The sequence below is a fragment of the Rhizobium sp. CF142 genome, from assembly GCF_000281145.1.
In the GTDB taxonomy this organism is placed as follows: Bacteria; Pseudomonadota; Alphaproteobacteria; order Rhizobiales; family Rhizobiaceae; genus Rhizobium.
The window spans coordinates 1-55,977 of the sequence record NZ_AJWE01000016.1; the positions used below are offsets into that span (position 1 = coordinate 1).

Here is a 55,977-nt window from a genome sequence, read left to right on the forward strand (position 1 = left end):
GCGAGCGGCTGCTGCCGCAAATCCTGAAGAGCTTTGCGCAGACCTATCCGGGCATCATGGTCGATGTGACGATCGATATGAGCATCGGCCTGAAGAAGCGGATGGAGGAACAGCGCCTCGATCTCGCGCTGATCAACTGTGCCACGCGGCCTTTCCCCACCAACGGCGAAGTCGTCTATCGCGAACGGCTCGTCTGGGCCGGCGCCAAATGCGGCTCGGCGCATCGGCGCGATCCGCTGCCGATCTCGATCTGGGAAGATGGCTGCATCTGGCGGCAGGAGGCGATCACCCAACTCGAACGCAACAAGCGACCCTATCGCGTCGCCTATCTCAGCGCCCATACGATGGCGCAGCGCGCCGCCGTGGTCTCCGACCTCGCCATTGCGCCGCTGCCGCTCTCCTATGTCAGCGAGGATATGGCGATCCTCGGCATCCAGGAAGGGCTGCCGGAACTGGGCTCTTTTGACATCCAGCTTTTGACCGCATCGCAGATGACGGGGCCGATCGAGACGGTCGCCGACAGCATCCGCGCATCCTTCGCCGAAAGGTCGAAAGCGGCGGCTGCTTGATTTCTTTTAGCCGGTGAACTTTTCGCTCACGAATGCGTTATCCCGCCCGGACGGCAGCAGCCGTTCGGGGTTGAATTCATAAAGGGATTTCGCACATGACGACCACGGGTAAAATCGCATCCGCCTTGATGATCCTTCTTGCACTTTCTTCCTGCGCCAACACGATCCGTGGCGTGGGCAGGGATACGGCAAATGCCGTCAATGCCACGCAGGATGCCGGCCGCAGTGTCGATCGCGCAGCGAAGAGATAATTACTTTCAGATTTTTGAAGTCGGATAGGCTTTTTCGAGTCCGCCGGATCGGGTCAGCCCGGTCCGGAATGCGGCATAGGCCGGGTGCTGGCTGGAGCGTGCCGCTTCCATGAGCCTGATCTGCAGCCGGTCGGGTGCAGCTTCGCCAATCCATTTGCCGAGGGTTTCAAGCTTCAGCGAGTTGAGAAGGCGCGCGGCGGAGGCGAGATCGAGATGCCGATAGAGGCCCGCGAGCAGGTTATCGTCCTGCGCCGGATTTTCCATGAGCAGCGACAGGTAGGATTTGTCGGTTTCCGAGAGCGCCGTGAGTTTTTCCGCGACGGTATCGCGATCGGGGAAGGGCACCGTGCCAGTCATATCGAATCGTCCAGTCCTTGTTGTCAGCAAGGTTTATAGACTGGCCTTGACCTTCTCGGCTACATCGGCCGGAACCCAGCGGCTCCAGAGCTCCTCATAATTCTGCAGGAAATAGAGGGCTGCATTCTCGTTGTCCTCGCCATTGTCATCCTGCCAGGCCAGCAGCTGGCTGATGGTCTCGTTATCCCAGCTGCGGGCGTTCAGATAGTTCATGACCGGACCGGCGCGATCAGCGAATGCCCTGGTCATCAGCGTGAAGGCCTGCGACATCGGATAGGCGTTCACCTTGGGAGTGGCGCAGTGGGGCACTGAGGTGCAGGCGTTCCATTCGGCCTCGTCGTGCGGAACACCGAAGCCCAGCTGTTTCATGTCGTATTTACCGATGACTGATGTCGGCGACCAATAATAACCGAGCCAGCCGACCTTGTTTTCGAAGGCACGGGCAATCGAACCGTCGAAATCCTTGGGGGTCCGGCTGTCGACCAGTGCAAAGCCGAGCTTGTCGGCATCGAGCGCCTTGAAGAGATTGCTGGTCGAGATCTCGCAGGCCCAGGCCTCCGGGCAATTATAGACGGCCGCACGCGAGGGATCGTAGGTATCGGGAAAGAGTTCCGGGTGCTTCAGTGCGTCCTGCACGGAGCGAATATCCGGGTTTGCGTCGGCGATGAATTTCGGGATGTACCAGCCTTCGACCGCACCATCTGCAAGAATTTCGGCGCCCTTGACCAGGCGGCCGGCGCTGATGGCGGCATCGAGCTGCGGCTTGACCGCCTTTACCCAGAATTCCGAGGCGATATCGGGCGTGCCGCTGCCATTCATGGAGGCGAAAGTCGGCAGCGTGTCGCCATCGACGATGGTGACGGAGCAGCCGTAGCCCTTTTCCAGGATGAATTTATCGAAGCTCGCGGCAATGGCGGCAGAGCCCCATCTCATCTCGGCGATCGAGACCTTGCCGCATCCGGCAGCTTGCGCCTCCGCGATTCCGGCATAAAAACAGACCGCAAAGATGAATGACTTGAAAAATGTCTTCATTATACGTTCCCCGAAATTTTTATATGATCGAACGCGCATGCACCGAGGCAATTAGCCGACAAATCTCTCCGCCGCTTCAGGTGCCAATCGCTCGGCCGGAATACGGCTCCACGGGCTTTTCCTGTGTACGGCGCCGTTCGTCTGGTTTTCCGGCGGCTCGTCGCTGGCCATTTCTATCGATGGCTTAATATGAGCAAACCTACGGATTTGCTGCAAGAAATCAACTCTCTTTTCCGTGTTGTATCTGTAACTAAATTATTGAATTCGAAGAATTTATGCCGGCAGATTCATGAACCTGCGGCCGGGGGTGCGATTGGTAGAAATGCACGCTCGCGGCGAGGGTGAAAGCGGTTCCAAGTGAGAGAAAATCGGAAAAGTTCAAAAAAAGTCGAATTTTGCCCCTGGTAGGGTCTTCAATAACCATCCGGTAAGAATGTGCCGTTATCTGTTGTGACGCGGCGGGGGACAACCGCTGCTTTTCCGGATCAGGTATTGCGTCCCGGAAAAAGCGAGCTTCATCGCGTAATGGTGAAGACGCCTGCGTTTTTACGGCAAACCGCGTAGGGCTTATGGCCTGATCGCGGTTTTCGCATTTCTGGCCCTCTGTTGACCGCATGTCTGCCCGCATTGTAGGCCTGCCGGAAATACTCCACGGATAGGCGCCAATGACCAGAGCCATCATGCTGCAGGGAACCGGCTCGGATGTCGGCAAGACGGTGTTGGTGGCGGGGCTTTGCCGGCTGGCGGCCAATCGCGGTCTGACGGTGCGGCCCTTCAAGCCGCAGAACATGTCGAACAATGCAGCAGTTTCCGACGATGGCGGCGAGATCGGCCGGGCGCAGTGGCTTCAGTCGCTCGCGGCCCGTACGCCATCATCGGTGCATATGAACCCAGTGCTCTTGAAACCGCAGTCGGAAAACGGCAGCCAGATCATCGTGCAGGGCAGGGTGTTCGGGCAGGCGAAGGGGCGCGACTATCAGCGACTGAAGCCGCAACTGCTCTCTTCCGTGCTGGAAAGCTTCGCCAATGTATCCGATGGCGCCGACCTCGTCATCGTCGAGGGGGCAGGGTCACCTGCCGAAATCAATCTCAGGGCCGGCGATATCGCCAATATGGGCTTTGCGACGCGGGCGAACGTCCCTGTCGTTCTCGTCGGCGATATCGATCGTGGCGGGGTGATCGCCTCGCTCGTCGGCACGCATGCGATCCTTTCCGAAGACGACCGCAAGATGATCTCGGGTTACATCATCAACAAGTTCCGCGGTGATGTAAGCCTGTTCGACGACGGCATTACATCCATCGGGCAGTTCACCGGCTGGCCCTGCTTCGGCGTCGTGCCCTGGCTGAAGGCGGCCGGGCGGCTGCCGGCAGAGGATTCCGTTGTGCTGGAGCGGCTGGCCAAGGGCGAGCGGGGAGCGCTGAAGATCGCCGTGCCGGTGCTGCCGCGTATTGCCAATTTCGACGATCTCGATCCGCTGCGGGCCGAGCCTGATGTCGAGCTCGTCTTCGTGCGCGCCGGCGAACGGCTGCCAGCCGATGCCGCGCTCATCATCCTGCCGGGCTCGAAATCGACCATATCGGATCTCGCCGATCTCAGGGCGCAGGGATGGGACCGCGATCTTGCCGCCCATGTGCGCCGTGGCGGCCGGGTGATCGGCATTTGCGGCGGCTACCAGATGCTCGGCCATAGGGTGTATGACCCGCTCGGCATCGAGGGTACGACGACAGAGATCGAAGGGCTTGGCCTGCTCGATGTCGAGACGGAGATGGCGCCGGAGAAGACGGTGCGCAACAGCTCTGCCCATTCGGCGGAATATGACGTGCCGCTGTCAGGTTATCAGATCCACCTCGGCGTTACGCAAGGGGCCGATTGCGAACGGCCGGCGGCGATCGTGGACGGCTTGGCCGATGGTGCTGTTTCTGCCGACGGCCGGATCATGGGCACCTATCTGCACGGCCTCTTCGGCAGCGACGCCTACCGCGCCCGGCTGCTTCATAGCTTTGGCCTCTCAGCCGAAGGCGGTAACTACCGCGAGAACGTCGACCGGGCACTCGACGAGGTCGCTACCGGCCTGGAGCAACATCTCGACCCGCGCTGGCTTGCAGGGCTGCTCGGCTAGGCCGGACGTGGCCTGCGTTCATGGCGTCGTTCTGCTATTGTCAAATTAGTTGACTGAGTCCATTAATTGTTACTGCAACGCACCCAGTCGAGAGCGATGAAACCATGAGCATACTGGATAGATTTTCACTGGCGGGCCAGGTGGCGCTCGTGACCGGCGGCGGCCGCGGCCTGGGCTTCGAGATGGCACACGCGCTTGCCGAGGCCGGCGCGCATGTCATCGTCACCGGGCGCACGGCGGCGACGCTGGAAGATGCCGTAAGGACCATCCGCGCCGCTGGTGGCGCGGCGCAGGCCGCCGCGTTCGACATCGCCGACCGAGAGGCCCAGCGCGGGCTGATGGCCGATATCGAAAAGATCCATGGCCGTCTCGATATCCTGATCAACAATGTCGGCGCCCGCGACAGGCGGCCGCTGGCCGAATTCGACGACGATGCCATCATCGAACTGCTGCGCACCGATCTGGCCGCGGCGATAACGCTTTCGCGGGACGCTACCGTGCTGATGAAGCGGCGCAATTACGGCCGCCTAATCGCGGTGACCTCGATCAGCGGCCATGTCGTCATGCCCGGCGACTGCGTCTATCCGGCGGCCAAGCAGGGCCTGACCGGCCTGATGCGCGCCATGGCGGTCGAATTCGGCCCGCATGGCATCACCAGCAACGCGATTGCGCCCGGCTGGTTCGCCACGGAGACGAATGCTGCGATGGCTGCAAACGAGGAATTGATGCCTTTCGTGCGCCAGCGCATCCCAGTCCAGCGCTGGGGTCGCCCGGATGAGGTCGCCGGCGCGGCGCTGTTTCTCGCAAGCGGTGCGGCCTCCTTCGTCAACGGCCACGTGCTGACCGTCGACGGGGGCATGACAGTCAGGATGTGAGCGCAGACAGGTGCTTTGATCCCGCGGCGTTTTCCACCGCTCCTCGTCTCAACGGTCGGAGGTCCGTTCGGGGTGAGGCTCCTTCGGCGCTGAGGATGAGGAGCGGGCAAGGATATTGCCGACATCGGTCAGAAACGATAGCAGCAGATTGAAGTCGGCCTCGCTGTAGGTCTCCAGCATTGCGGCCATCGCTTCGCCATGCTCCTCGTAGAGCCGGCTGGCGCGTGCCGATGCCTCGGGGCAAGCAACCAGGACAAGGCGGCGCTTGTCTGTCTCATCACGTCGCCTGACGACGAAGCCGGTCGTCTCCAGCTTATCGATCAATCCGCTGACCGTCCCGACCTTCAACCCGACCTCGCGCGACAGGGCCGTCATCGACAGCGGGCCGAGCTGCTCCAGCAGCCGGAAGCACTTGAATTCGGTGCCGGTCAGACCAACCTTCTCGGCCATCTTCTGATGGAACAGCACGAGCCTGGCTGAAAACAGCTGGACTGTTGGAATGTAGCGCGCGAGGCGGTCAGTTGACTTTTTCGGCAAAACGTTTAGATCTCCGAACTAATTGTTTCGATATTCTAAGAAATCGTCAGCATCATGTCGATACTCTCGCATGGCTGTTCGGCCCTTGTTACAGGCAGCGATCCATGAGCGCCTATTTCATTCTCGAAATCCATCCCGATATCAAAGATCAGGCGATCGATGATTATCTTGCGTGTATATCGCCGGATATGACGTTCCATGGAGGCCGTGTCCGATCTCCGGGAGGCAAGGTCCAGCCGGTCCAGGGAAACAGGGAGATGAACAGGCTTGTGATCATCGAATTCCGCACCGTCTCCATTGCCCGGGAATGGTACGAGGAGGCGAAGCAGGCGAATGAAGGGGTTGCCAGGTATCGTTCTCTCTTCGCCTGCCCGGCGGTTATCGTTGCCGGGATGGATGGTTAGAAACATCGGCCTTGCAGCCATTGCCGGAGGTCGCGGCCCACTTCGGCGTTGCCGCCCATTCGCCCTATTTCCCATCATAGAATTGTACCGGCCCATGTGGAGGTTCCGAAATTAACAATCATATTCAGTGGCTTATAGACGAGGGAATCAAGAGCGAGCATATCAGCGAACTCATTGCCGGTTTGTGCGACCGGCTGATCGCGGATGGCTTTCCCATCTGGCGCGGTAGTATCGCGATGCCATCCATTCACCCCATGTACGCCGGCATCTCGGCCAATTTCGTGCGCGGCGGCGCGACCACCATCGAGACGGCCGAATATGGCAGCGCGGCGCAGCTGAGCTTCGAGAAGACACCGATCTATTATCTGTTGGGCCGCGGTGAAACGTCGGGGCGCTGGATCATTGCCAATGGGGAGGGTGTCGACGACTATCCGCAGCTTGCAGAATTCGCGCTCGGCGGTGGCACGGATCATCTGGTCAGCCTGCTGGAATTCCCGAAGGAAGCTGCGTTGCGCGGGGTCAGCCTGTCCCTGACAAGCGACAGGCCGGGCGGATTTTCCGATGATCAACTGGCGATCATCGCAACGCTTTTCCCGGCGCTGGGGCTGGCCTGCTACCGCATCGCGGCTTCGAAAACCGCTGCGGATATCCTTGCCGTCTATACAGGCGCCAAGACGAGTGCGCGCATCCTTGCGGGTGAGGTCCAGAGAGGAACGGGAGGCGCCATCAATGCCGCGATCCTGCTTGCGGACCTCAGAAACTTCACGGCGTTGACCGAGGTCTATCAATCCGGTGAGATCGCCGGGTTTCTGAACGAGCATTTCGAGCTGATCGGCCGGCATGTCGAGGAAAATTCCGGCGAGATCCTCAAGTTCATGGGCGACAGCGTATTGGCGATCTTTCCGACAGGCGGTGAAGACGGCGAGGATCCCGAGACGGCTTGCATGGCTGCGCTCGTCTCGGCCCGAAATGTCCTGGAGGCAAACGAGGCGCTCAATCGTCAGCGAGCGCGCGAGGGCGGGCCTGATATCGGCGTCGACGTCGTCCTGCATCTCGGCGAGGTGTTCTACGGAAATGTCGGCGCCCGCGGCAGGCTTGATTTCACTGTGATCGGCAGGGCCGTCAACGAGGCCTCGCGGCTCGAGAAACTCTGTGGCGAACTCGGCCAGGACCTCCTGATGTCGGAAAGCTTCGCGGCTGCCTGCGGTGTCGCCTGCGAGCATCTGGGATCGTTCGAATTGCGCGGCGTTTCGAGGAGGGCGGACGTGTTCAAGCTCGCGGTGCCGACTACAGCATCGGCCCTAAAATCGGAATCGATTTTCGGAAAGCCTAGCGCCTCAGATCTCGCCTGAGACCTCACGGCGGCGGCGGTCGAGTTCTTCGGTGTAACGGCGCAGCGTATGGCTTTCGCTGAGCTGGCCGACCACCTTGCGCTCGATGAGATTGTTGACGACGGCGAGCGCTTCGCTTTCGGTCTTGTCGAAGATCGCGGCCGCCTGCTTGGCGTTCATCTGCGGCTGCAGGAAATCGTTTTTATAGCGGATGAAATCGGCGAGATTCTGGGCTTCGTCCTGCGCGCTGGTGGGGTTGGCGTAGATTTCCGGCACGAGCACGAGGCCGGCATATTTGTCGCCGTCGTCGACGAGGATGACGCGCTGCGTCGAGCCGATGGGGAAGGCCTCTTTGAACTCGTCCAGGGTTATGCCGAGCTTTGCCTTCTTCACGTCTGATCGCATCAGCTTGTCGACGGTCAGGTTGCGGATCCAGCCGACATCATGGGCGCTGCGGATGCTCTCTCCGCGCAGGTGAAAGCGCCATGTGGCGAAGGAGTAGCCGAAGGTGGTGCGCACCACGAGCGAGGAGGTGATGACGGCGGCGAGCACCAGGGCGGTGATCGGAAAGTCGCCGGTAATCTCCAGCGCCAGGAAGGTCATGGTCAGCGGCCCGCCGATGACGGCGACGGCGAGCGAACTCATGCCGACGACGGCGTAGATCACGGGCGTCAGCGTCGCATCGGCGAAATAGGGGGCGGAATAGGCAAAGAGCTTGCCGAGCAGCGCTCCCATGAAGAGTGAGGCGAAGAACAGGCCGCCCCTGAAGCCCGAGCCGATGGAGACGGCCGACGCCACCGATTTCAGGAGGAAAAGTCCAATCAGCGCCGGGATCGTGATCTCATGGGAGAGGTTCAGATGCAGCGCGCCGTGACCGGCGGCCAGCACCTGTGGCGAGACCAGCGCCAACAGGCCGACGACGATGCCGCCGAGTGCCGGGCGGAAGGGCAGCGCAATCGAGCTCTTGCGCGCCAGTTCCTCGACGAAAGAGACGCCCTGCATGATCAGGATGCCGATGCCGGCGCAGAAGGCGCCGAGGGCGATCGCCGGGACGTAGTCGGCGGGTTGGACAGCGCCGAAGCTGCCGACATCGATGATGAAATCGCTGCCGGAGAGCAGCCGGGCAACCAGTGTAGCGACAAGGGCGGCGACGACGACAGGCGTCAGCGAGATGATGGTGTAGGTGCCGATGATCAGCTCGAAGGCATAGAAGGCACCGGTCAGCGGCGCATTGAAGGCCGCAGCGATGGCGCCGGCCGCGCCGCAGCCGACGAGGACGCGCAGATCCGCGCGGCGCAGCTGCAGCTTCAGGCCGAATTTCGAGGCGATGCCGGCTGCAAGCTGCGTATAGCCGGCCTCCAGACCGACGGAGGCGCCGAAGCCGTTGGAAACGAGATTCTGGATGGCGACGAGGATGCTGTCGGTCAGCGACAGACGGCCGCCATGGAGCGCATTGGCTTCGATCGGGTCGACCATCGGTTTCTTGCGCCATCTTGCGAGAATGAAGATCAACAGGCCGAGCAGCATGCCGCCCGCAACCGGGGCCGTCATCAGCAGGAACTTGCTGTCGATCTCAGAGGCGCTGAGCCTCGTCGTGCCGTCTATACCGAAGATCAGCCTGTGCATCTCTTCCGAGACATAGCTCATGGCGGTGACTGCAAGCCCTGAGGCAATACCGACGAGCGCGCCGGCAAAGACCATGCCCATTTCGCTGTGTCGGATAAGCGCGCGCAGGCGTCCCGGATCGAGGACGGTGCCAAGAGGGCCGAGGCGGCGAATATCCATTCGGGAGAGCATCATGGGGAAACTAGGCGGCAGGAGTGGGGGTCAAGGGCGGAGCCGGCATCCGCATGAGCGGCAATTGCGGCAAAATACCGACTGGGCTGTAAAGTTTTTGTGACGCAAGCCTTTGATTAAAGACGATAATATCGGTAGTGTAAGTCGAGATGAGCGCTATGCGCGCCCGGTGCACCGATTGACATGCCTGGGGCGGAAGCCTAACCATGAATTGACATAATGGATGGTTCCGGATCGGCCTTAAGCCTTCCGGATGAAAAGGGAATGTGACGGGGCGGACCCAAGCCGGGCGCTTTCATCACAGCCGACCCCGCGACTGTAGAGCAGTCAGGGTCTTCCATCCGGCATTTCGATTGCGGCGCCGACGGTTTTGCATTCTGCAAGCGGGCAAGGCGGGACAAGTGCCGGAAAAGCCACTGGGAATGCATCGTGATCAGCCGGGGCAGGACGCCTCTAATTCTACGAATCGTCCGCCTTTTCACGAGATGCAGCCGGGAAGGCGAGGCAGATCCGCTGGCACGATCAGGGGCGACCGGAAACGGTCTGCCCCTGTCGCGGCCGAAAACTGCGAGCCAGGAGACCTGCCATCCGTGCCGGGCATAATGCCCATACTGGGCCGTTTGCCCGCTGCCAGCACGGAGGTTGTCTTGGCTGAAGGATTTGATTCAGCGCCGCCTCTGGTGGTGCGATGTGGAGGCGCCGGTACGGTGCGTTCGGCCTCTTCCGTCGAGTATGCGGCACCCCCCTCTGTCCTGCCGGACATCTCCCCCACAAGGGGGGAGATTGAATCGTGGCAACGCTCTTCCCAAACAACAGATGTAGGGCGAAGGTCTGGCCTCTTGCCGATCTCTCCCCTTGTGGGGGAGATGTCCGGCAGGACAGAGGGGGGTGTTACACTCTCCAAGGTCAAGGAACGCAAACCCGGAATGAGCCTTCGCTATGCCCTCTCTCCGAGGAGCGTTTCGGCATGACCGCCACCTTCGTCCTCGGCGGCGCCCGCTCCGGCAAATCCCGCTTCGCCGAAAACCTCGTCACCACAAGCGGCCTTGAGCGCCACTACGTCGCCACCGGCCGCGCCTGGGACGATGAGATGCAGGCGCGCATCGACCAGCACAAGGCCGATCGCGGCTCCTCCTGGACCACGCATGAGGAACCGCTCGATCTCATCGAACGCCTTGCGGCCATCGATGGCGAGGGCAGGGCTGTTCTCGTCGATTGCCTGACGCTGTGGCTTACCAATTTGATGATGGAGGGGCGCGATATCGCCGCCCAATCCGCCGCCCTTGCCGCCTTTCTACCGCAGGCAAAGGCGCGGCTCGTCATCGTTTCCAATGAAGTCGGCCTCGGTATCGTGCCTGAGAACCGCATGGCGCGGGAGTTTCGCGATCATGCGGGCCGGCTGCACCAGATGATCGCGGCTTCGGCCGACGAAGTGTATTTTATCGCGGCAGGTCTGCCGCTGAAAATGAAGGGTTAAATCCATGCAGCAGAAAATTCCCGCAACCGTCATCACCGGCTTCCTCGGTGCGGGCAAGACGACCATGATCCGCAACCTGCTCACCAATGCCGGCGGCAAGAAGATTGCGCTGATCATCAACGAGTTCGGCGATCTCGGCGTCGATGGCGACGTGCTGAAGGGCTGCGGGGCGGAGAATTGCACCGAGGACGATATTATAGAGCTCACCAATGGCTGCATCTGCTGCACGGTCGCCGACGATTTCATTCCGACCATGACGAAGCTTCTGGAGCGCGACCAGCGCCCCGACCATATCGTCATCGAAACCTCGGGCCTCGCCTTGCCGCAGCCGCTGGTCGCCGCTTTCAACTGGCCGGATATCCGCAGCGAAGTCACCGTTGACGGCGTGATCACCGTGGTCGACAGCGCCGCTGTTGCGGCAGGGCGTTTTGCCGATGACCATGATGCTGTCAATGCACGCCGTGTCGAGGATGAATCGCTCGATCATGAAAGCCCGATCGAGGAGCTTTTCGAGGATCAACTGACCTGCGCCGATCTGATCGTGCTCAACAAGACCGATCTGATCGACGCTGACGGCCTTGGCCGTGTGAAGAGCGAGGTCGCCTCGCGCATCGCCCGCAAGCCTGTGATGATCGAGGCCAGGAACGGCGAGGTGCCGGCAAGCGTACTGCTCGGCCTCGGCATCGGCACGGAAGACGATATCGGCAACCGCAAGTCCCATCACGAGCTGGAGCATGAGGATGGCGAGCCGCACGATCACGACGAATTCGACAGTTTCGTCGTCGAACTCGGTGCTATCGCCGATACATCAGGTTTCGTCGAGAAGCTGAAGGGCATCATCGCCGAGCATGACGTGTTGCGTCTCAAGGGCTTCATCGATGTCTCCGGCAAGCCGATGCGCCTGCAGCTGCAGGCCGTGGGTGCCCGCATCGACCAGTATTTCGACCGCGCCTGGGCACAGGGCGAAGCCCGCAGCACGCGCCTTGTCGTCATCGGCCTGCACGAGATGGATCAGGACGCGGTGCGCAAGGCGATCGAAACGCTCGTCTGAGGATAGAGAATGCATCTGCTTCTGGCCCAACAGGGAACAATCAGCGACGGGGACGAGGCCATCGACCTCGGCCAGTCGCCGGGCGATATCCTGTTCCTCTCGGCCGCCGACACCGAGCTTGCGGCAATCGCTGCGGCTCATTCCGGCGGGGCGAGCGGGCATACGCTCAGGCTTGCGAGCCTGATGAGCCTGAAGCATCCGATGTCGGTCGATACCTACGTCCAGCGCACGGCACGACATGCGAAGCTGATCATCGTGCGGGCGCTGGGTGGGGCGAGCTATTTTCACTATGCGCTCGAGGCGCTGCACGCGGTTGCCGCTCGCAATGGGGCGCTGATTGCGGTGCTGCCGGGCGATGCGCGGCCGGATGCGGGGCTGACGCCGTTTTCCAATGTGTCGCTTGAGGATCTGAATGCGCTGTGGGCGTATCTGATCGAGGGTGGCGACGCCAATGCGCGGGGCTTTCTTGCCTATGCCTCGGCGATGCTTTCGGGGGCGGAGAAGCCGGCGCCAGCCGCGCCGTTGATGAAGGCGGGGATCTGGTGGCCGGGGCGGGGGCTTGTCGGGGTTGAGGAGTGGAAGGGGCTTGTTTCGGGTGTGTCTTCTGCGGCCGTTGCGGATGAGACACCCCCCTCTGTCCTGCCGGACATCTCCCCCACAAGGGGGGAGATCGACAAGGAGCGAGACCAACACCCTACATTAGTTGTTTGGGGAGAAGCTCTCCGCGATTCAATCTCCCCCCTTGTGGGGGAGATGTCCGGTAGGACAGAGGGGGGTGCCGCACACTCGCCGGCAGACGAAAGCATTGCGCATTCGACGGAAGAGGTGGAAATCGAACCCACGTTTCATCCCACCGGCCGCGCTACCGTCGCCATCGCCTTCTACCGCGCCCTCGTGCAAAGCGGCGAAACCCGCCCCGTTGAAGCCCTGATCGAAGCCCTGCAAGCGAAAGGCCTGCGCCCGTTGCCGGTCTTCGCCTACAGCCTCAAGGATCCCGTCTCCAAGGGCATCCTCGAATCCATCTTCGCCGAATTGAAGCCCGATGTCGTCATCAACACGACGGGCTTTGCCGTTTCCGCACCCGGCGCCGATCGCGAGCCGACGGTGCTGGAGGCCAATGACGCCATCGTGCTGCAGGCAATCTTTTCCGCTTCGTCGCGGGAGGCCTGGGCAGGCTCGTCGCAGGGACTGTCGGCACGTGATCTCGGCATGAATGTCGCGCTGCCGGAGGTGGATGGCAGGGTGCTGTCGCGTGCCGTCTCCTTCAAGGCTGCCGCCCGCTATGACGTTGCTGTCGAGGCCAACATCGTTTCCAGCGAGCCGGATGAGGCGCGCATGAACTATGTGGCATCGCTTGCCGCCAACTGGGCGCGGTTGCGGCAGATGCCGGCGGCGAGCAGGCGGGTTGCGCTCGTCATGGCGAACTATCCAAACCGTGACGGACGGCTCGGCAATGGCGTCGGCCTCGATACGCCAGCCGCCACCATTGAGGTGATGCGGGCGATGGAGAAGGCCGGCTATCCGGTCGCCGATATTCCTGCCGATGGCGATGCGCTGATACGGCACCTGATGGCGGGACCGACCAATTCCGGCTTCGATGGCAAGGTCGTGCGCGAGCAGCTTTCCCTGAGTCGATACAAGGATTTCCTGGAATCTCTTCCTGCTCAGATTCAGGATGAAGTCAGCACGCGCTGGGGTGTGCCGGAGGCCGATCCCTATGTCCGCGATGGCGCTTTTGCGCTGCCTTTCGCCCGGTTCGGCGACTTGCTGATCGGTATCCAGCCGGCGCGCGGTTATAATATCGATCCGAAGGAAAGTTATCACTCGCCCGATCTCGTGCCGCCGCACGGCTATCTCGCCTTCTATGCTTTCCTGCGCGAGGAATTCTGCGCACAGGCAGTGATCCACATGGGCAAGCACGGCAATCTGGAATGGCTGCCGGGCAAGGCACTGGCGCTATCGGAGACCTGCTATCCGGAGGCGATCCTCGGGCCACTGCCGCATCTCTATCCCTTCATCGTCAACGATCCCGGCGAGGGCACGCAGGCGAAACGCCGCACTGCCGCTGTCATCATCGACCATCTGACGCCCCCGCTGACACGCGCCGAAAGCTACGGGCCGCTGAAGGATCTGGAGGCGCTTGTCGACGAGTATTACGAGGCATCGGGCGGCGATCCCAGGCGTATCCGCCTGCTTAGCCGGCAGATCCTCGATCTCGTTGCCGATATCGGGCTGGATCGGGATGCGGGCATTGCCAAGGGCGAGGCCGAAGGTGAGGCGCTGAAGAAGCTTGATGCCTATCTCTGCGACCTCAAGGAAATGCAGATCCGTGACGGGCTGCATGTGTTTGGCGTGTCGCCCGAAGGGCGATTGCTGACGGATCTCACCGTGGCGCTGGCGCGGGTGCCGCGCGGGCTGGGTGAGGGTGGGGATGCAAGTCTGCAGCGGGCGATTGCTAGGGATGCTGGGTTGGGCGTTGTGCTTGCGACACCCCCCTCTGTCCTGCCGGACATCTCCCCCACAAGGGGGGAGATCGAATCGCGGCAACCATCTCCCCAAACAACTGATGTAGGGCGACGGTCTGGCGTCTTGTCGATCTCCCCCCTTGTGGGGGAGATGTCCGGCAGGACAGAGGGGGGTAGCTCCGCCTTCGACCCTCTCGATTGCGACATGGCCGCCACCTGGACTGGTCCACGGCCGGCGATCTTTGCCGATATCACCGACGCTCCCTGGCGCAGCAACGGCGATACGGTCGAGCGCATCGAACTGCTCGCCGCCAAGCTTGTCTCCGGTGAAATCACCTGCCCACCTCTCTGGTCCCAAACCAGAGCCGTCCTCGACGAAATAGAATCCCGCCTCAAACCCTCGATCCTCGCCTGCGGCCCGGCAGAGATCGCCAGTCTGCTGCGCGGCCTCGACGGCCGTTTCGTGCCGCCCGGGCCATCTGGCGCGCCGACGCGCGGGCGGCCGGATGTGTTGCCGACGGGGCGGAATTTTTACTCGGTGGACAGTCGTGCTGTGCCGACCCCCGCAGCCTACGAACTCGGCAAGAAATCCGCCGAACTGCTGATCCGCCGCTATGTGCAGGATCACGGCGAATGGCCTGTATCCTTCGGGCTGACGGCCTGGGGCACGTCCAACATGCGCACCGGCGGCGACGATATTGCCCAGGCCTTGGCGCTGATCGGGGTCAAGCCCGTGTGGGACATGGCGTCCCGCCGCGTCACCGGCTACGAGATCATTCCGCAGGCCATGCTACGCCGGCCGCGGGTCGACGTGACGCTGCGTATTTCCGGTTTTTTCCGCGATGCCTTTCCCGATCAGATCGCGCTCTTCGACAAGGCGATCCGCGCAGTCGGCGCTCTGGAGGAGGATGCAACCGACAACCCGATTGCCGGGCGCATGCGCGGCGAGGCGGCGCGGCTGATCGCTGCCGGGCTTGATGAGAAGGCCGCGGCAAAGCGGGCGGGCTACCGCATCTTCGGGTCCAAGCCCGGTGCCTATGGTGCGGGTTTGCAGGCGTTGATCGACGAGAAGGGCTGGGAGCGGCGGGCTGACCTCGCCGAAGCCTATCTTGTCTGGGGCAGTTATGCCTATGGCGCGGGCGAAGAGGGGCAGGCCGAACGCGGGCTCTTCGAGGAGCGGCTGCGGTCCATTCAGGCGGTCGTCCAGAACCAGGACAACCGCGAGCACGACCTGCTCGACAGCGATGATTACTACCAGTTCGAGGGCGGCATGGCGGCGGCGGCCGAGGTGCTTGGCGGTGCGCGGCCGGCGATCTATCACAACGACCATTCGCGGCCGGAAAAGCCGGTCATTCGTTCGCTTGAAGAAGAGATCGGGCGCGTGGTGCGCGGGCGCGTCGTCAATCCGAAATGGATCGAGGGCGTCATGCGGCATGGCTACAAGGGCGCGTTCGAGATTGCCGCGACGGTCGATTATCTCTTTGCCTTTGCGGCGACGACGGGCGCTGTCGGCAATCACCATTTCGAGTCGGTCTATCAGGCCTTCGTTGCCGATCCCAGGGTGCGCGATTTCATGGCTGAGAAGAACCCGGCTGCCCTTTCCGAAATGAAGGAGCGGCTCATGGAGGCGATCGAGCGAAAGCTCTGGACGCCGCGCAGCAACTCGGCGCAATTCAACCTCACTGAATCCAACGAAACCAAGAAAAGAGCAGGCAGCCAGCCATGACCGAAGAGCCAGTCGTACCAGCCGAAAAGGACGATGCCCGTCACGCCGAGAAGATGGCGAAGAAGAAGGCCGCCCGTGACAAGATCATGGCCAGCAAGACGGATGAGAAGGGCCTGATCATCGTCCATACCGGCAAGGGCAAGGGCAAATCCTCGGCCGCATTCGGCATGATCTTCCGCCATATCGCCCATGGTAAGCCGTCTGCCGTCGTGCAGTTCATCAAGGGCGCCATGTGGACGGGCGAGCGGGATCTGATCGAAAAGCATTTTTCCGATCTCTGCCAGTTCCATACGATGGGCGAGGGCTTTACCTGGGAGACGCAGGATCGGGCGCGCGACGTTGCGGCTGCCGGTGCGGCCTGGGAGAAGGCCAAGGAGCTGATCCGCGACGAGCGCAATTCCATGGTGCTGCTCGACGAGATCAACATCGCGCTGCGCTACGACTATCTCGATATCAATGAGGTGGTGGAGTTCCTGAAAAACGAGAAGCCGTACATGACGCATGTCGTGCTGACCGGGCGCAACGCCAAGGACGAACTGATCGAGATCGCCGATCTCGTCACCGAGATGGAACTCGTCAAACATCCCTTCCGCTCGGGCATCAAGGGGCAGCCGGGCGTCGAGTTCTAAAGCAATTCCAGCAAAAGTGCGCAGCGGTTTTGCGTCCGGAATTGCGCGGAAATAAAAGCTTCAATTGGCGAGATGGCCGCGCAATATCGCGGCCGTTTCTTCATCGGCGGGGAAGAGAGTTTCGATCGCCAATTCCGACAGGGTGATATCGACGGGCGTGCCGAAGACTGTTGTCGTCGAGATGAAGGAGAGACGGCCGGTTTTGGTCGAAAGCTGCAGGGGCACGGCGATGCCGGCGAGGTCGGTGTGGGGCTCGCCAGCATCTTTGGGAGCCGGATAGGACAGCAGTTCCTTCAGCAGCTTTTCCAGCACCGGATCGCCCGAGACCGAAATCTGCTGACGCAGCCGATCAAGCAGATGGGCGCGCCATTCCGAGAGATTGATGATGTGCGGTGCCAGCCCCTGTGGATGCAGGCTGAGGCGCAGCACGTTGACCGGCGGTTCCAGCAAAAATGGATCGGCAACGGCTTCGAGCAGTGGTGCGATGGCGGCGTTGGCAGCGACGAGCGTCCAGTGGCGGTCGATCGCAATGGCGGGGTAGGGCTCGTGGCCTTTCAGAACCCTGTCGATCGCACGGCGCGCGGGCTCAAGGGCGGGATCATCCAGCCTGCGTTCGGCAAAGACCGGCGCGAAACCCGCAGCCAGCAGCAGCGGGTTCCGGTCGCGCAGAGGCACGCCGAGGCGTTCGGCGAGATGCAGCAGCATTTCGCGGCTCGGGGTCGAGCGCCCACTCTCGATGAAGCTCAGATGCCGTTGCGAGATTTCGGCCTCCAGCGCGAGGTCGAGCTGGCTCATGCGGCGGCGCTGGCGCCATTCGCGCAGGTGATCTCCGAGAGAGCGGGCGGTGGGGGGCATCAGGCGGCTTCCGGCAGGAGATCGATGAAGCCGCGGACGGATTTCAGCCTGCCGTCTTCGAGCTCGGCAAAATCCGTGCCCTTGATCAGCGCTTCGCCATTTTCGGGGCCGAGGCCCCAGGAGAAGCGCAGGTTGTTTCCGTAGCCATCGGCCGTGCCGATCAGCTCGAAACGAAAGCCGGGGAAGCGGCTCTGGACGGCTTCGACCAGCGAATTGATCTGCTCATGGCCTTCGCCGCGCATCAGCGGGTCGATATAGGTCGCGGCCTCCGCCCAACTCTCGGCGATCAGAGTGCGGCGGCGTGCGGCATCCGTCTCGTTCCAGATGGCGAGGTAGCGCTCAGCGTTGGTGTTTGCGTCGTTTGTCGGGGCGTTGGGCATCGGGTCATCTCCTTTTGATCGCCTTTCATAATCAGGCAGGTGGCATGTTCAGGCAGGGCGATCATCGGCGAAAGCGGTGCAGCCTATCAATTACGCGGGAGGTAATGGAAGGCTGATCAACAATCGGGTTTCACACAATTGCGGACGTAAAACCGCGGCACATTTTTGCGGGAACTGTTCATCTCGCGGCTTGGTGATTTGACAGGCGTGTAGGCAGCCCGGAGATTTGCGGCGACCCCTTTTGCCCCGGAGGAGACATCGGTGAAAACCCGTTCATACAAAGCCTTAGCTCTATTCGCCATCGCGCTTCTCGGCGCATCCGCGACGCAGGCGACTGTTATCGATGACTGGAATACGATCAAGGTGCCGGCAGCACCGGCGCTGAAGCCGGTCAGCGTGAACAGGTCGGATACGGCGCTGCTGCTGCTCGATTTCAACGGCGCGCAGGACCCGTCCAAGGGGCCTTGCAACACGAAGAGCAAGCCGCGCTGCATCGCCTCGCTTCCCAGGGTGGAAAAGCTGCTGAATGAGGCGCGCAAGAGCGGCGTTCCCGTCATCTACAGCATCACGGGTGGTGCTACGAAGGGCGATATTGCCAGCGTGCTGGCGCCGAAAGAGGGCGATGCGATCGTACAAGCCGGGGCCAACAAGTTCATCAACACCGATCTCGAAAAGATCCTGACCGGGAAGCACATCAAGACCATCATCGTGACAGGCACGGCATCCGAAGGCGCGGTGCTGAATACGGCAGCCTATGCGGCGCTGAAGGGCATGAACGTCATCCTGCCCGTCGATGGCATGTCATCGACCGATCCATATGCCGAGCAATATGTCGCCTGGCACTTCGCCAATGCGCCGGGTGTTTCGGCCAAGACGACGCTGACGACAATCGACGAGATCAAGTTCTAGACCCCGAGCCAGACACGCAGTGGGTTCGCGGGATCGGCCAGAAGTTTGATCGCGAAGGCGATGCAGACGATGACGAGCAGCGGCTTGATGAGCTTTGCGCCGATGCGCATGGCGAGCCGCGAGCCGAGCTGTGCGCCGAGGAACTGGCAGACACCCATCAGAAGGCCAATCTTCCAGAGTGTCGCGCCGAAACTTGCGAAGACGACGAGCGCACCGAAATTCGAGCCGAGATTGAGAAGCTTGGTATGGGCCGTCGCCTTCAGCATGCCGAAGCCGGCGAGCGTGACGAAAGCCAGCATGAAGAAGGAGCCGGTGCCGGGGCCGAAGACGCCGTCGTAGAAGCCGATGAGCGGCACCAGCGTCAGGCCGAAGAGGAAGGGCGTCATGCGGCGGTGGGTATCGACGTCGTTGAGGTTGGGCTTGACGGCGAAGAAAATGGCGATTGCGACCAGGAGCACCGGCATGACGGCCTGCAGCACCTGGCCGGGAACGAGTGTGGCGAGGGCTGCACCGAGCGACCCGCCCATGACGGCCATCAGCGCCATCGGCAATTGTTCCGAAAGCTTCACATGGCCCTTGCGCGCATAGGCGATGGTCGCCGAGGCTGCGCCGAAGAGGGACTGCACCTTGTTGGTGCCGAGCGTCTGCAGCGGCGGGATGCCTGCGATCAGCATGGCGGGAACGGTGATCAATCCGCCACCACCGGCAATGGAATCGACGAAACCAGCAAAGAAGGCGGCCGCGCAAAGCAGCAGAAGCAGGTGGATGGCAATGTCAGGCAAGATGCTATTCCGGGAAGAGGTATGCGGGGGCGGGGCTTTCGGGCGGCCTTGTTGCATTTCCCGCCTTGAGCTGCAATGGCTCCGGGGACACAGCAGGGCGCAATCGGCTGACGGGAATGAGCGAAATCACCATTGATGAGACAAGGCGGCATGTGCTCGGGCTCGGCTGCGAGCGCGGGACGCCTGATGGCGAGGTGAGGGCGCTTGCCGTCGAGGCGTTGAGGGCGGCCGGTATCAGCGGGGCGGAGCTTACGGCCGTTGCATCGATCGATAGCCGCAGGCAAGAGCCGGCGATCCTTGCCGTTGCTGCGCATTTTTCCGCTCCGGCCGTGTTCTTCGATGCGGCGCGATTGGAGGAGGAGACGCCGCGGCTCAGGAATCCCTCCGAGATCGTCTTTGCCCGTGTCGGCTGCCATGGGGTGGCGGAAGCGGCGGCCCTTGCGGCTCTTGGCATGGACGCGGAGCTGGTGCTCGGCAAGATCAAATCTCAGCATGCGACAGCAGCCGTCGCCCGCATCGGGTTGCAGAAAGCCTGACGGGCGTTATGGTGGCGGCACTTCGCGGCGCCGTCCGGCTGCCAGCGATTCGAATCCGGAGCATCTTCGTTTTTTGAATCACGAATGTGCTCTATCCCTTTGTTTTCACGCAATTCCGGGCGCAAAACCGCTGCAGATTTTTGCTGGAATTGCTCTGGAGGATACATATGCACAAAGTCATTTATGACACGGATCCGGGCGTCGATGACGCAATGGCGCTGCTTTTCCTGCACCGCCATCCCGAGATCGATCTGATCGGCATCACCACGATTTTCGGCAATGCCTCGATCGAGACGACGACGCGTAACGCGCTGTTCCTGAAGCGGGAATGGAATATCGCCGCACCCGTTGCCAAGGGCGCGAGCGTCACCATCGATCCCAAGCGTCACGAGCGTCCCTGGCCGGCCATGGTGCATGGCGAAAATGGCCTCGGCGACATGCCGGTGCCTGACGTGATTGATCTGCCGCTCGATCCTCGTCCGGCGCATCACTTCATCATCGAGACCGTGCGCGCCAATCCGGGCGAGGTGACGCTGGTTGCCGTCGGCCGCATGACCAACCTGGCGCTGGCGTTGAAGGAAGACCCCGAGATTGCCGGCCTCGTGAAGGATGTCGTCATCATGGGCGGCAATTTCTATGTGCCGGGCAATGTCTCGCCGGTTGCCGAAGCCAATATTCATGGCGATCCGGAAGCAGCCGATATTGTCATGACCGCGCCATGGAAGGTCGTCGTCATCGGCCTCGATGTGACCGCAATCACCACGATGAGCCGCAGCTATCTCGGGGAGATGGCGGCCAGGGGCGACAAGGCGGTCAAGCAGCTCGACGAGCTTTCGCAGTCCTATATCGACTTCTACAAGCATGCGGTCGAAGACGGCATGATGGTGCATGACAGCTGCGCCAGCGTCTATGTCGTGGCGCCGGAATTGTTCAAGACGATCACGGGCGCAGTGCGCGTCGTCTGCGGCGGCATTGCCGATGGCCAGACTGTTATCAAGCAGGATGGCCGCCGCTTCCCGCCGGGCGACTGGGATGGCCTGCCGAGCCAGATCGTTGCCACCGGCATCGAGTCGGAAAAGGTGATCGGCCTGATCCGCGAGACGCTGCTGCGCGTCTGATTGTATCAGACGGGCCGGCCGCGCATTCTGCGGTCGGCCCGTTTTCCATTTCGGAATCCAATCAATCCCTTAAGGGTATTTCTTTTGAAGTTGATTCCGGTTCTTGCGGAGTTGATTCAGGTCCATTCTGTCAACTTCCGGTGCGCTGCCACTGATGGCGTTGACCTCGTCTGCTGCCGGGCCTAGATCAGCGGGATGATAGATCGCGCATTCTCACATCTGCCGGCACTGGAGCCGGGCAGCGTCTGGCTTGTCGGGGCCGGTCCGGGCGATCCGGGCCTGCTCACGTTGCTTGCCGCCAAGGGGCTCGCGGAGGCGGATGTGATCGTCCATGACGCGCTGGTCAACGAGGAATGTCTGAAGCTCGCGCGTCCTAGCGCGGAGCTCGAATATGCGGGAAAACGCGGCGGCAAACCCTCGGCCAGGCAGCGGGATATTTCGCTGCGGCTGGTGGAGCTGGCGCGGGCGGGCAAGCGCGTGCTGCGGCTGAAGGGTGGCGATCCCTTCGTCTTCGGGCGGGGTGGGGAAGAGGCGCTGACGCTGGTCGAGCACAATATCCCGTTTCGTATCGTGCCGGGCATTACCGCCGGCATCGGCGGGCTTGCCTATGCCGGCATTCCGGTGACGCATCGCGACATCAACCATGCCGTGACCTTCCTCACTGGCCATGATTCCTCCGGCATCGTGCCCGACGCGATCAATTGGGAAGCGATCGGCAAGGGCTCGCCCGTCATCGTCATGTATATGGCGATGAAGTATATTGCCCAGATCAGCGCCAATCTGATCGCTTCGGGCCGTTCGGCTTTCGAGCCCGTGGCCTTCGTCTGCAATGCGGCGACCGGCGACCAGCAGGTGTTGGAGACGACGCTTGGCGAAGCGCCTGAAGCTGTTGCCGCCTCCGGTCTGGAACCGCCGGCGATCGTCGTCGTCGGCGAGGTGGTGCGGCTGCGCGCCTCGCTCGACTGGCTTGGCGCGCTTGGCGGTCGGCGGCTGCAGCCCGATCCCTTCAGGCATGCCGGCGGGCAGGGGAAGGAGACAGCATGAGCGGGTTGCTGATCGCTGCACCATCCTCTGGTTCCGGCAAGACCACAGTGACACTTGGGCTGCTGCGGGCGCTGCGCAATCGCGGCGTGGCCGTCGCGCCCGGCAAGGCCGGCCCCGATTATATCGATCCGGCCTTCCATGCTGCCGCAAGCGGTTCGCTCTGTCTGAATTTCGATCCCTGGGGCATGCGGCCGGAGCTGATTTCCGCCAATGCGACGCTGCATCGTTCCGGTGACCGGGTGTTGCTCATCGAAGGCATGATGGGCCTGTTCGATGGTGCTGCGGACGGGCGCGGCACTGCGGCCGATCTTGCGGCCCAGCTCGGGCTTTCCGTGGTGCTCGTCGTCGATGCCTCGCGGCTGTCGCAGTCGGTGGCACCGCTCGTCAGTGGTTTTGCCGGGTTTCGCGCCGATGTGCGCATTGCAGGCGTCATCCTCAACAAGGTCGGCAGCGACCGGCATGAGGCGATGCTGCGCCAGGCGCTTGACAAGATCCGCATGCCTGTCGTCGCCGTCATTCGCAAGGACGCGATGCTCGCCCTGCCGGAGCGGCATCTGGGGCTGGTGCAGGCGGGCGAGCATGAGGCGCTCGAAGGGTTCATCGATTATGCGGCCAATGCCGTTTCCGAAGAGTGCAATTTCGAATTCCTGATGCGCATCGCGCGGCAGGGCATGAACAGGCCGTCGGCTGCCAATATCGCCCGACTGATGCCTTTCGGCCGGCACATTGCCGTCGCCCGCGATATCGCCTTTGCCTTCTGCTACGAGCATATGCTGCTCGGCTGGCGGCGGCGCGGGGCGGAGATTTCGTTCTTTTCGCCATTGGCGGATGAGACGCCTGCAGCAGTTGCCGATGCGATCTATCTGCCGGGCGGCTATCCCGAGCTGCATGCGGGAAAGCTCGCAGCCGCACAGAATTTTGCTGCGGCGATGAAGGCCGCGGCAGCGCGCGGCGTGCGCATCTATGGCGAATGCGGCGGCTACATGGTGCTCGGCGACGGGCTGATCGACGGGCAAGGCGAGCGCCATGAAATGCTCGGCCTGCTGCCTGTCGTCACCAGTTATGAGACGCGCAAGCGGCATCTCGGCTATCGCCGTGTTACACCGCTCGACGGCGCGTTTTTCGACAGGCCGATGACGGCGCATGAATTCCACTATTCGACGATCGTCTCCGAAGGGGAGGCCGATCGGATGTTTGCCGCGCAGGATGCGCTCGGCAATGATCTCGGACTGGCCGGTCTCAGGCGCGGGCAGGTGGCCGGCTCCTATATGCATCTGATCGATCTTGCGGGAGCTGCCGCATGAATGCGCCGATCGTGCATGGTGGCGGCATCACCGCTGCGGCCGCGAGTTTCGGCGGCCGGCTGGAGGACTGGCTGGATCTTTCGACCGGCATCAATCCCAATCCGGTGGCGCTGCCGGATATCCCCACAAGGGTCTGGCATCGTCTGCCGGACCGGCATCTGGTCGAGACGGCACGCTTTGCTGCGCGCGATCATTATTGCAGCGGAGCGATCCTGCCGCTGCCGGTTCCGGGTACGCAATCGGTCATCCAGCTTCTGCCGCGGCTTGTTCCGCCCGGCAAGCTGCCCGCCGCTGAGGGCAAGCGTGTGGCAATCCTTTCGCCGACCTATGGGGAATATGCGCGGGCCTTTGGTGCTTCGGGTTTTGTCGTCGATGCGGTCAGCGATATCGATGATATCGGTCCGGAGCATGGGCTGGCCGTCGTCGTCAATCCGAACAATCCCGATGGCCGGATCCATGTGGCCGACAGGCTGGAAGCGCTGCATGACCGGCTGAAGTCGAGGGGCGGCTTTCTGGTTGTCGACGAAGCCTTTGGCGATATGAGCCCGGAAACGAGCCTTGCGCCGCGTGCGGCAGGGCTTTCGAACCTGATCATCTTCCGCTCCTTCGGAAAATTCTTCGGGCTGGCAGGGCTGCGGCTCGGCTTTGCCATTGCGCGGGGCGATATTCTCGAGCGTTTCGAGGACTGGCTCGGCCCCTGGGCCGTATCGGGGCCGGCGCTTGCGATTGCCGGTTCGCTGTTGAATTCTGATGTCTCCGGGATCGCCGGCTCGATTGCCGAGCGACAGGCAGGCCTCCATGCGGTGCTTACCGGGGCCGGCCTCGTCATTGCAGGTGGTACGCCGCTTTTTACGCTTGTTGCCGACGCCAGAGCCGGTGACATTTACACGACTCTCTGCCGCCATCATATTCTCGTCCGCCGGTTCGATTACGCGCTGGACTGGCTGCGCTTCGGCCTCGCACCGGATGCTGCTGATGATGCAAGACTTGCTGCGGCCCTTCGGAGCTTTGACCGATGAATATCGATGAACATTTTCTCGTGCTGGTTCTGGCGCTGCTGCTCGACCGCATCATCGGCGATCCGCAATGGCTGTGGCAGCGCGTGCCGCATCCGGTCGCCATTTTCGGCCGGGCGATCGGCTATTTCGACCAGCATTTCAACCGCGAGAGCTTGAGCAAGGCGCAGCGTCGGCAGAATGGTGTGGTGGCGATCCTGGCGCTGTCGGGGCTCGCCGTCGTCACCGGACTGGTGCTACATTGGTTCCTCATGCTCTTCGGCCCCGTCGGCATCCTGCTCGAAGTCTTCTGCGTGGCGATTTTCCTGGCGCAGAAGAGCCTGTCGGATCATGTCGCGGCGGTCGCAGCGGCGCTGAAGAGCGAAGGCCTCGTCGGCGGGCGCAAGGCGGTGTCGCGCATCGTCGGGCGCGATCCGGAAACGCTGGATGAGCCGGGTGTCTGCCGTGCTGCAATCGAGAGCCTGGCCGAGAATTTCTCCGATGGCGTGGTGGCGCCGGCTCTCTGGTTTGCGATCTTCGGCCTGCCGGGCCTGTTCTTCTACAAGATGCTGAATACGGCGGATTCGATGATCGGTCATCGCTCGGAAAAATACGTCGATTTCGGCTGGGCCTCGGCGCGGCTGGACGATATCGCCAACTGGCCGGCCGCACGTCTGTCCATCCTGCTGATCGCCGTAGGCGCCGGCATCCGGCGCGGCACGACCGCCTTCCGTGATGCGTTCAAGGTCGGTATCCGCGACGGCAAGCTGCACCGCTCGCCGAATTCCGGCCGCCCGGAAGCGGCGATGGCCGGCGCGCTCGATCTCCAGCTTGCAGGCCCGCGCGTCTATTCCGGCGTGGTCGTGCGCGAGCCGATGATCAACGGAGCGGGCCGGGATGTGGCGACGGCAGGCGATGTGGAGGACGGGATTTCGGTCTTCCAGGCCAGCTGCATGGCGCTGACGCTGCTTACCTTCGTGGCCTTCGTCTGCCTGCTTTAGCCTCGCCATTTCTCCGCTATCAAAAGTAACGCCAAGACACAACTCAACAGGCCAAGCGATAGTGGCAGGCCCTGGTGGCCGATCAGTTGCATCGCCACGCCCGTCGCGGGCGAGCCTGCGATGCCGCCGAGGCCCCAGACGAGGGCGAAGGCGGCGTTGCCGGCGATCAGGGACTGGTCGGTGAATCGTTCGCCGAGCTGGATCAGCGACAGGGTGTAGATGCCGAAGGAGACGCCGCCCCAAGCGAAAAACAGCGGCCAAATGAGCCACGTATCGAAGAGCAACGGCAGGAGCAGGCAGCCGGCGAGCGAGGCGAGCACGCAGAAGAGCAGGGTAGGGCGGGAGCCAAATTGTTCGGCGAGGCGGCCGAGGACGATCTGCAGCACGGCATTGCCTGCGATGAAGCAGGTGATCAGTGAGGTGATGCGCGGTTCAGGGCTGCCGAGGGCTGCGCCATAGACGGCGAAGAGGGCAAGCAGGATCTGCTCGAAACCGGCGGCGACGAAGACGGCAAAGAGCAGGAGCGGCGCCAGCATGACGAAGGTGCCGACCGACATGGCTTCGCCCTCTTGCGGCATCTCGGACAGTCGTCTTGCGACGGCAAGCACGATCAGACCACAGACGAGGAAGGCGGAAATACCGATCAGGAAGGGTGGCCAGCCCTCCGTACCGGCAAGGCCGAGGGATAGCGGGCCGATGGCGAAGCCGCCTGATACGACGGACGAATAGAGGCCCATGATGCGGCCGCGGCGCGCGGCTGGCGTAATGGCGAGCAGCCAAGTCTCGCTGATCACGTAGAGCGGATTGGCGAAGACGCCAAGCAGGAAGCGCAGCGGCATCCAGGCCCAAATCTCCTGCGTCCAGGCAATGGCAATCAGGCTGAGTGCTGCGAGGATCGAGCAGAGGATGGCAAGCCGTCCGGCACCCACGCGGCATGACAGGGCAGGAATGAAGGATGCGGAGACGATGAAGCCTGTTGGTGTCATGGCGGCCGATAGGCCGATCAGGCCTGATGGGGTGCCCTGCCGCTCCAGAATGAAGCTCAGGAGCGGATAGGTCAGGCCCTGCGCCATGGCGAACACCGTGACGGTGGCGATGATGCCTGCCATCGCGGCCCATGGAATGCGATCTTCGCGTGGCGATATCGGGCTGCGCCGGTCGATCGTTGCTGCTGGAGGAAACTGGCCATCGTGTGTCATCGGACATTCGCCTCAAACGTGCCAGAAAAAGCCGGTGGCCTCGGAGCCTGCCTGTTGTTCCGTCAGGCCGATATCGTCGATCAGAACGGGGCTGATTTTCGACCGTTGCTTCCGTTCGCGGCGGATGCGGATGCGCCAGAACCAGCGCGTGATCGCGCTTCGCAGGATGATCAGACTATTGTGCCGGCGCGACAACTTTTGACGTGGGGCTGATGCAAGGGTGCAGCAATCGCTCATGATGAACTCCATGGAGCTTGAAGGTCCGGGAACTTGGATTTCGCCCAAGACCTTCGATTTCAAAAGATGCTGGAGTCTGGAGGATGCGGCGCGGGGCGTAATTAAGCGCTTCCAAAAAGTTCGCAAAAACTTCCAAAGGGACTAAACAGGTCAAAACAGGATTTCACCTGGTCAGGACAACAAGGACATGACCGAATCATCTTCCTTTCTCGGCCTTCCCGATCGCCTGGCCGATGGGCGTTTGCCCCGTGCGGTGATCTTCGCAGCCGCGCATGGCAGCACCTATCCCGGCAAGGACAGCAGCGGTTATGCGCTCGCCGCCGGCGCCATCCGCGCTGCGAGCCAGGAGGATGCCGGGCTCATCGAGCATTGGGATTTCGATCTCGGCGGCCCGTTGTTTGCCGGCAAGCCGATCTCCTGCGTCGACGCCGGCGACATCGAGACCATCATGCATGACAACGTCGACAACCGCGCCCGGATCGAGGCGAAGACGCGCGAGGTCCTGGCGCTATCGGCCGTACCGATCCTGCTCGGAGGCGATTGTTCCGTGACCTTTCCCTTCCTCGCCGGCTTTGCGGATCAAGGGCCGGTCTGGGTCCTGCAGATCGATGCCCATATCGACTGGCGCGACGAGGTGCATGGCGAGCGCTACGGCTATTCAAGTCCGATGCGTCGGGCGAGCGAGATGCCGCATGTCGCCGGTATGGTGCAAGTCGGCCTGCGCAGTGTAGGCAGCGCGCGTGTCGCCGAGGTGGAAGCGGCGCAGCTTTATGGCAGCCGCTTTGTCACTGCCCGCGAGATCCACGCCGCGGGCGTCGAAGCCGCTCTCCGGCATATTCCTGAGGGAGTGCAGGTCGTCGTCACCCTCGATTGCGACAGCATCGATCCCGGCATCATGCCGGGCGTGGCGGCGCGTACACCTGGCGGCCTTACCTACACGCAGGTGATCGACCTGATCGCCGGCCTCGGCGGGCGGGCGAGAATCGCCGGGTTTGACCTGGTCGAGTTTTACCCTCCGGCTGATATCGACGGCCTGTCGGCGCTGACCGCATCACGCGTGCTCGTCAACGCGGTCGGTGCCATCGTCAGGCAGGATTGAAACGCTTCTTGCTCTCGCAGCAATTGGTATCGGGGCATTTCGATTCTAGGCGACTCTGCCCAGACGTGGCTCCGTCCCGGCCAGCAGCCGCCTGATATTGGCGCGATGGCGCACAATCACGTAGATGCCACCTGATATCACCAGCAGCCGATAGGGCAACGGTTGCTCCAGACCGCAGACGAGAGCGATGGCCGTCAACGCTGCCAGCATCGAACTCAGGGAAACAATGCGGAAGGCGGCCAGCGCAAGGCAGAAAACCGCTGCAGCACCCAAACCGACGGGCCAGGACATTGCCAGCAACACGCCGAGCCCCGTCGCAGCCGACTTACCTCCCGTAAAGTTCAACCAGATCGAACGGCCATGCCCCAACAGCACGCCAAGGCCGGCCAGGCAAACAATCCAGGGCTCAGAACTTTGCAGGTCAGGTGCTGTCGGCGGCGTGCCCGATGGGACTGTCGAGAACCAGAGATAAAACCAGCGGGCAAAGACGACTGCTGCGACACCTTTCAACACGTCGATCAGGAGAACCGCCAAGGCAGGCCATTTACCGAGCGTTCTGAGTACGTTCGTTGCTCCGGTGGATCTGGAGCCATGCTCGCGGATATCCACGCCCTTGAGCAGTTTGCCCGCCAGATAGCCCGTGGGCAGCGAGCCGAAGAGATAGGCGACCGCCAGTCCAACCAGACTTGCTATCCAGAAAACCATGGGTGCACCTCGACGCTCTATCTCAGCCGGTAATTATCTGATCGAACACGATTAAACCAGTCGCGCCTCGGATGTCACGCGCATGATCGGACGAAATTGTCCGCGGGAATGCCGAGATCGAATGGCATCAGGCAGGACGGTTCCAACCCCGCATGAAAGCCTCTAGGATGCGCGCCATGCAGGGAGCGCGTTTTGTCTTTGGTCCGTTCGTACTTGATCCGGAGGCGGGGACGCTTCTTCGGAACGACGATCCCGTTGCCGTCGGGCACCGCGGGGTAAAGCTGCTTGCCGCGCTCGTCGGGCGGCCCGGCGAAATTCTCGCCAAGACCGAGCTGATGGATGCGGCCTGGCCGGGCACGGCCGTCGAGGAGGGCAACCTCACCGTCCAGATCGCGCAGCTGCGCAAGCTGCTGGGGCCTGCCGCTGACGGCGGTGAATGGATCTCGACGGTTCCGCGTATCGGCTATCGCTTCACAGGCGCCACAAAACAGCTCGGCAGCGGGAAGCGAAAAGCTTTGGCGCTGCCCGACAAGCCATCGATTGCCGTGCTGCCCTTCGTTACTGTCAGCGGCGATCCGGAGCAGGAGGGATTTGCGGATGGCCTGACCGAAGACCTGATCACCGATCTTTCCCGGACCTCGGGCCTCTTCGTCATCGCCCGCAATTCGAGCTTTGCCTATAAGGGAAAGGCGATGGATGTGCGTGATATCGCCGAGGAGCTTGGGGTGCGCTATCTGCTCGACGGCAGCGCCAGACGCGCGGCTGGGCGCGTGCGCATCAATGCCCGGCTCGTCGATGCCGAGAGCGGCGATCATCTCTGGGCGGAGCGTTTCGATCGTGGCCTGGACGATATTTTTGCCGTTCAGGATGAGGTCGCCGGCAAGATCGTCGAGGCGCTGCTCGGCCGGCTGCGTCCGCCGGTGCCACGCAATCGGCCAAAGAGCCTCGAAGCCTATGACCTTTGCGTGCGGGCGCGCACGCTGATGGATGATGCGCCGCAAAGTGCGCGGGAAACGCAACTGATGCTGACACGGGCGATCGCGCTCGATCCTGACTATGCCGAGGCCCATCGCTGGCTTGCGCTGAACCATTGGATGGGTTGGGTGCACAGCGGCGGTCCGACGGAGGCCGATCGCGGCAAGGCGCTGGAGTTGGCGCGCAAAGCCGTTGCGCTCGATCCCAATGATGCGGGCTGCCGCTGGGTGCTTGCCTATCTGCTTGCCTATGAGCGGAGTTTCGCTGAAGCCGATGCGGAATTTGCGAAAGCTATCGAACTCGACCCCAACGAGGCGGATACCTGGGCCGCACTCTCCGATATCTCCATTCTCGCCGGACGGATCGACGAGGGTCTCAAACATATCGGCAAGGCCTTCCGGCTGAACCCGTTTCCAGCCAGCTGGTACTATCTGACGCTCGGCCAGGCGCAATATGCTGCCCGTGACTATCAAGCTGTTGTCGAGACGCTGCGGCGGGACGAAACCTATCGCACAAGCTCACGCCGTTTCTTGGCCGCAGCTCTTGCCCAATTGGGCCGGCTTGAGGAAGCGTGTGCGGAGGTCGAACTGTTTCTCGTCGCCAATCCGCAATTTTTGATCAGCCATTGGGCCGAGACGGAGCCATTCCGCGACGCAGCGACGCTCGCGCATTTTGTCGACGGCTATCGCAAGGCCGGCTTTCCTGATTGACGCCACCGCCGCAACCGGCCCCGGCTTGTTAGAAATGTGATTACCATTCGAGTTAAAGCAAAATAACAAGTATTGCCGTAGTCTCTTCTCTCGTTGGGCGAAAATAAGCCTTTAAAGGTTCGATAGAGGGACGACCATGAAGACGTTTTTTGCGGCTGCTACCGCAGTGTTGTTATTGCAGTTTTCTCCAGTTGCGGCTCAGGCTGCTACGCTGGTTGCCAATATCAGCCTCAGCAAGCAGACGATGACCGTCACTGAGGACGGTTGGGTGAAGTATCGCTGGAAGGTTTCGACGGCGCGCAAGGGTTATACCACGCCGACCGGTTCCTGGAGCGCCAAGTGGCTGTCTCGCGATCACCGCTCCAAGAAATATGACAACGCGCCGATGCCGTTCGCCGTGTTCTTCAATGGCGGTTATGCCGTTCATGCCACTTTCGAACGCAAGCGGCTCGGCACGCCGGCCTCGCATGGTTGCGTGCGTCTCGATCCCAACAATGCGGCCCAGTTCTTCTCGATGACGCAGGAAAACGGCCTTGCCAATACCCGCGTAGTGATCACGCAGTAAGCAAATCAGGCGCTAACCAGGCGCTCAAGCTCATCCATATCGGGAACGACGATATGACGGTTGTTTTCGATGCGGATGACGCCCCGCTTGCGCAGCTTCGTCATCTGGCGGCTGACGGTTTCAATCGTCAGCCCCAGGAAATCGGCAATCTCGCTGCGTGAGAGCGGCAGGTCGAAGGCCGCGCTGCTGGTTGTTTCCGGCTCTGCATGCGTGGCGACGAGATAGAGAAGGCTTGCGACCTTTTCCTGGGCCGTGCGACGGCCGAGTGTCAGCATCCACTCCCGCGCCGCATCCAGTTCCTTCAGCGCCTGGGCATGCAGGTTACGCTGCAGTTCCGGTGTATCCGTGATCATGCGGTCGAGCAGGCCGCGGGGAAAGACGCAGATTTCCGTCGGCGTGGCCGCTTCGGCCGACAGCGTGCTTTCAGGCACGAAGGGGCGGCCGATGAAATCGGGGGCGAATTGCAGGCCGACGATCTGCTGGCGCCCATCGGGCATGACCTTGCAGAGCTTCACCACGCCATTCATGATGTTGGAATAGGACGAGACTTCTTCGCCCTGGGCGACGATCTCACAGCCGGCATCGAGTTTGCGGCGAGTCGAGTGCTTGCAGAGTTCACGCAGTTGCGCAGCCGCCAGCGCTCCGCAGACGACGCCGTCGCGCGCCTCGCAGACGCGGCAGGTTGCCGGAATACCTATGTCAGGATCTTCACTGCGCGCGATGTCCATGTTCCGATGCCCCGATCCGACCATGCGCCTGCGTTGTGTTACGCTTCGGCCCCAAAGTCATCTATCCCGATTTCTTGCGTCTGCGTCTTGATCTTTATCAATTCCGACCGGATTCCAATTTGATCCAGATCAAAGTTTCCTCTTTTGGCAGGTTTATTTCCCGCCTTGAAAACCATCCTGCTGCAGAAATATCCGGCTCTGTTTCGCGTTATACGAGCTGTCCGGGACTGCCGCAATTGAACGCAAGTTCAGGCACACGGAGGTGTCGCTCCATGCGCGCATTCGCTGTTTGCGGCCAAGGATCAGAACGGTCTCTGTGCCGTCGAGATGGACGGTTTTGCCGTCACAAAGACCGGAAAAGTCTTTAGCCGGGTGGTCGCTTTACGCTTCGATATCTATCTCGGACGGGTCAAAAGGCGCCATTCTATTGCTGTTTAGGCAACACCTATTCGCCAAATTGGCTTGCAACCGGGACGAAAGCATTGGCTTTTGAAATGGATTTGCCTATGAGGAGGGGAATCTTCATTTCCAAGAGGTAGAGCGAGTGACCGCTACATTCGATAAAGTTGCCGACATCATTGCTGAAACCAGCGAGATCGACCGCGCAACGATCACGCCGGAAAGCCACACGATCGACGACCTCGGTATCGACAGCCTCGACTTCCTCGATATCGTTTTCGCCATCGACAAGGAATTCGGCATCAAGATTCCGCTCGAAAAGTGGACGCAGGAAGTCAACGAAGGCAAGGTTTCCACCGAAGAATACTTCGTGCTGAAGAACCTCTGTGCCAAGATCGACGAGCTGCGCGCCGCCAAGGCTTGAAGCAACATCATCATCTTTTTTTCACGCCCTGCCGCCGTTGATATGGCGGCCGGGCGGTTTTGTTCCTAAGTAGGCCTTCCGACGGGCTTATTGCGCGTCGCGCCGGAGAAGTCTGATGCTGCTGGAATATTTCCAGATGATTGACCGCGTCGAGGCGGTGGACCTTGAGAAGCGCACGCTCGTTGCGCGCTCGGTCGTGCCGGCCAAGAGCCCTGTTTTCGAGGGGCATTTTCCAGGCATGCCGCTCGTTCCGGGCGTGCTTCTCATCGAAACCATGGCGCAGGCATCAGGCATGCTGGTGCTGGCCGCCACCGATTTTACGTCGATGCCCTTCCTGATGTCGGTCGATGGCGCCAAGATGCGCACCTTCGTCGAGCCGGAAGCGGTGCTCGACATCGAGGCTTTCCTCGAACATGACGGCTCCGGTTTTGCCGTCACCAAGGCAAAGATCACCAGCGGCGGCAAGAAGGTCTGCGATGCGCAGCTAAAACTGCGCACCATGCCTTTCAGCGAGATTCCGCTCGGCGATATAGTGAAGAAACGTGCGGAGGAGGTGGGCCTGATGGCCGCCATCGCCGCGCAGGGGGCGAAGGCCCAGGGGAGTGAATAGATGAGCAAGGCCGCCAATGACGTCGTCATCACCGGCATCGGCATCGTGACCTGTCAGGGGGTCGGTAAGGACGCGCATATCGCGCTGCTGACCGCCGATGCCGCGCCTGACACTGTTATCGAGACCGAGAAGTTCAAGCCCTATCCCGTGCATCCGCTGCCGGAGATCGACTGGTCACAGCAGATCGCCAAGCGTGGCGACCAGCGCCAGATGGAAAACTGGCAGCGCATCGGCGTCTTCACCGCCGGGCTTGCGCTCGACGATGCCGGTTTCAAGGACAATCTCGAAGCCTGTGGCACAATGGACATGATCGTGGCGGCCGGCGGCGGCGAGCGCGACATCAATGTCGATACGCTGATCGTCGATGAGGGCCTGAAGCGCAACGATCGCGAGCTGCTTCTGAATGAGAAGCTGACGACGGAACTGCGTCCGACGCTGTTTCTTGCGCAGCTTTCCAACCTGCTTGCCGGCAATATTTCCATCGTTCACAAGGTCACCGGTTCCTCGCGCACCTTCATGGGTGAGGAAGCATCCGGCGTTTCCGCTGTCGAGACGGCCTACTGGCGCATCAAGTCGGGTGAATCCACCCATGCGCTCGTCGGCGGTGCCTTTGCTGCCGAGCGCCAGGATATGATCCTGCTGACCGAAGCGATCGGCGCCAATACGCGCGGCGAATGGGCGCCGCTCTGGTCACGCTCCGGCCTCGAAGGCGGTGGCATGATCACGGGTTCTGCCGGTGCCTTCCTGGTGCTGGAATCGCGCAAGCATGCCGAAGCGCGCGGCGCGCATATCTATGCGACAATCGGTGCTGTCGAAGGCGACCGCGGCAATCGCGCTGCGGGTAATTTTGAAGTGCGCATGGAGCGGCTGCTGAAACCCGCTGCCGATCTGGCCCCCGAAACCACAGCGATCTTCTCCGGCTCGACGGGCATGCATGAGCTTGCCGCTCGCGAAAAGGCAGTGCTGGAACATCAGCTTCCGGGTGCTGCGATCCGCGGCTTCGGCGGCGTTTCCGGCCACACGATCGAGGCTCAGTTCACGCTCGGCCTTGCGCTTGCAGCTCTTGCCATCGACGCCAAGGCCAAGGTTCCGCCTTTTGATGCCGCGAACGAAGCGCCGATGAAATCGGGCACGAAGGCTGCCGTCGTAACCACCGTCGGACATCAGCGCGGCGAAGGCGTTGCCGTTCTTTCCGCAGAAGCGTGAGGAGTGACTGAAATGACAGCGTCCGCTTACAGGGATCATCTCGGCCGTCCGATCGTCGCGGTCACCGGCATGGGCATCATCACCTCGCTCGGCCAAGGCCTCAGGGATAACTGGGCAGCTCTTTCGTCCGGCACATCGGGCATTCACGACATCACCCGCTTCCCGACGGACGGCCTTTCGACGCGCATTGCCGGCACGGTCGATTTCATCGACATCCCGGTGCCGAACGCCGTCGAGCGTTCCTATGCCTTTGCGCGTGAAACGACCATCGAAGCGCTTGCCGATGCCGGCATCTCCGGTGATTTCAATGGTCCGCTGTTCCTGGCTGCACCGCCGATCGAGCCGGAATGGAGCGCCCGTTTCGAGCTTGCCGACCGTTCGCCGGCCGCCGATCATCCGGGCGACGCCTATGAGCGGTTTTTAGCCGCCATGCGCCAGCGCCCCGATCCGGCTTTCCATGAGGCGGCTCTCTTCGGTGCGATCTCCGAGCGGCTCTCCGATCGTTTCGGCACGCGCGGCTTGCCGGTGACGTTGTCGACGGCCTGTGCATCGGGTGTCACGGCGATCCAGCTCGGCATCGAGGCGATCCGCCAGGGCCGCACGGACCGGGCGCTGACGGTTGCGACCGACGGTTCGCTGAGTGCGGAAGCGCTGATCCGCTTCTCGCTGCTGTCTGCTCTCTCCACCCAGAACGATCCGCCGACCAAGGCGTCCAAGCCGTTCAGCAAGGACCGTGACGGCTTCGTCATCGCCGAAGGTTCCGCGACGCTGGTGCTGGAGTCCCTGGAATCGGCCATTGCCCGCGGCGCCAAGGTGCTCGGCATCATGAAGGGCGCCGGCGACAAGGCCGACAGCTTCCACCGCACGCGCTCGTCGCCCGATGGCGGCCCGGCAATTGCGACGATCCGCGCAGCGCTTGCCGATGCCGGCATGAGCGAGGATGATATCGGCTATATCAATGCCCACGGCACCTCGACGCCTGAAAACGACAAGATGGAATATGGCTCGATGTCCGCCGTCTTCGGCGAAAAGCTGGTTGGCATTCCGGTGTCGTCCAACAAGTCGATGATCGGCCATACGCTGACGGCGGCAGGAGCTGTCGAGGCGGTCTTCTCGCTGCAGACGATGCTGACAGGCACGCTGCCGCCGACGATCAACTACAACAACCCGGATCCGTCGATCGTTCTCGATGTCGTGCCGAACAAGAAGCGGGAAGCCCAGGTTTCGGCCGTGCTTTCCAACTCTTTCGGCTTCGGCGGACAGAATGCCAGCCTTGTCATGGCGCTCGAACCGGCTTAAGCGGTTCCCGATAAATCAACCGACAAAAATAACGCCCCAGAGGCGAGAGGTTTTGCCATGCGCGCTTTGCAACTGATCGATGACCGCAAGCTTGAGATCACCGACCTGCCGGAACCGGAAGCACCGGCCGCCGGCGAAGTGACGCTGCGCGTCAAGGCGGTTGCGCTGAACCATATCGATGTCTGGGGCTGGCGCGGTATGGCATTCGCCAAGCGCAAGATGCCGCTCGTCATCGGTGCGGAAGCCTCCGGCGTGGTCGAAGCGATCGGTCCCGGTGTCGCCAACCTTCTGCCCGGCCAGCTCGTGTCGATCTATGGCGCGCGCACCTGCGGCCTCTGCCGCCCGTGCCGTGAAGGCCGCGACAATCTCTGCGAACATGTCTCCGGCGTACACGGCTTCCATCTCGACGGCTTCGCGCAGGAAAAGGTGAACCTGCCGGCGCGTCTCCTGGTTCCGGCCCCTCCCGGTGTCGATGCCATCGGTGCAGCGCTTGCGCCCGTCACCTTCGGCACGGTCGAGCACATGCTCTTCGACAATGCCAAGCTCGAACCCGGTGAGACGATCCTTGTCCATGCCGGCGGCTCCGGCATCGGCACGGCTGCGATCCAGCTTGCCAAGAAGATCGGCTGCACCGTGATCACCACCGTCGGCTCTGACGACAAGATCGAGAAGGCGAAGGCGCTCGGCGCCGATCACGTCATCAATTACCGCACCGACCGTTTCGAAGGCGTTGTGCGCAAGCTCACCAAGAAGAAGGGCGTCGACGTCGTCTTCGAACATGTGGGCAAGGATACTTGGGCAGGCTCGATGCTCTGCATGAAGCGCGGCGGGCGTCTCGTCACCTGCGGCTCGACTTCGGGTGTTTCGACCGAGATGAACCTGATGATGCTCTTCCAGCAGCAGCTCAAGCTCTTTGGCTCCTTCGGCTGCCGCATGGAGAACATGGCCGATGCCATGCAGAAGATGGGCCGCGGCCTCGTTCATCCCGTCATCGACACTGAAGTCGGCTTCGACGATATCGACCGCGCACTGGAGCGCATGGAGACCCGTCAGATCTTCGGCAAGATCATCCTGAAGATGGACTGACCGAGTGAAGCTTTTCATCACTAGGATCGTTCTGGCGCTCAGGCGTTTCCAGCAATGGCTGGTGGCGCAGCTGATGTTCGGCTTCCTGAACTTCCTGAAGCTTTTTCCGGCCGATGGAGCGATGCGCTTTGCCGACTGGATGACCCGCCAGATCGGCCGGCGACTGAAGCGCCACAAGCTTATGCTCTACAATCTGCGCCGGGCCTTTCCGGAAAAGAGTGATGCGGAGCTGGAGGAAATCGCGCTCGAAAGCTGGGGCAATATGGGCCGGCTTGCGGCGGAGTACGTTTTCCTCGACCAGCTCTTCGATTTCGATCCTGAAAGTGCCGAGCCGGGCAGGGTGGAAGTCTCAGGCATTCCGATCTTCCTGGAGTTGCGCGACAATCCGCGCCCGTTCATCGTCTTTACCGGCCATACCGGTAATTTCGAGCTGCTGCCCGTCGCGGGTAATGCCTTCGGTCTCAGCGTGACCGTGCTCTTCCGCCCGCCGAATAACCCTTATGTGGCGCAGAAGGTCTTCGATTTCCGCAGTGGCCGCATGGGTAAGCTCGTGCCTTCACATGCCGGCTCGTCTTTTGCGCTCGCCCGTCAGCTGGAAGCAGGGCAGGGCGTTGGCGTACTCGTCGACCAGAAGTTCAGCCGCGGGTTGAAGACGACGTTTTTCGGCCTGGAAACCAAGACCAATCCGCTGCTGCCGAAGCTGGTGCGCCAGTTCAATTGCGAGGTCTATCCGGCCCGCTGCATCCGCCTGTCCGGCAATCGCTACCGCCTGGAGATCGAGCCGAAGATGGAGATGCCGCGCGACGAGAAGGGCAATCTGGATCTTCCCGCTACGGCACAGATGATGAACGACAAGGTGGAGAGCTGGGTGCGCGAATATCCGGCCCAATGGCTGTGGTATCACGACCGCTGGGATATCAAGCGTTCCGTCAGTCTGTAAGATTCTGCCTGTAAGATTTTGCTCCTGATTTATAATCGGTGAAAAGCGACAGGTCCGCTTCGGTTGAAAATGAGCACGGTTCATGTTACGCGTCTCTACTAGGGCGCGCAAAGCACCTACCGCAGGGCGTAGTCTTTCATTAAGCATAGGCCTCGACCGGTTTCGGAACGTTTCTCAGGAAATGGATATTGGGGGTATCTTGCTTGAGCTGTTCAGGGCCTTTTCCTTGCGCTGCGCGCAGATAGAGGAAGCGATAAGGCTAGGGGATGATGGGCGCGTGGAGGCGCTCGACCGCGATATCCAACCGCTGGTCGAGGCGATCCTCTCATGCAGGGCGTCCAGCCTCATCGAAGTCTATATGCAACTTCAGTTTGTAAGCTACCTCATCGCACAGGATGCCGATGACGCGGCTTTCGTGACGCAATATGCCGCCGTTCTCTCTTATCTGCTCGACCGCTATTTCGGCGCCCATGCGCCGGACTGGCGCGTGCCCCTGCCGGCGGACGTGAAGCTCAGGCAACCGCCCGCCTATATTCCCGATACTGATAACGGCCAGTTCCTCAATGCGGCGATCCTGCAAACACTGCCGGACCGCGTGGCGGTGCTGACGAAGGATTACCGCTACCTCTATTCCAATCCCGTCAATTGCGCTCACCTTGGCAAGAATGCCATGCAGCTCATCGGCCGCCATATCGTCGAGTTCATCGGCGAGGAGCGCTTTGCCAGCGGGGTGAAGGAAAAGCTCGACGCCTGCTTTGACGGCATGTCGGCGGATTACACCTACGCGCGGGATGAGCGGCGCAATCGCTGCCGCATGGTGCCGCTGCACGACGCAGCGAAGAAGGTGATCGGGGCGCTCATCACCATCCAGAATCTCGGCACCACGGCAACTGCGGATGCCTGATTTCAGTCTTTGCTCCAGACGGCAAGTTCGTAGCCGTCCTTGTCGACGAAATGGAAGCGCCGGCCGCCGGGGAAAGGCGTGATCGGTTTTGCTATGGTGCCGCCGGCCTTTTCGACGCTGGCGAGCACGTCTTCCAGCTTTTCGGCATAGAGGATGACGAGCGGGCCACCTCCGGCACGCACCGGGCCGAGATTGGTGAAGCCGCCTTTCAGCCTTCCGTCGTCGAACTCGCAGTAGTTCTCCCCGTAATCGGTAAAGCGCCAGCCGAAGGCCGCGCCGTAGAAGGCTTTTGCCGCACCAATATCGGCGACGTTAAACTCGACATAGTCGATGCGACGGTCATTTTCAGCGTCGTTGCTGGCCATCTTACTTCTCCATCATCGATTTCAGAGCCGCCAGATCCTTCTGGACATGAGCGGCATCGGCGGCAAATTGTTCGTCGGTCATGCCCGGCATGCGCAGCAGCGTGAACATCGCCTCGCAGCCATCGCCATTCGGCACGATGCGCAGCGCGTTATAGACGCGCAGGCCGGATTCGATGGTGACGGTATGGTCGATGACGCCGAATTCGTTCGGCGGCACGAAGCTCACGCGGACGCTGCCGAGCGGGCCGTGGGCGATCCAGTCCTCGCCATCGGGTTCGAGGCCGCTTGCAAGGCCGGAGGCCCAGAGCGGCATGTTCTCCGGCCTGCCGGCGAAATCATAGACATCGCGCCAGTCTCTTTTGATCGTGATGTGGACGATGCGGGCGGGCATTGTGTTCATCGGTCTGTCCTTTTGCTTTGCGTCAGACTAGCAGGCCGGCACGGACCGTCTTGAACAAAACGGTCAGCGGGTCGTCAATTGAGCGAGCATGACGGCTGGTGTCAGTGTCGTCAGGTCGCCGATTTCGCGCGTCATATGGGCCTGATCGGAAAAGCCGGCTTCGAGGGCGAGGGCGGCAAGGGACAGGGTCTCACTTGCGCGGCACAGGGCCATGAAGCGCTGCAGCCGGCGGATGCGCTCCAGCGTCTTGATCCCGTAGCCGAAATGGTGGTGGGCGCGGCGGCGCAACTGCCGTTCGCCAATATCGAGCCTCTGCTGCAGGCCGCCGATACGGCCCGATCCATGGTCTGCGGCGGCAAAGATCAGGCGAGCCTCGGGGTCTGGCTCCGCTTCTTCCTTCGCCAGTTCACTCAACAGGGTGGCGAAGAGCGAGAGGGCGGTAGCCCCATCCGGACAGTCGGACAGGCGCTGTTCGAGGAGGGCAGCCTTTTCAGGCGCGAGATCGCTCAGGGGAATGGAGAGGCCGGTGATCTCCGACAGAGGCAGTTTCAGCCAGGCGGCGCCGGCGCCCGGTGCAAAACGCGCGCCGATAATGTGCATGCTCGGCGTCATCGGTGGGAAGGCGGCAGTGCGGTCCGGCCCGACAACGAAGAGGCGGCCGTCTGCAAAAAGCAGGTCGCAATAACCATCAGGAACGATGGCGACCGGGCTCGCGGTTCGAATCTCATGCGACCAGAGGCAGCAGAAATGCGGTGCAAGGGCAGGCGAAGGCACATATTCGCGGTAGCGGCCGGCTCTCTTTGCGAGCTGTGGCCCGATATCGCTTTGCCTTGCTGCAGCAGCAGTCATTTCAGCCTCCCAAACACATGCATATGGTGCTTCCCTGGCCATTCGAAAAGCCTGTTCCGACAGCCTTTTTTCGACCCGAATCGTGGTCTTCGACCTTGCCGTTTGGCCGAGAGAGTGCCACAACATCGCACCATTTCACTCATCGGAGGTTTGTCGTGGAAAAGGCAGAAATCGGACTGATCGGCCTCGCCGTCATGGGTTCCAACCTGGCTCTCAACATTGCGGAAAAAGGCAACAAGATCGCGGTTTTCAACCGCACGCCTGAAAAAACGGATGAATTCTACGAGAGCGCCGGCGATCTCAAGAAGCAGATCATTCCCTGCAAGACGATCGAGGAGTTCGTCGAGGCGATCCGCCCGCCGCGTCCTATCATCATCATGATCAAGGCAGGCGATGCCGTCGACCAGCAGATGGAGGCGCTGCGCCCGCATCTGGAAAAGAACGACATCATGATCGATGCCGGCAACGCCAATTTCCGTGACACCGTCGCCCGCTTCGACCGCCTCAAGGATACCGGCCTGACCTTTATCGGCATGGGTGTTTCGGGTGGTGAGGAAGGTGCCCGCCACGGCCCGTCGATCATGGTCGGCGGCAAGGAAGAGTCCTGGAAGCGCGTCGAGAAGGTTCTGACCTCGATTGCTGCCAAATATGATGGCGACCCCTGCGTTGCCTGGCTCGGCAATGATGGCGCCGGCCATTTCGTCAAGACGATCCACAACGGCATTGAATATGCCGACATGCAGATGATCGCCGAAATCTACGGCATCCTGCGCGACGGCCTCGGCAAGAGCGCTTCGGAAATCTCCGGCATCTTCGGCGAGTGGAACAAGGGCCGCCTGAACTCCTACCTGATCGAAATCTCCGAGAAGGTTCTGGCCGCCACCGACCCGATCTCCAAGACGCCGATGGTCGACATGATCCTCGACAAGGCCGGCCAGAAGGGCACCGGCAAGTGGTCGGCGATCGAAGCGCAGAACATGGGTATTCCCGCAACCGGCATCGAAGCCGCCGTTGCTGCCCGTAGCCTGTCGTCGATGAAGGAACAGCGTGTCGCCGCCGAAAAGATCTTCGGCGATCTCGGTGCGGCCTTCCCGATCGCTTACGGTCCTGAGTTCAACAAGGATCTGGAACTGGCGCTGTTTGCCGGCAAGATCGGCGCCTATGCGCAGGGCTTTGCCGTCATGGCCGAAGCCTCCAAGGAGTTCAACTGGTCGCTGCCGATGCCGACGATCGCCCGTATCTGGCGCGCCGGCTGCATCATCCGCTCGCAGTTCCTCGACGAGATCACCAAGGCGTTTACCGATGCGCCTGATGCGGCAAACCTCATCGTCACGCCGGCCTTCTCCGGCATGGTCAAGGAATCGATCCCGGCGCTGCGCCGCGTCGTGACCGCAGCACTTGCCGCCGGCCTGCCGGTTCCGGCGCTTGCCTCGGCGCTCAGCTATTTCGACGCCTACCGCCAGGGCCGCGGCACTGCCAACCTGATCCAGGCGCAGCGCGACTTCTTCGGCGCCCACGGCTTCGACCGCCTCGACGGCAAGGACTTCCACCATGGCCCGTGGGGCAGCGGTGCTTCGACCTTCTGAGATCTGCGAGAATAGAGTTGAAAGCCCGGCCATTGCGCCGGGCTTTTTGTTATAAGGCCAATGGCGAACGGGAGGTTTTCGACATGCTTCACCATGCATCCTTCGGAGTGATCGATATTGAGAGAGCCGCGCGGTTTTACGATGCCGCGCTCGGCGCGCTCGGCTATGCCCGCGTATGGGAGGACTTGCGTCCCGGTGAGGTCGGGCAGGCTGTCGGTTATGGCGTGCCCGGTGGTGGCGACAAGCTGGCGCTCAAATCGGTGGAAGCGGGGCAGGGCGCGCCAGGTGCTGGTTTCCATCTCGCCTTTGCGGCACCCGACCGGCAGTCGGTCATCACCTTTTATGCGGCAGCCCTTGCCAATGGCGGCGTCGATAATGGCGCGCCGGGGCTCAGGCAGCATTATGGGCCGAATTACTTTGCGGCCTTCGTGATCGATCCCGACGGGTATCGTGTCGAGGCGGTTTTCAATCAGGCGGAGTGACGGTTTGCTCGGCTGAGAGGTGCCACTGCGTTATCCGTTACCTCGCGCTGCAAGTGTGTACGCAATCGCCCTAATTGCTGCCGATTCGAATTGGCACTAATATTAGGTGTTGGAACTATATAGCAGTGCGTACAGGCTTTGGCAGCAATGTCATCAGGCGCTGATCTCACCATCAGGCGCTTGCACATAGTCCTTATCAGGTATGCTCTTGTTCAGGCGGGGAACTGCTCAAGAGTCGGCTGTTATTCCCGACGTTTGACTAGTTCCATGAAGGACTATCTGCGTGGCGTTGCGTTGTTCCTTTGAACCGAGAGGGAGACACGGAATGTCGGACAGGAAAGGCTCTGACCCAAACGAGATGCCGCCGAGCGCGCAGGATCTGCGCGATCTCCAGGAGGCGATGAAGCAGAAGGCGACGCGAGCGACGGAGGCGAAGGAGAAAAGTCATTTCGACCTCGTCAATGATTTTATGTTCAAGCATGTCACCGAAAACGAAATCCAGATCGTGCGGCGACTGGTCGATAATGCCCTGAGGGACGGAAAGACCGAAGCGCTGGTCTATCAGTTCTCGTCCGACTACTGCACCGACAGCGGCCGCGCCATCAATAACGGCGCCGATAACTGGCCGGAAACGCTGCAGGGAAAAGCCAAGGAATTCTACGAGCGCTATGAGAAATATGGGCGCCCGCAGGGCTACAAGCTGAAAGCCGTCGTCGTCAATTTTCCGAGCGGTATGCCGGGCGATGTCGGCTTCTTTCTCAATTGGGAACCCGACAAGCCCAAGCTGTAAACAGACGGGCCATCGACAGCCTCGCCGTGCCGAGAGCATAGTTCACCAGCCGTTTCCTGGGGGCGTCGTGCTCCCGGCATATGAGCTTGCCTTTCCGGTAATTTGACACGCTCCGATCGCCGTTTGCGAGCCTTCGACGTCGGGAGCAGATGGAAAACATTCACGTGCCGATATCGAGGAGGCTGAGCGGGTTTCGCGCGAATTGGCTGCGGAGCGATATTCCGGCAGGCCTTCCATCGCCGCTGTCGGCCTGCCGAGCGCAATCGCTTATCCCGCCATCACAGACCTGCCGCCGGAAGCCGGACTCTAGGCCAGCATCGTCGCGCCCATCGCCAATGCCCTGTTCACACCATCACAAATCGCAGCGACACTGTTGCGGGAATGCGCAGGCATAGGGCGTTCCTCTGTGCGAAGCAGCGTTGTGAGCCAGCACTTTCTGAAGGGGTAGAAATGATCAAGGCATCCGTCGACCATGCGGCATTGGCCCGGCAAATCTCTGAAATCGCAACATTGGAGGGCGAATTCGTCCTTCGCTCCGGCCAGATTTCGAACCGCTATTTCGACAAATACCGCTTCGAAGGCACGCCGGCTCTCCTGAAGCCGCTGGCTCAGGCAATGGCTGCCCTTCTGCCCGCCGATACGGAAATCATCGCCGGGCTGGAGCTCGGCGGGGTACCGCTCGTGACCGCGATCTCGCTGGAAACAGGCCTGCCCGCCGCCTTCATCCGAAAGGAAGCCAAGACCTATGGCACCTGCCGGGCGATTGAGGGGCGGGATGTGGCGGGCCGGTGCGTGACCTTCATCGAGGACGTGATCAGCACGGGCGGGGCGGTGGCCGATGCCTATCGAATGGCGGTCGGCGAGAAGGCAGAGGTGCTTGGTGTCGTCTGCGCGATCTGGCGAGGCGAGGGGGCCGCGCGCATCGAGGGCGTGCCGGGGCTTGAGGTGTATCCGGTGTTTACGCGGGCGGATCTGGAGAATGCGCGGTAGCAAGGGTGTTTCCGGGTTCGGCCGTGCGCGAGTTGCGATCGGCGTGATAGCGACTAGACTGCCGACTGCAAAGAAAACCGGATGTTGGCGGCGAGCATGGTGCGTTTGAAGGGTGAGACTGTCGCGCTGCGGCCGGTGTCTTTCGACGATGTGGATGTCCGGCTGTCTCTCGGCAACCCGGCCGAGATCCTCGAGATGTTCGGCATCGGCCGTGACGATGTAACGCCGCTGACGAGAGAGGGTGCCGTTCAGTGGATCCAGGGCCTCGTCGTTCATCCGCATGCCTGGATCATCGAATTTCAGGGGCGGCTGATCGGCGAAATCCGGCTGGACAGGCTCGATGCCAGCGATCGCCGCGCCTCCATGGCGATCGGCATCTACGATCCGCAATTGCTGGGAAAAGGGCTCGGGAGCGAGGCTATTCGTCTCCTCCTGCACCATGCTTTCAACGAGTTGCGGCTGCACCGGATCGGGATAAGGGTGCTTGCGTACAATACGCGGGCGATCCGGGCCTATGAGAAATGCGGCTTCGTGATCGAAGGCAGGGAGCGGGAGACCGCTTTCGTGAACGGCGTGTGGCATGACGACATAATGATGGGGCTGCTGGAGACGGATTTTTCGGCATCTTGCCGATGAATGGCGCGGGGCGAGCACTGAGCCGAGGGCTGCGGCGAAGGTCAGGCGCGGGATAGCGAGCCAGTAGGAGAACATTGGCGGGTGGTTCAGCGGGTTTGTGATTGGATCACCCTACCGCCCGTTCGGCCATTCCGGCTTGCTGATACTCTGCAGCAGCTCCGCATCCACGCCATCGATCCGCGCAATCACCTGCTTGGCCATCTCGCGGCCCGCGTGGCGGACGTCTTCGTAGGCGGTGATGATCTCAGGGCGGATCCAGTTGAGGATCGGGGCGGATTGTTTGGAGACGAGGTCGACGTCGTGGCCGAGGCGTTTGCCGGCGGCCTCGATGCCGGCGTTGACGGCGATGGTGGCGCTGCCGGCTGACGAGACGATGCCGTCGGGCGCGCCGGGGGAGCGCATCAGCTGCTCCACGGCGTCTCGGATTTCGGCGAGCGGGGCATCGATATTCACGCGCAGCGGCACTTCCTCCGCGCCGTAATCGTGCAGGCCGGTCTGAAAGCCGATGCGGGTATGGGTGTAATAGGTGAGCTTGCTCGGCGGCTGCAGCAGGGCAATGCGCTTGCGGCCGCGGTTGACGAGCTTCTGCACGGCCTGATGGGCGTAAGCCTCGTTGTCGAAGTCGTGGTAGGGGTGCACGAGGCCGGCATCGGTGCGGCCGTGGGTGGTAAAGGGCATGCCGCTTTCGGCGAGCAGGCGCACGCGCGGATCGTCAGGCTCGACGCGCGAGATGATGACGCCGTCTGCGGAGCCTGTGTCGAGGATGTAGCGCACCGGCAGCATGGGGTCCTTGCTGTGCGAATGCGGGGTGACGACGATATGGTAGGGCGTGCCGGTCAGCACTTCGGAAATGCCGAAGACCATCTGGCTGGAAAAGCCCATGATCTCCTCGTCGATGCTGAGGACGAGGGCAATCACATTGGTCTTGCCGGTTCTCAGGCGTACGCCGGCCCGGTTCGGTTGATAGCCGAGCTGGCGGGCGACCATGCGCACCCGCTCCTTGGTTTCAGCGCCAATATCCGGTGCATCTTTCAGTGCCCGCGATACGGTCGTCACGCCAAGGCCCGTCATGAAGGCGATCGTCTTCAATGTCGGGCGCTCGCGCGGAATGGAACCGGATGCCGCTCCGCCGAAATTTCCGTTGTTTTCCATCCCTTTAGGCCCGCCTCACGCGATTTGCTTCGCCTTATAGAGGCTTTTTGCTGCGCTGTAAGTACGCCGGCGCTGAAAAAGCTCTCCTCCCTGAGCGACACAATCTGTAACGATACAGTAGAAATGTCGAGCCTTTTTTCTGATCAGCGTTGCATAGAGGTCCTCTCTGGTTGAATCACGTGCTCGGCACGCGATTTTTTGCACCCGCGAAATCCGAAATAGTAGAAATTGTCAGACTAATCAAAAATTAGACTATAAAATCAGCTATATAAGTTTATACCGCAATTGCGAGATCGCTTGCTTATGCTTTTCTTATGGAGCAAAGACGGAACCGATGATTGCCCGCATAGGCTGTAATGGCGCCTTTCACAGAAAATTTTGCGAGCGGGCGGTTGCGCGGATAAATCGATTGCTCTAAGTTTTTCCGGCAACGTTTCAGTGAGGGAGGAGAACTCATGAAAATCCGTATGATGGCGGCTGTGCTTGCCGCTTCCGTAGCCATTCCGTTTGGTGCCGCCAAGGCAACCGATCTCGAAGTCACCCATTGGTGGACCTCGGGCGGCGAAGCTGCCGCTGTGGCTGAGCTGGCAAAGGCATTCGATGCCACCGGCAACCACTGGGTGGACGGCGCAATCGCCGGTTCCGGCAGCACGGCGCGCCCGATCATGATCAGCCGTATCACCGGCGGTGACCCGATGGGTGCCACCCAGTTCAACCACGGCCGTCAGGCCGAGGAACTCGTTCAGGCCGGCCTCATGAAGGATCTGACCGATGTGGCGACCGCAGGCAAATGGAAGGAAATCATCCGTCCGTCGACCCTGCTCGATTCCTGCACGATCGACGGCAAGATCTATTGCGCACCGGTCAACATCCACTCCTGGCAGTGGCTGTGGCTGTCGAATGCCGCCTTCCAGAAGGCTGGCGTTGCGGTTCCGAAGAACTGGGATGAATTCGTCGCTGCCGCTCCGGCCCTGGAAAAGGCCGGGATCGTTCCTCTTGCAGTCGGCGGTCAGGGCTGGCAGGCAAGCGGCGCCTTCAACGTTCTGATGATCGCCATCGGCGGCAAGGACAACTACCTGAAGGTCTTCAAGGATAAGGATGCCAAAGTGGCAGCCGGCCCCGAGATCGCCAAGGTCTTCAAGGCTGCCGACGATGCACGGCGCATGTCCAAGGGCAGCAACGTGCAGGACTGGAACCAGGCCACCAACCTCGTCATCACCGGCAAGGCCGGCGGCCAGATCATGGGTGACTGGGCGCAGGGCGAATTCCAGGTCGCCAAGCAGGTTGCAGGCAAGGACTATACCTGCCTTCCGGGCCTCGGCGTGAACGAGATCATCTCGACCAGCGGCGACGCCTTCTACTTCCCGCTCCAGAAGGATGCCGAGAAGGCGAAGGCTCAGGACGTGCTTGCCGCAACGCTTCTCGACCCGAAGACCCAGGTTGCCTTCAACCTGAAGAAGGGCTCGCTGCCGGTTCGCGGCGATGTCGATATCTCGGCTGCAAACGACTGCATGAAGAAGGGTCTCGATATCCTCTCCAAGGGCAATATCGTCACCAGCTCCGATCAGCTCGTTTCGCCCGATACGACAAAGCAGATCGAAGACCTCTTCGCCGAGTTCTTCGCCAATACAACGATGACGCCCGACGCAGCGCAGAAGCGCTTCACCGACATCATCGCCGCCGCCGACTGATCCTCGGTCCTCAAGCCTATCAGGTCCGGTCCTGCATGTTGCAGGGCCGGATCGCGCCGCCCGGATCTCTGATCCCTTCGGCGACGGCACGTCACACCCGGCTGCGGTCGCGCCAAGACCGCACCGCGGTTGCGACAGGGAGGGGAAGGGCGGCCGTCTTCGGACGGAGCCCCGATCACCGAAGCGACTGTGCTTCAGGAGGAAACTCATGACAGGTCAAGCGAAAGCCGGCCGACCGTTTAAATTATTCCGCAATCTGAATTCCAAGATTGCCTCCATTCCCATGATCCTCACCGCCATGGTCATCTTTCTCGGTGGCACGATCTGGACGGTGATTTATTCCTTCACCAATTCCAAGCTTCTGCCGCGATTGAATTTCGTGGGCATCGAGCAGTATCAGCGTCTCTGGGCCGCCCCGCGCTGGGTCGTGTCCATCGAGAACCTGGCGATCTACGGCATTCTGTCGCTGATCTTCAGTCTGGTCATCGGTTTCATGCTGGCGGCTCTCATGGATCAGAAGATCCGTTTCGAGAACACGTTCCGCACGATCTTCCTCTATCCCTTCGCGCTGTCTTTCATCGTCACCGGTCTCGTGTGGCAGTGGATCCTGAACCCGGAATTCGGTGTCCAGGCGGTCGTGCGGTCGCTGGGATGGACGAGCTTCAGTTTCGATCCGCTCTATACGTCTGAAATCGTCATCTACGGGGTGCTGATCGCCGCCCTCTGGCAGGGTACCGGCCTCGTGATGTGCCTGATGCTCGCAGGGCTTCGCGGCATTGACGAGGATATCTGGAAGGCTTCCCGCGTCGACGGCATTCCGATGTGGCGGACCTATCTCTTCGTCATCATTCCGATGATGCGGCCGGTCTTCATCACCACGCTCGTCATCATCGCCAGCGGCATCGTCAAGGTCTACGACCTCGTCGTCGCCCAGACCAGCGGCGGTCCGGGCATCTCGTCGGAAGTGCCGGCGAAATACGTCTACGACTACATGTTCCAGGCGCAGAATCTCGGCCAGGGCTTTGCAGCCTCGACCATGATGCTGCTGACAGTGGCGATCATCGTCATTCCCTGGGCATATCTGGAATTTGGCGGAGGGCGCAAACGTGGCTGACAATATCGCTCTCAAGGCCGTCAATGGCGGCGACACTCCCTTCGAGAAGAAGTCGGTTTCCGGTCCGGCCGGGCCAAAGCCGCGGCCGGTGGTTTCGGGCCGCAACATCATCGTCTACGGCACGCTTTTCGTGGCCGCCGTCTATTATTTGATTCCGCTCTACGTGATGATCGTCACCTCTCTCAAGGGGATGCCGGAGATCCGGCTCGGCAACATCTTCGCGCCGCCGATGGAAATCACCTTCGAACCCTGGGTCAAGGCCTGGGCGACGGCCTGCACCGGACTCAACTGCGACGGTCTTTCGCGCGGTTTCTGGAACTCGGTGCGCATCACCGTTCCCTCGGTCATCGTTTCGATCGCGATCGCCTCGGTCAATGGTTATGCGCTGGCGAACTGGCGCTTCAAGGGATCGGAATTCTTCTTCTCGGTCCTCATCATCGGCGCCTTCATTCCCTATCAGGTGATGATCTATCCGATCGTCATCATCCTGCGCGAAATCGGCATCTACGGCTCGCTCACCGGCCTCGTCATCGTGCATTCGATCTTCGGCATGCCGATCCTGACGCTGCTTTTCCGCAATTACTTCGTGTCTCTGCCGGAGGAACTCTTCAAGGCGGCGCGTGTCGACGGGGCGGGCTTCTGGCAGATCTTCCTGAAGATCATGCTGCCGATGTCGCTGCCGATCTTCGTCGTCGCGATGATCCTGCAGGTGACCGGCATCTGGAACGACTTCCTGTTCGGCGTGGTCTTCACCCGGCCGGATACCTATCCGATGACCGTGCAGCTCAACAACATCGTCAATTCCGTCCAGGGCGTGAAGGAATACAACGTCAACATGGCGGCAACGATCCTCACAGGACTTGTTCCGCTCATCGTCTATTTCGTGTCGGGGCGGCTTTTCGTCCGTGGCATCGCCGCTGGCGCAGTGAAGGGTTGATCCCATGAACATGAATGCAAGTGTTTCCATCAAGGACCTGTCGCTGAATTTCGGTGCGGTCAGCGTGCTCAAGGATCTGAACCTCGACATCAATGACGGCGAATTCCTGGTGCTGCTCGGCTCTTCGGGCTGCGGCAAGTCGACCTTGCTGAACTGCATTGCCGGGCTGCTCGACGCCTCGGAAGGGCAGATCTTCATCAAGGGCAAGAACGTCACCTGGGAAGAGCCCAAGGACCGCGGCATCGGCATGGTGTTCCAGTCCTATGCGCTCTATCCGCAGATGACTGTTGAAAAGAACCTCTCCTTCGGCCTTCGCGTCGCCAAGGTGCCGCAGGTCGAGATCGACAAGCGCGTGGCGCGCGCCTCCGAGATCCTGCAGATCCAGCCGTTGTTGAAGAGGAAGCCGGCCGAGCTTTCCGGCGGCCAGCGCCAGCGTGTGGCGATCGGCCGTGCCCTGGTGCGCGATGTCGATGTCTTCCTTTTCGACGAGCCACTGTCGAACCTCGATGCCAAGTTGCGCTCGGAACTGCGCGTCGAAATCAAGCGCCTGCACCAATCGCTGAAGAACACGATGATCTATGTCACGCATGACCAGATCGAGGCGCTGACGCTCGCCGACCGTATCGCCATCATGAAGAGCGGTATCATCCAGCAGCTCGACGATCCGACGACGATCTACAACAAGCCGCGCAATCTTTTCGTCGCCGGCTTCATCGGCTCACCGTCGATGAACTTCCTGCACGGCGAACTGATCAAATCGGGTGACGGCATCGCCTTTACCGCCAATGGCGTCAATTTCTCGCTCGCTGCCTATGACGGCTACGATAAGCTGCAGCCCGGCCGCAAGGTGGTGCTTGGCGTTCGCCCCGAACATATCAAGGTCAACGAGAATACCGGTGGCGAAGAGCATGACGCCACCGTCGACATCGAGGAACCGATGGGCGCGGACAATCTTCTGTGGCTGAAACATGCCGGTCACACGATGTCGGTACGCATCAACGGTGCGCGCCGCTTCAACGTCGGAGCCAAGGTGAAGCTCAGCTTCGACATGTCGCTCGCCTCGGTCTTCGACGCCGAAAGCGAACTGCGCCTCTAGAAAGTTCTGCGGGCGGCGCTGGAAACAGTGCTGCCCGATCCTCCAATCGGCCGTCAGGCCAGCCAAATTCGGCCGCAGTCCGGCTTGTCCGGCAATCCCAGGAGCGGCCCGATCAGGATAAGACTATGACATCCTTGCCGAAGAACGGTTTCAACATCGAACTTTCGGGCTCGTGGCAGCTTGCCTCCGCCGATGGCGAGATCCGCAGCGTCATCACGCTGCCGGGCGACGTGCACACTGCGCTTCATCGCGCGGGACTGATCCCGGATCCCTATTTCGGCCGAAACGAGGAAAAGGTGCAGTGGGTCGCCGAGCGCGAATGGGTGGTCGAGCGCAGCTTCACGCTTCCTGATGCCGAGGGCGATTGGTATCTCGACATCGACTATCTCGACACGATCGCCAGCGTTCACGTCAACGGCTTCCTGGCGCTTGAAGCCGATAACAGCTTCCGCCGCTACAGGCCGGATGTGTCGAGCATGCTGAAGAAGGGCGAGAACACGATCCGCATCGTCTTTGCGTCAAGCATTGCCACCGGTGCCGAACGGCAGAAGAGGCAGCCCTTCTACATTCCCTATAGCACCGGCAACTCGCCGATCCCTGACGGCAACATGCTGCGCAAGCCGCAATGCCATTTCGGCTGGGACTGGAATATCGCCATTGCCCCTCTCGGCCTCTACGGCACGATCGCGCTCAAAAAGCTGGAGACGGCGCGCATCGAGCATGTGCTGACGCGCCAGACGCATAATGCCGATGGCTCGGTGGAACTGCAGGTGACGGCGACGCTCTATGCCAAGAATGCCGGTATTGCCCAGCTGTATTTCGATCTCGATGGCGAGCGCGTGCGGCTCGATGTTGGCGTCAACCCCGGCGAGGCTGACATCAACCACGTCTTCCAGATCGACAATCCGCGTCTCTGGTGGCCATCCGGCAGCGGCGAGCAGGCGCTTTATACTCTCACCGTCGAGCTTGGCTCCGACAGCGTGACGAAGCAGATCGGCTTGCGCACCATCGAGCTGATCACCACGCCCGATGCCGCCGGCAGCCGTTTCGCCTTCAAGGTCAATGGTCACGAAATCTTCTGCCGCGGCGCCAACTGGATCCCGGCCGATGCACTGTTCTCGCTCTCATCGCAGGAGAAAACCGAGGACCTGCTGCAGTCGGCCAAGGCCGCCAACATGAACATGATCCGTGTGTGGGGCGGGGGCTTCTACGAGCACGACTGGTTCTACGATATCTGCGATCGCCTCGGCCTGATGGTCTGGCAGGACTTCATGTTCGCCTGCAATCTTTATCCTTCGACCGAGGACTTCCTCGAGAATGTCGCCGTCGAGGTGGACTACCAGGTTCGCCGGCTCTCCTCGCATGCCTCGATCGCGCTCTGGTGCGGCGATAACGAGCTTGTCGGCGCGCTCACCTGGTTCGAGGAGTCCCGCAAGGACCGTGACCGGTATCTCGTTTCCTACGACCGCCTGAACCGCACCATCGAGCAGTCTGTGAAGAAGGCGATGCCGGGCGCCCTCTGGTGGCCGTCGAGCCCGGCTTCCGGCTATCTCGATTTCGGCGATGCCTGGCATGCCGATGGTTCCGGCGACATGCATTACTGGTCGGTCTGGCACGAGAACAAGTCGTTCGACAATTACCGCTCGGTCAGGCCGCGCTTCTGCTCGGAATTCGGTTTCCAGTCCTATACGTCGCTGCCCGTCATCAAGACCTATGCTGACGCCAAGGACATGAATGTCGCATCGCCCGTCATGGAGTTGCACCAGAAGAATGCCGGCGGCAACGAGCGTATTGCCGGCACGATGTTCCGCTATTTCCGCTTCCCGAAGGATTTCCCGAATTTCGTCTATCTCAGCCAGATCCAGCAGGGTCTGGCGATCAAGACGGCAGTGGAATATTGGCGTTCGCTGAAGCCCCATTGCATGGGCACGATCTACTGGCAGCTCAACGACACCTGGCCGGTGGCCTCCTGGTCGAGCCTAGACTACGGTGGCCGCTGGAAGGCCATGCACTATCTCGTCAAGCGCTTCTTCCAGCCGGTGGCGGTGGCGGCGATCCCCTCGGACGACGGCAAGTCGATCCGCTTCTCGCTGGTCAATGATACGCTTGCCGATGTCAGCGTCGATCTCTCCATCTCCATCCTGACGATGAAGGGCGAGCGCAAGCACCTCAAGAACGTCCAATCCATATGCGAGCCGGATGCGGCGGTCACGGCCGCGACACTGGATATCTCCGATATCCCCGAGGGCACGCTGCTGGCCTGGCACTTCACCGCCTCCAACGGCATGGGCGGCGAGGGGCACTTCGTCAACGGCACCTACAAGGCGCTGGAATTGGAGCCGGCTGGCCTTTCCGTCGCGCATGAATTCGTCGAGGAGAATGGCTCCATCGATATCGCCATCACGGCCAAGGGGCTGGCACTCTTCGTGATGATCGAAACGGATACGGACGGCAAATATTCCGACAACGCCTTCGACCTTGCCGCCGGCGAAAGCCGCCGCATCACCTTTACCCCGGCACATCAGCTCGAAAAGGGCAAGCTGCCGGAATTCCGCTTCTACGACCTGCATTCCTGCCAGTCGGCAGATTGATCTTACGTGAGAACGGGCACGAGGCCCGAGGAGGATGACATGACGAAGCTCAGCTATCAGCTCTATAGCGCCCGCAATTTTCCGCCGCTTTCAGCGATCTTCGAAAAGCTCGGCAAGGCCGGCTATGGCGAAGTCGAAGGTTTCGGCGGCATTTATGCCGAACTGGATGAAGCCGGCCTGAAGAGCCTGCGTGCCGATCTCGACAAGAACGGCCTTGTCATGGCGACCGGCCATTTCAGCCCCGATTTCCTTGATGGCAATGTCGAGAAGTCGCTGCAGATCGCCAAGATCCTCGGCATGGATTCGATCTATGCACCGCACCTGATGCCCGACCAGCGCCCGACGGATGCAGCCGGCTGGCTCGCCTTCGGCAAGCGCCTGCAGGAAATGAGCAAGCCCTACAAGGATGCCGGCTATGAATTCGGCTGGCACAATCACGACTTCGAATTCGTGAAGCTCTCCGATGGTTCGCTGCCGATCGAGCGCATTTTCGAAGGTGCCCCCGGCATCACCTGGGAAGCGGATATCGCCTGGGTCGTTCGCGGTGGTGCTGATCCCTATGCCTGGGTCGAGAAGCTTGGAGACCGCATCAGCGCCGTCCACGTCAAGGACATTGCACCGGCTGGCGAAGCCACCGACGAAGGCGGCTGGGCCGATGTCGGCCATGGCACGATCGGCTGGGCCAAGCTGCTTCCGGTCGTCAAGGCAAAGACCAAGGCCAAGCATTTCGTCGTCGAGCACGACAATCCCAATGATATCGACCGCAACATCACGCGCTCGATCGCTTCCTTCAAGAGCTACTGAGGCAGACCATGACCAAGGAACTTGGCGTCGGCATCATCGGATGCGGCAATATCTCGACCACCTACTTCTCGCTGTCACCGCTCTTCAAGGGGCTGAAGGTGCTGGCCTGCGCCGATATCAACGTGCAGGCGGCAAAGCAGCGCGCCGAAGAATACAGTGTGAAGGCACAGACGATCGAAGAGCTTCTCGCCAATGACGAGATCGACGTCGTCGTCAACCTGACGATCCCGGATGCGCATTATCCGGTGTCGAAGGCAGCGCTTGAAGCTGGCAAGCATGTCTATTCGGAAAAGCCGCTCGTGCTCTCGCTGGAGCAGGGCGAAGAGCTTCGCCGCATCGCCAAGGAGAAGGGGCTTTCCGTCGGCTGCGCCCCGGATACCTTCCTCGGCGGCGCGCATCAGCTTGCCCGCAAGTTCGTCGATGACGGCGGTATCGGCCGCATCACATCAGGCGCCTGCTACGTCATGGGGCCGGGTATGGAAATGTGGCACCCGAACCCGGACTTCTTCTTCCTGCCGGGCGGCGGCCCGATCCTCGATATGGGTCCGTATTACATCGCCAACCTGATCAACCTGATCGGACCGGTGAAGCGTGTCGGCGGCATGACCTCGATGGCTTCGGAAACCCGCACCATCACCAGCCAGCCGCGCAATGGCGAGACCATCCCGGTCAAGACGCCGACGACGATCCAGGCGCTGCTCGAATTCGTCTCGGGTGCCACCGTGACGCTGACGGCGAGCTGGGATGTCTGGTCGCACCGCCATGCCAATATGGAGCTCTACGGCACGGATGGTTCGCTCTACGTGCCGGACCCGAATTTCTTCGGCGGTGTCGTCGAGGCAAGCGGCCGCGACAAGGACATCAAGGCACTCGGCGCCTGGGATCACCCCTTCGGCAAGTTCAACCAGGAAAGCCCGAACGGCCCGCGCGCCAACTATCGCACCGCCGGCCTTGCCGACATGGCCATGGCGCTGATCGACGGCCGCGATGCACGCTGCTCGCTCGACCGGACGCTGCACGGCGTCGACATCATGACCTCGATACTGAAGTCGGGTGCGGAGGGCCGTTTTGTGGAGCTCACGACGACCTGCACGCAGCCGGCGGCGCTCGGTATCGAAGAGGCGCAGGCGCTCTTGAAGTAAGGTGAGGGGTGCGCCGTACGCTTGTCGTGCGGCGCACGCTTCGGTCATCCTCGGGACAAGCCCGAGGGTGACGACAGGCGGGGAGGGCCTGCCCCAAAGCTGGCTCCGTCGAACTCGTCGAGAACACGCGCCACGCGCTTGCCGTATCGGCGTGCTTAATCCAATAGTGCCGTCGCGCTTTGCCCGACGTGAGGGCGGCGACGTTTTCAGCTTTCGACCGCCACTGGAGGCGGATACGAAAGAGAAGCACTTTTACAGGTTGAGGAGACCTCAGATGAGCTGGCAACCGGCCGAAAACCGCTATTCGAAGATGAAGTATAACCGCACGGGCCGTTCTGGCCTGAAGCTGCCGGCCGTTTCACTCGGCCTCTGGCACAATTTCGGCGGTGACACCCCGCATGACCGCAAGGTCGATATGTGCCGCACGGCTTTCGATCTTGGCATTACCCATTTCGATCTCGCCAACAACTATGGCCCGCCTCCCGGCAGCGCCGAGACGGCGTTCGGCGAAATCCTGCGCACCGATTTTGCGGGCCTGCGCGACGAACTGATCATCTCTTCCAAGGCAGGTTACGACATGTGGCCGGGTCCTTACGGCGAGTGGGGCAGCCGCAAGTATCTGATCGCTTCCTGCGACCAGAGCCTGCAGCGCATGGGTCTCGACTATGTCGATATCTTCTATTCGCACCGTTTCGATCCGGACACCCCGCTGGAAGAGACC

At 61.3% G+C, this 55,977-nt stretch carries 55 protein-coding genes, 1 pseudogene and 1 riboswitch (1 of these 57 only partly in view); of the genes and pseudogenes, 41 read left to right on the plus strand and 15 right to left on the minus strand.

Annotation, left to right across the window (positions count from 1 at the left end):
- Both PMI11_RS04780 and PMI11_RS04785 read left to right on the plus strand, forming a co-directional pair.
- Nucleotides 1–569 (plus strand): LysR substrate-binding domain-containing protein (locus PMI11_RS04780; protein WP_007813978.1); only part of this gene is annotated, 569 nt, incomplete at its 5' end.
- 95 nt (nt 570–664) lie between these two features.
- On the plus strand, nt 665–820 hold the full coding sequence (locus PMI11_RS04785) for an entericidin A/B family lipoprotein (RefSeq protein WP_007813980.1): 156 nt from the start codon (nt 665–667) through the stop codon (nt 818–820).
- Between the two features lie 6 nt (nt 821–826).
- Here the strand turns inward: PMI11_RS04785 and PMI11_RS04790 are convergent, their stop codons facing one another.
- Nucleotides 827–1,177 (minus strand): hypothetical protein, encoded by a 351-nt coding sequence (locus PMI11_RS04790; RefSeq protein ID WP_007813982.1) that lies wholly within the window; start codon nt 1,175–1,177, stop codon nt 827–829.
- Between the two features lie 33 nt (nt 1,178–1,210).
- A complete protein-coding gene (locus tag PMI11_RS04795) occupies nt 1,211–2,209 on the minus strand; it encodes a glycine betaine ABC transporter substrate-binding protein (protein WP_007813985.1) in 999 nt (332 codons plus the stop codon).
- Between the two features lie 665 nt (nt 2,210–2,874).
- On the opposite strand from PMI11_RS04795, the gene PMI11_RS04800 reads away from it, so the two are divergent.
- Nucleotides 2,875–4,329, plus strand: coding sequence for a cobyric acid synthase (locus PMI11_RS04800; RefSeq protein WP_007813987.1), 1,455 nt, complete (start codon nt 2,875–2,877; stop codon nt 4,327–4,329).
- Nucleotides 4,330–4,433: 104 nt separating this feature from the next.
- Nucleotides 4,434–5,204, plus strand: coding sequence for an SDR family oxidoreductase (locus PMI11_RS04805; RefSeq protein ID WP_007813989.1), 771 nt, complete (start codon nt 4,434–4,436; stop codon nt 5,202–5,204).
- Between the two features lie 48 nt (nt 5,205–5,252).
- On the opposite strand, the gene PMI11_RS35940 is transcribed toward PMI11_RS04805, so the two are convergent.
- Nucleotides 5,253–5,741 (minus strand): MarR family winged helix-turn-helix transcriptional regulator, encoded by a 489-nt coding sequence (locus PMI11_RS35940; protein ID WP_007813990.1) that lies wholly within the window; start codon nt 5,739–5,741, stop codon nt 5,253–5,255.
- Nucleotides 5,742–5,845: 104 nt separating this feature from the next.
- Here PMI11_RS35940 and PMI11_RS04815 point away from each other — a divergent pair, with 104 nt between their 5' ends.
- Nucleotides 5,846–6,145 (plus strand): DUF1330 domain-containing protein, encoded by a 300-nt coding sequence (locus PMI11_RS04815; RefSeq protein WP_007813993.1) that lies wholly within the window; start codon nt 5,846–5,848, stop codon nt 6,143–6,145.
- A 236-nt stretch (nt 6,146–6,381) separates the two neighbouring features.
- Nucleotides 6,382–7,497, plus strand: coding sequence for an adenylate/guanylate cyclase domain-containing protein (locus tag PMI11_RS04820; protein ID WP_244430535.1), 1,116 nt, complete (start codon nt 6,382–6,384; stop codon nt 7,495–7,497).
- Here the strand turns inward: PMI11_RS04820 and PMI11_RS04825 are convergent.
- Nucleotides 7,483–9,273: a chloride channel protein gene (locus PMI11_RS04825; RefSeq protein WP_037070732.1), complete on the minus strand. Its 1,791-nt coding sequence runs from the start codon at nt 9,271–9,273 to the stop codon at nt 7,483–7,485. The two genes, PMI11_RS04820 and PMI11_RS04825, sit on opposite strands and share 15 nt — an antisense overlap.
- A 207-nt stretch (nt 9,274–9,480) precedes the next feature.
- A riboswitch (cobalamin riboswitch) is annotated at nt 9,481–9,877 on the plus strand.
- 363 nt (nt 9,878–10,240) lie between these two features.
- Between PMI11_RS04825 and cobU the strand changes: the two genes are divergently transcribed.
- The 4 genes from cobU to cobO are packed head-to-tail and all read left to right on the plus strand — an operon-like array spanning nt 10,241 to nt 16,621.
- Nucleotides 10,241–10,750, plus strand: coding sequence for a bifunctional adenosylcobinamide kinase/adenosylcobinamide-phosphate guanylyltransferase (gene cobU / locus PMI11_RS04830; RefSeq protein ID WP_007814001.1), 510 nt, complete (start codon nt 10,241–10,243; stop codon nt 10,748–10,750).
- A gap of 4 nt (nt 10,751–10,754) precedes the next feature.
- Nucleotides 10,755–11,801: a cobalamin biosynthesis protein CobW gene (gene cobW / locus PMI11_RS04835; protein WP_007814002.1), complete on the plus strand. Its 1,047-nt coding sequence runs from the start codon at nt 10,755–10,757 to the stop codon at nt 11,799–11,801.
- A gap of 9 nt (nt 11,802–11,810) precedes the next feature.
- A complete protein-coding gene (gene cobN, locus PMI11_RS04840) occupies nt 11,811–15,992 on the plus strand; it encodes a cobaltochelatase subunit CobN (RefSeq protein WP_007814003.1) in 4,182 nt (1,393 codons plus the stop codon).
- On the plus strand, nt 15,989–16,621 hold the full coding sequence (gene cobO, locus PMI11_RS04845; protein ID WP_007814004.1) for a cob(I)yrinic acid a,c-diamide adenosyltransferase: 633 nt from the start codon (nt 15,989–15,991) through the stop codon (nt 16,619–16,621). Before cobN ends, cobO begins: the two co-directional genes overlap by 4 nt.
- Before the next feature lie 60 nt (nt 16,622–16,681).
- Here cobO and PMI11_RS04850 read toward each other — a convergent pair whose 3' ends face one another.
- Nucleotides 16,682–17,476 (minus strand): helix-turn-helix domain-containing protein, encoded by a 795-nt coding sequence (locus tag PMI11_RS04850; protein WP_007814005.1) that lies wholly within the window; start codon nt 17,474–17,476, stop codon nt 16,682–16,684.
- A complete protein-coding gene (locus tag PMI11_RS04855; protein ID WP_007814006.1) occupies nt 17,476–17,856 on the minus strand; it encodes a nuclear transport factor 2 family protein in 381 nt (126 codons plus the stop codon). Before PMI11_RS04855 ends, PMI11_RS04850 begins: the two co-directional genes overlap by 1 nt.
- A 261-nt stretch (nt 17,857–18,117) precedes the next feature.
- On the opposite strand from PMI11_RS04855, the gene PMI11_RS04860 reads away from it, so the two are divergent.
- Entirely contained in the window at nt 18,118–18,765 is a 648-nt protein-coding gene (locus PMI11_RS04860; RefSeq protein ID WP_007814007.1) for an isochorismatase family protein, read from the plus strand.
- On the opposite strand, the gene PMI11_RS04865 is transcribed toward PMI11_RS04860, so the two are convergent.
- Nucleotides 18,762–19,547 carry a TSUP family transporter gene (locus PMI11_RS04865; RefSeq protein WP_037070716.1) on the minus strand — a complete coding sequence of 262 codons (786 nt, stop codon included), beginning with the start codon at nt 19,545–19,547 and terminating at the stop codon, nt 18,762–18,764. The two genes, PMI11_RS04860 and PMI11_RS04865, sit on opposite strands and share 4 nt — an antisense overlap.
- Before the next feature lie 116 nt (nt 19,548–19,663).
- Between PMI11_RS04865 and PMI11_RS04870 the strand changes: the two genes are divergently transcribed.
- The 6 genes from PMI11_RS04870 to cbiB all read left to right on the plus strand — a co-directional run bounded on the left by PMI11_RS04870 (nt 19,664) and on the right by cbiB (nt 25,545).
- The gene (locus tag PMI11_RS04870) at nt 19,664–20,083 is read left to right on the plus strand and encodes a cobalamin biosynthesis protein (RefSeq protein WP_007814009.1); all 420 of its coding nucleotides are present in this window, start codon (nt 19,664–19,666) and stop codon (nt 20,081–20,083) included.
- A 167-nt stretch (nt 20,084–20,250) separates the two neighbouring features.
- Nucleotides 20,251–21,201 (plus strand): nucleoside hydrolase, encoded by a 951-nt coding sequence (locus tag PMI11_RS04875; RefSeq protein ID WP_007814010.1) that lies wholly within the window; start codon nt 20,251–20,253, stop codon nt 21,199–21,201.
- A 195-nt stretch (nt 21,202–21,396) separates the two neighbouring features.
- Nucleotides 21,397–22,245: a uroporphyrinogen-III C-methyltransferase gene (gene cobA, locus PMI11_RS04880; protein WP_007814011.1), complete on the plus strand. Its 849-nt coding sequence runs from the start codon at nt 21,397–21,399 to the stop codon at nt 22,243–22,245.
- Nucleotides 22,242–23,549, plus strand: coding sequence for a cobyrinate a,c-diamide synthase (locus PMI11_RS04885; protein WP_007814012.1), 1,308 nt, complete (start codon nt 22,242–22,244; stop codon nt 23,547–23,549). The genes cobA and PMI11_RS04885 overlap by 4 nt, the downstream gene beginning before the upstream one ends.
- Nucleotides 23,546–24,568 (plus strand): threonine-phosphate decarboxylase CobD, encoded by a 1,023-nt coding sequence (gene cobD / locus PMI11_RS04890; RefSeq protein WP_007814013.1) that lies wholly within the window; start codon nt 23,546–23,548, stop codon nt 24,566–24,568. Before PMI11_RS04885 ends, cobD begins: the two co-directional genes overlap by 4 nt.
- Nucleotides 24,565–25,545 (plus strand): adenosylcobinamide-phosphate synthase CbiB, encoded by a 981-nt coding sequence (cbiB, locus tag PMI11_RS04895; protein WP_007814014.1) that lies wholly within the window; start codon nt 24,565–24,567, stop codon nt 25,543–25,545. Before cobD ends, cbiB begins: the two co-directional genes overlap by 4 nt.
- Here cbiB and PMI11_RS04900 read toward each other — a convergent pair.
- On the minus strand, nt 25,542–26,654 hold the full coding sequence (locus tag PMI11_RS04900; RefSeq protein WP_244430537.1) for an MFS transporter: 1,113 nt from the start codon (nt 26,652–26,654) through the stop codon (nt 25,542–25,544). The genes cbiB and PMI11_RS04900 overlap by 4 nt on opposite strands.
- Before the next feature lie 102 nt (nt 26,655–26,756).
- A complete protein-coding gene (locus PMI11_RS04905) occupies nt 26,757–27,044 on the minus strand; it encodes a DUF1127 domain-containing protein (RefSeq protein WP_244430536.1) in 288 nt (95 codons plus the stop codon).
- Between the two features lie 124 nt (nt 27,045–27,168).
- Between PMI11_RS04905 and PMI11_RS04910 the strand changes: the two genes are divergently transcribed.
- Nucleotides 27,169–28,080, plus strand: a complete 912-nt coding sequence (locus tag PMI11_RS04910) for an agmatinase (RefSeq protein ID WP_007814017.1) — start codon at nt 27,169–27,171, stop codon at nt 28,078–28,080.
- Nucleotides 28,081–28,125: 45 nt separating this feature from the next.
- On the opposite strand, the gene plsY is transcribed toward PMI11_RS04910, so the two are convergent.
- The gene (gene plsY / locus PMI11_RS04915; protein WP_007814018.1) at nt 28,126–28,785 is read right to left on the minus strand and encodes a glycerol-3-phosphate 1-O-acyltransferase PlsY; all 660 of its coding nucleotides are present in this window, start codon (nt 28,783–28,785) and stop codon (nt 28,126–28,128) included.
- 176 nt (nt 28,786–28,961) lie between these two features.
- On the opposite strand from plsY, the gene PMI11_RS04920 reads away from it, so the two are divergent.
- Nucleotides 28,962–30,470 (plus strand): winged helix-turn-helix domain-containing tetratricopeptide repeat protein, encoded by a 1,509-nt coding sequence (locus PMI11_RS04920; protein WP_007814019.1) that lies wholly within the window; start codon nt 28,962–28,964, stop codon nt 30,468–30,470.
- Nucleotides 30,471–30,606: 136 nt separating this feature from the next.
- Nucleotides 30,607–31,035, plus strand: coding sequence for a L,D-transpeptidase (locus PMI11_RS04925; protein WP_007814020.1), 429 nt, complete (start codon nt 30,607–30,609; stop codon nt 31,033–31,035).
- A 5-nt stretch (nt 31,036–31,040) separates the two neighbouring features.
- On the opposite strand, the gene PMI11_RS04930 is transcribed toward PMI11_RS04925, so the two are convergent.
- Nucleotides 31,041–31,763: a Crp/Fnr family transcriptional regulator gene (locus tag PMI11_RS04930; RefSeq protein ID WP_007814021.1), complete on the minus strand. Its 723-nt coding sequence runs from the start codon at nt 31,761–31,763 to the stop codon at nt 31,041–31,043.
- 544 nt (nt 31,764–32,307) lie between these two features.
- Here PMI11_RS04930 and PMI11_RS04935 point away from each other — a divergent pair.
- The 7 genes from PMI11_RS04935 to PMI11_RS04965 all read left to right on the plus strand — a co-directional run bounded on the left by PMI11_RS04935 (nt 32,308) and on the right by PMI11_RS04965 (nt 38,631).
- On the plus strand, nt 32,308–32,586 hold the full coding sequence (locus PMI11_RS04935) for an acyl carrier protein (protein ID WP_007814022.1): 279 nt from the start codon (nt 32,308–32,310) through the stop codon (nt 32,584–32,586).
- Between the two features lie 115 nt (nt 32,587–32,701).
- Entirely contained in the window at nt 32,702–33,196 is a 495-nt protein-coding gene (locus PMI11_RS04940; protein ID WP_007814023.1) for a 3-hydroxyacyl-ACP dehydratase FabZ family protein, read from the plus strand.
- Complete coding sequence (locus PMI11_RS04945) at nt 33,197–34,402, plus strand: beta-ketoacyl-ACP synthase (protein ID WP_007814024.1); 1,206 nt, start codon at nt 33,197–33,199, stop codon at nt 34,400–34,402.
- A gap of 12 nt (nt 34,403–34,414) precedes the next feature.
- Nucleotides 34,415–35,701 carry a beta-ketoacyl-ACP synthase gene (locus PMI11_RS04950; protein WP_007814026.1) on the plus strand — a complete coding sequence of 429 codons (1,287 nt, stop codon included), beginning with the start codon at nt 34,415–34,417 and terminating at the stop codon, nt 35,699–35,701.
- A gap of 57 nt (nt 35,702–35,758) precedes the next feature.
- Nucleotides 35,759–36,787 carry a zinc-binding dehydrogenase gene (locus PMI11_RS04955; protein ID WP_007814028.1) on the plus strand — a complete coding sequence of 343 codons (1,029 nt, stop codon included), beginning with the start codon at nt 35,759–35,761 and terminating at the stop codon, nt 36,785–36,787.
- Between the two features lie 4 nt (nt 36,788–36,791).
- On the plus strand, nt 36,792–37,727 hold the full coding sequence (locus PMI11_RS04960; RefSeq protein WP_007814030.1) for a lipid A biosynthesis lauroyl acyltransferase: 936 nt from the start codon (nt 36,792–36,794) through the stop codon (nt 37,725–37,727).
- A 199-nt stretch (nt 37,728–37,926) separates the two neighbouring features.
- Nucleotides 37,927–38,631 (plus strand): PAS domain-containing protein, encoded by a 705-nt coding sequence (locus PMI11_RS04965; RefSeq protein ID WP_037070737.1) that lies wholly within the window; start codon nt 37,927–37,929, stop codon nt 38,629–38,631.
- 2 nt (nt 38,632–38,633) lie between these two features.
- Here the strand turns inward: PMI11_RS04965 and PMI11_RS04970 are convergent, their stop codons facing one another.
- From PMI11_RS04970 to PMI11_RS04980, 3 genes are all read right to left on the minus strand, one after another.
- Nucleotides 38,634–38,996, minus strand: coding sequence for a VOC family protein (locus PMI11_RS04970; RefSeq protein WP_007814035.1), 363 nt, complete (start codon nt 38,994–38,996; stop codon nt 38,634–38,636).
- Nucleotide 38,997: 1 nt separating this feature from the next.
- Complete coding sequence (locus PMI11_RS04975; protein WP_007814038.1) at nt 38,998–39,396, minus strand: polyketide cyclase; 399 nt, start codon at nt 39,394–39,396, stop codon at nt 38,998–39,000.
- A gap of 63 nt (nt 39,397–39,459) precedes the next feature.
- A complete protein-coding gene (locus PMI11_RS04980) occupies nt 39,460–40,245 on the minus strand; it encodes a DUF6597 domain-containing transcriptional factor (protein WP_007814041.1) in 786 nt (261 codons plus the stop codon).
- Nucleotides 40,246–40,400: 155 nt separating this feature from the next.
- Here PMI11_RS04980 and gndA point away from each other — a divergent pair, with 155 nt between their 5' ends.
- The 6 genes and pseudogenes from gndA (at nt 40,401) to PMI11_RS05005 (ending at nt 44,729) form a co-directional block, all read left to right on the plus strand.
- Complete coding sequence (gndA, locus tag PMI11_RS04985; RefSeq protein ID WP_007814042.1) at nt 40,401–41,831, plus strand: NADP-dependent phosphogluconate dehydrogenase; 1,431 nt, start codon at nt 40,401–40,403, stop codon at nt 41,829–41,831.
- Nucleotides 41,832–41,914: 83 nt separating this feature from the next.
- Entirely contained in the window at nt 41,915–42,313 is a 399-nt protein-coding gene (locus PMI11_RS04990) for a VOC family protein (RefSeq protein WP_007814044.1), read from the plus strand.
- 325 nt (nt 42,314–42,638) lie between these two features.
- Nucleotides 42,639–43,103 carry a hypothetical protein gene (locus PMI11_RS04995; RefSeq protein WP_007814046.1) on the plus strand — a complete coding sequence of 155 codons (465 nt, stop codon included), beginning with the start codon at nt 42,639–42,641 and terminating at the stop codon, nt 43,101–43,103.
- 149 nt (nt 43,104–43,252) lie between these two features.
- Nucleotides 43,253–43,410, plus strand: a pseudogene (locus PMI11_RS38480) (SulP family inorganic anion transporter); the annotation flags it as partial.
- A gap of 143 nt (nt 43,411–43,553) precedes the next feature.
- The gene (gene pyrE, locus PMI11_RS05000) at nt 43,554–44,093 is read left to right on the plus strand and encodes an orotate phosphoribosyltransferase (protein WP_007814048.1); all 540 of its coding nucleotides are present in this window, start codon (nt 43,554–43,556) and stop codon (nt 44,091–44,093) included.
- Nucleotides 44,094–44,189: 96 nt separating this feature from the next.
- Nucleotides 44,190–44,729, plus strand: a complete 540-nt coding sequence (locus PMI11_RS05005; protein WP_007814050.1) for a GNAT family N-acetyltransferase — start codon at nt 44,190–44,192, stop codon at nt 44,727–44,729.
- Between the two features lie 111 nt (nt 44,730–44,840).
- Here PMI11_RS05005 and PMI11_RS05010 read toward each other — a convergent pair whose 3' ends face one another.
- Nucleotides 44,841–45,881, minus strand: a complete 1,041-nt coding sequence (locus PMI11_RS05010; RefSeq protein WP_007814052.1) for a LacI family transcriptional regulator — start codon at nt 45,879–45,881, stop codon at nt 44,841–44,843.
- Between the two features lie 455 nt (nt 45,882–46,336).
- On the opposite strand from PMI11_RS05010, the gene PMI11_RS05015 reads away from it, so the two are divergent.
- From PMI11_RS05015 to mgrA, 8 genes are all read left to right on the plus strand, one after another.
- On the plus strand, nt 46,337–47,572 hold the full coding sequence (locus PMI11_RS05015; RefSeq protein WP_007814054.1) for an ABC transporter substrate-binding protein: 1,236 nt from the start codon (nt 46,337–46,339) through the stop codon (nt 47,570–47,572).
- A gap of 208 nt (nt 47,573–47,780) precedes the next feature.
- Nucleotides 47,781–48,686, plus strand: coding sequence for a carbohydrate ABC transporter permease (locus PMI11_RS05020; RefSeq protein ID WP_007814056.1), 906 nt, complete (start codon nt 47,781–47,783; stop codon nt 48,684–48,686).
- A gap of 4 nt (nt 48,687–48,690) precedes the next feature.
- Complete coding sequence (locus PMI11_RS05025) at nt 48,691–49,623, plus strand: carbohydrate ABC transporter permease (protein ID WP_051034533.1); 933 nt, start codon at nt 48,691–48,693, stop codon at nt 49,621–49,623.
- 4 nt (nt 49,624–49,627) lie between these two features.
- Nucleotides 49,628–50,719 carry an ABC transporter ATP-binding protein gene (locus PMI11_RS05030; protein WP_007814060.1) on the plus strand — a complete coding sequence of 364 codons (1,092 nt, stop codon included), beginning with the start codon at nt 49,628–49,630 and terminating at the stop codon, nt 50,717–50,719.
- Between the two features lie 125 nt (nt 50,720–50,844).
- Entirely contained in the window at nt 50,845–53,310 is a 2,466-nt protein-coding gene (locus PMI11_RS05035; protein ID WP_007814062.1) for a beta-mannosidase, read from the plus strand.
- A gap of 39 nt (nt 53,311–53,349) precedes the next feature.
- On the plus strand, nt 53,350–54,114 hold the full coding sequence (locus tag PMI11_RS05040) for a sugar phosphate isomerase/epimerase family protein (protein WP_007814065.1): 765 nt from the start codon (nt 53,350–53,352) through the stop codon (nt 54,112–54,114).
- 8 nt (nt 54,115–54,122) lie between these two features.
- Nucleotides 54,123–55,256, plus strand: a complete 1,134-nt coding sequence (locus tag PMI11_RS05045) for a Gfo/Idh/MocA family protein (protein WP_007814067.1) — start codon at nt 54,123–54,125, stop codon at nt 55,254–55,256.
- A gap of 274 nt (nt 55,257–55,530) precedes the next feature.
- On the plus strand, nt 55,531–55,977 hold the start of the coding sequence (gene mgrA, locus PMI11_RS05050; RefSeq protein WP_007814069.1) for an L-glyceraldehyde 3-phosphate reductase. It continues 585 nt past the right edge of the window; only the first 447 of its 1,032 coding nucleotides appear in the window; it begins with the start codon at nt 55,531–55,533; its stop codon lies beyond the right edge, outside the window.

Excerpts from the sequence above, each read along its gene's own strand:
- PMI11_RS05010 (WP_007814052.1), bottom strand. The coding sequence starts at position 45,881 with ATGGAAAACAACGGAAATTTCGGCGGAGCGGCATCCGGTTCCATTCCG.
- cbiB (WP_007814014.1), top strand. The coding sequence starts at position 24,565 with ATGAATATCGATGAACATTTTCTCGTGCTGGTTCTGGCGCTGCTGCTC.
- PMI11_RS04800 (WP_007813987.1), top strand. The coding sequence starts at position 2,875 with ATGACCAGAGCCATCATGCTGCAGGGAACCGGCTCGGATGTCGGCAAG.
- PMI11_RS05020 (WP_007814056.1), top strand. The coding sequence starts at position 47,781 with ATGACAGGTCAAGCGAAAGCCGGCCGACCGTTTAAATTATTCCGCAAT.
- cobO (WP_007814004.1), top strand. The coding sequence starts at position 15,989 with ATGACCGAAGAGCCAGTCGTACCAGCCGAAAAGGACGATGCCCGTCAC.
- PMI11_RS04990 (WP_007814044.1), top strand. The coding sequence starts at position 41,915 with ATGCTTCACCATGCATCCTTCGGAGTGATCGATATTGAGAGAGCCGCG.
- PMI11_RS05035 (WP_007814062.1), top strand. The coding sequence starts at position 50,845 with ATGACATCCTTGCCGAAGAACGGTTTCAACATCGAACTTTCGGGCTCG.
- PMI11_RS04945 (WP_007814024.1), top strand. The coding sequence starts at position 33,197 with ATGAGCAAGGCCGCCAATGACGTCGTCATCACCGGCATCGGCATCGTG.
- PMI11_RS04855 (WP_007814006.1), bottom strand. The coding sequence starts at position 17,856 with ATGCCCAACGCCCCGACAAACGACGCAAACACCAACGCTGAGCGCTAC.
- PMI11_RS04820 (WP_244430535.1), top strand. The coding sequence starts at position 6,382 with ATGCCATCCATTCACCCCATGTACGCCGGCATCTCGGCCAATTTCGTG.
- PMI11_RS04940 (WP_007814023.1), top strand. The coding sequence starts at position 32,702 with ATGCTGCTGGAATATTTCCAGATGATTGACCGCGTCGAGGCGGTGGAC.
- PMI11_RS05045 (WP_007814067.1), top strand. The coding sequence starts at position 54,123 with ATGACCAAGGAACTTGGCGTCGGCATCATCGGATGCGGCAATATCTCG.
- PMI11_RS04900 (WP_244430537.1), bottom strand. The coding sequence starts at position 26,654 with ATGGCAGGCATCATCGCCACCGTCACGGTGTTCGCCATGGCGCAGGGC.
- PMI11_RS04970 (WP_007814035.1), bottom strand. The coding sequence starts at position 38,996 with ATGGCCAGCAACGACGCTGAAAATGACCGTCGCATCGACTATGTCGAG.
- PMI11_RS04910 (WP_007814017.1), top strand. The coding sequence starts at position 27,169 with ATGACCGAATCATCTTCCTTTCTCGGCCTTCCCGATCGCCTGGCCGAT.
- cobD (WP_007814013.1), top strand. The coding sequence starts at position 23,546 with ATGAATGCGCCGATCGTGCATGGTGGCGGCATCACCGCTGCGGCCGCG.
- PMI11_RS04870 (WP_007814009.1), top strand. The coding sequence starts at position 19,664 with ATGAGCGAAATCACCATTGATGAGACAAGGCGGCATGTGCTCGGGCTC.
- PMI11_RS04980 (WP_007814041.1), bottom strand. The coding sequence starts at position 40,245 with ATGACTGCTGCTGCAGCAAGGCAAAGCGATATCGGGCCACAGCTCGCA.
- PMI11_RS04795 (WP_007813985.1), bottom strand. The coding sequence starts at position 2,209 with ATGAAGACATTTTTCAAGTCATTCATCTTTGCGGTCTGTTTTTATGCC.
- cobA (WP_007814011.1), top strand. The coding sequence starts at position 21,397 with ATGATAGATCGCGCATTCTCACATCTGCCGGCACTGGAGCCGGGCAGC.
- PMI11_RS04825 (WP_037070732.1), bottom strand. The coding sequence starts at position 9,273 with ATGCTCTCCCGAATGGATATTCGCCGCCTCGGCCCTCTTGGCACCGTC.
- PMI11_RS04975 (WP_007814038.1), bottom strand. The coding sequence starts at position 39,396 with ATGAACACAATGCCCGCCCGCATCGTCCACATCACGATCAAAAGAGAC.
- cobU (WP_007814001.1), top strand. The coding sequence starts at position 10,241 with ATGACCGCCACCTTCGTCCTCGGCGGCGCCCGCTCCGGCAAATCCCGC.
- PMI11_RS04790 (WP_007813982.1), bottom strand. The coding sequence starts at position 1,177 with ATGACTGGCACGGTGCCCTTCCCCGATCGCGATACCGTCGCGGAAAAA.
- PMI11_RS04955 (WP_007814028.1), top strand. The coding sequence starts at position 35,759 with ATGCGCGCTTTGCAACTGATCGATGACCGCAAGCTTGAGATCACCGAC.
- PMI11_RS05015 (WP_007814054.1), top strand. The coding sequence starts at position 46,337 with ATGAAAATCCGTATGATGGCGGCTGTGCTTGCCGCTTCCGTAGCCATT.
- PMI11_RS04950 (WP_007814026.1), top strand. The coding sequence starts at position 34,415 with ATGACAGCGTCCGCTTACAGGGATCATCTCGGCCGTCCGATCGTCGCG.
- PMI11_RS04930 (WP_007814021.1), bottom strand. The coding sequence starts at position 31,763 with ATGGACATCGCGCGCAGTGAAGATCCTGACATAGGTATTCCGGCAACC.
- PMI11_RS04995 (WP_007814046.1), top strand. The coding sequence starts at position 42,639 with ATGTCGGACAGGAAAGGCTCTGACCCAAACGAGATGCCGCCGAGCGCG.
- cobN (WP_007814003.1), top strand. The coding sequence starts at position 11,811 with ATGCATCTGCTTCTGGCCCAACAGGGAACAATCAGCGACGGGGACGAG.
- PMI11_RS04850 (WP_007814005.1), bottom strand. The coding sequence starts at position 17,476 with ATGCCCCCCACCGCCCGCTCTCTCGGAGATCACCTGCGCGAATGGCGC.
- PMI11_RS04925 (WP_007814020.1), top strand. The coding sequence starts at position 30,607 with ATGAAGACGTTTTTTGCGGCTGCTACCGCAGTGTTGTTATTGCAGTTT.
- cobW (WP_007814002.1), top strand. The coding sequence starts at position 10,755 with ATGCAGCAGAAAATTCCCGCAACCGTCATCACCGGCTTCCTCGGTGCG.
- PMI11_RS05030 (WP_007814060.1), top strand. The coding sequence starts at position 49,628 with ATGAACATGAATGCAAGTGTTTCCATCAAGGACCTGTCGCTGAATTTC.
- plsY (WP_007814018.1), bottom strand. The coding sequence starts at position 28,785 with ATGGTTTTCTGGATAGCAAGTCTGGTTGGACTGGCGGTCGCCTATCTC.
- PMI11_RS04920 (WP_007814019.1), top strand. The coding sequence starts at position 28,962 with ATGCAGGGAGCGCGTTTTGTCTTTGGTCCGTTCGTACTTGATCCGGAG.
- PMI11_RS05040 (WP_007814065.1), top strand. The coding sequence starts at position 53,350 with ATGACGAAGCTCAGCTATCAGCTCTATAGCGCCCGCAATTTTCCGCCG.
- PMI11_RS04875 (WP_007814010.1), top strand. The coding sequence starts at position 20,251 with ATGCACAAAGTCATTTATGACACGGATCCGGGCGTCGATGACGCAATG.
- PMI11_RS04805 (WP_007813989.1), top strand. The coding sequence starts at position 4,434 with ATGAGCATACTGGATAGATTTTCACTGGCGGGCCAGGTGGCGCTCGTG.
- pyrE (WP_007814048.1), top strand. The coding sequence starts at position 43,554 with ATGATCAAGGCATCCGTCGACCATGCGGCATTGGCCCGGCAAATCTCT.
- PMI11_RS04785 (WP_007813980.1), top strand. The coding sequence starts at position 665 with ATGACGACCACGGGTAAAATCGCATCCGCCTTGATGATCCTTCTTGCA.
- PMI11_RS05005 (WP_007814050.1), top strand. The coding sequence starts at position 44,190 with ATGGTGCGTTTGAAGGGTGAGACTGTCGCGCTGCGGCCGGTGTCTTTC.
- PMI11_RS04885 (WP_007814012.1), top strand. The coding sequence starts at position 22,242 with ATGAGCGGGTTGCTGATCGCTGCACCATCCTCTGGTTCCGGCAAGACC.
- PMI11_RS04815 (WP_007813993.1), top strand. The coding sequence starts at position 5,846 with ATGAGCGCCTATTTCATTCTCGAAATCCATCCCGATATCAAAGATCAG.